Genomic DNA, 53,481 nt, shown 5'->3' with positions numbered 1-53,481 from the left:
GGTCCTCAATGGCAATGTCGTCGAGGGCCGCACGGCCGGCAGCAACGCGCTGGTGTTCACGCTGACCGTCAACACCGCCAATGGCGACGTGACACTCGATCAGCAGAGGGCAGTGGTCCATCCCAACACCGCCAACCCCGATGACAGCACCACCCTCAGCGCCGACAACCTGATCAAGGTGACGGCAACGATCACCGACAAGGACGGCGACTCGGCAACGGCCTCGGTCGACATCGGCCAGAACCTGGTGTTCAAGGACGATGGTCCCTCGATCTCGGCGAACGCGCTGGTCCAGCTCGATGACGATGCGCTGGTTGGCGGCAACGTCGGCGGTACCGGTGACGTCAATCCCGACACCGCAAACACGACGGGAACGCTGGCGCATAACTATGGCGCCGACGGCGCCGGTACGACGCTGCTGACGGCGGCGGGTATTGTCCTCCCGGCCGGCTTCACGGCGTTGGCGAGCAATGGCGGCCAGACGCTGACGATCAGCCAAGGTGCCACGGCAGTTCTGCTGATCCAACTCGCCGACACCAACTCGGGCAGCTACACGGTCACCCAGTTGCATGCGATCGACCATCCGGCGGGGCTGGACGAGAACAATCTCCAGTTCACGGTCAACTATGTGACCACGGACAAGGATGGCGACGCGGCGACTGGCTCCTTGTCGATCAACGTCGACGACGACACGCCGACGATTAGCAACATTCAAGATGCGATCATGCCGAACGTCAGCAATACCGACGTTCACGGCACCTGGCAGCCGTCCTTTGGAGCGGACGGGCTGAGCCTCACTTCGGCAGTTGGCATCGCTATGGGAACTGCACCGAGCGGGCTGACCTATGCCTTTACCAGCCAGGGGAACAATGCCTTTGGCGATGCCGTGACCCAGGTCGACGTAAAGAGCGGAACGACGACACTCTACACGTTCTACGAATACACCCACTATGACACCGCCACGCATTCGTCCGAAATGTTCGCATACACGACGCTTGGCAGCGCGTTGGCCGCTTCAGGTGCCAACGAATACTTCACGCTGACTGCCTCGGCGGCAGGCACTTACGATTTCCACCTCGTGACGAACAGCCTGCAGTCGACCAGCACGTTCGATGTGGTATCGGGAATCCCCAATGGTAATGGCGATTTCGTGAAGATCGCGGGGGGGGCGGCCAGCTTCGTTAGCGATCCGCTTCCGGCCAGTGGCTACGACGTTCTCATTGACGGCTTCAATTCCTCCGACCCCAACGCGCTCGATCACAAGGTGTTCAAGAACGCCAACGGCATGGGCATAGACAACGGCAACCTGGACACGAACGAAACCCTTACCTTCAAGTTCGGTTTGCTCCAGAGCCAGGTAACGGTCGGCATCGGAAAAGGCGGGAACGATACGTCCGAACACTTCCAGGTGACCATCTGGGATGCGACGCATACCACTTCCGCAACTTGGAATGTGACGCAGACCGACGGCACGCCGTTGGTTGTCGACGCAGCCCACTGGGGAGGTACAGGAACGAATGCCTTCTTCAATTTCAGCGAGGTGGACGTAAAGAACGTTGCAAGCGCCCCAGGCGACGACACCAAGGTCGTTCTGCTGTCGCTTACCTATAACTCGCAGACAATCGTCAGCGACACCACGCTGAATTTTGCGCTCGGCATAACCGACCATGATGGCGACACCGTCACAAGTTCGGACAATCTGTCCGTCTCGCTGGTCGGAACCCATACCGGCACCGGCTATCAGGAGACGGGCACCAGCACGACCGCGGAAGTCATTCACGCGAGTTCCGGAGCCGACACCCTCAACGGTGGAACCGGCCTGGGCGATACCGTCGACTACAGCGACGCAACCGGATTGGTCACGATCAACCTCCTGACTCAGATCGTCGGCGGTGCAGGCGCGCTGGGCGACACGATCAGCAACTTCGAAAACGCGATCGGCTCGAACTTTGGCGATACGCTGACTGCCAACGGCGCCGGAAGCGCACTTTGGGGCGGCGGTGGCAACGACACGCTTGCCGGCGGTGCGGGCAACGACCTTCTGATCGGCGGCTTCGGCCAAGACACGCTTACCGGCGGGACTGGCGCCGACACGTTCAAACTCGATCATCTCGACATCAAGGATCTCATCACCGACTTCAATGGTGGCGAGGGCGATAAGATCGATCTGACCGCGCTGTTCGACACCGCTCCCGGTGGGGGCGATATCGGCAACTTTGTAAACTATGATTCGGGGACGCACATCCTCAGTGTCGACACCAGTGGTTCGGGCAATCCGGCCAATTTCGTACCGGTGGCCGAATTGACGAACGCGCCGATCGCCAGCACGATCACGCTGCTCTACGACGATGGCGTATCCCAGCACACGACGACGGCAAACGTGGTTTAACGGCATGGCGCGTGGCCACGCGACCATGTTATACATTGCTAATATCTAGGGGAGCTCATCATGAAACGTTCTGCAAGACTGCTGGTTTCCGCTGCGACGCTGTTGCTGGCAGTCGGGTCGACGGGCTATGCCGCCGACATCATCGAAGGTCCGTCGGTCGACTATTGCCGCACCGTGGGGACGTCCAACCTGGTGCTGAACGACAACATCGTCGATCTGAAGGAGCAGGTGGTGAAGCTGATGGACGAATCGGTTGCCGCCGCCAACAGCTCGGAATGGATCAATTCGTCCCGGCCCGTCTTCGTCTGGGCATCGGAGGCCAAGGTCGCTTGCGGCATGGCCTACGGCTACCTCAAGACGAACTACAAGGACGAAGACACCCTCAACAAGTGCGAGTGCTTCCACGACCGCATGGTCGAGTACATGCACTGACCGGAAGGGCAAAGGCGCGCCGGTTGGCTGACAATGATGGCCGACGGACCAATCTTGAGCGCGATCGCGTTGGTTGGTTTTAGCCAAATTGCCACACAAGCCCACGCCAACTGGTTGGAACGACCGTTGGCGGGGAGATACCAACCGTCTCATCCGACACTGCCCGTTCGCTGTGATGCCGCCACGCAATGGACACGAGAGACGTTCAAGGCGTTTGCCAGCTGTCAGGCATCGATCTACGGCCTGGAGCCGGTGCTGGCGCATGCCGTGATGGAAATCGAGAGCGGATTCGATCCCGACGTGCAGGGCGCAGACGGCGAAGTCGGCCTGATGCAGGTGATGCCGGCAACGGCGCGAATGCTTGGCTTTCGAGGCTCGCTCGATGAACTCGGCGTGCCCGCAACCAATATCGCGCTCGGCGTAAGATATCTTGCGCAGGCGAACAGGATCGCCGCCGGCGACCTGTGCACGACGGTCATGAAGTATCGCGCCGGGCACAATGAAAGCCGGTTCTCGGAGCTTTCGGTCCGCTACTGCCGGCGCGCGCGTGCAATTCTGGTAAGGGAAGGGTTTGAGGTGACCGGGCCTTTGCCGGTGGCGACATTCGGCTTCTCCGCATTTTCAGCCGAAGGGAACGACAGCGCCCCTCCCCAGGGAAAAAGGGTTTGCGTGCGCCGGGTGTTCGTTCCCGGGCCGCGATACATGAAATGCGCCGATTATCGAAGTGCGGGGCAAGCGAGCCGGATCAAGGCGCTCAGAGGCCGGCTCTTCGACGGCTGAACCGTGACCCAGGAATTACGAGACGGCGATGCAAGTCCGCCGTAGGATGAGTTGACGATCAGACCGGGAAGAACACCCGGCGGCATATAGGGTGGAGCATTCATGCAAGCTGGCCGACAGGTCCGTTGTCTGCGGACAGGGGCGATCGCATTTGCACTCGCTGTACTAATGTCGGGTTGCCAGTCGAAAGGCAGCGTTTCCGATGCTCTTGATCCAGCTGCGATCACCGCACCTGGAGCGCAAGCCGGCGGCACTGTGGCCGGTCCGGCCCAGGCGACCCAGTCGCTCGGCACGGGGTCAACGAAAATTACAATGCTGCTGCCTTTGTCCGCTGCCGGAACCGAGGGGGAAAACGGCAGGAAGATGCTCGATGGCGCCAAGCTCGCGATGGCGGATCTCGGCAATGCACTGCTCACGGTCACGGTCGAGGACACCAAAGGTGACAGCGCGCACGCCAGCGATTTGGCCGTGAAGGCGATCACCACGGGGTCGAAAGTCGTTATCGGCCCTGCCGAACTGCCGGCGGCCCAGCACATCGCCAAACTGTCGGGGTCGACGCGACCACCGGTCCTGGCGCTCGCCGACAATTTCGCCGGTGGTCCGGGCGTCTATGCCGTGTGTCTCAGCGAGGCCGACAGCGCGGCCGCGGGCGCCGCAGGCATCGCGGCGAAAGGCTTGAAGAAGTTTGTGCTGCTCGTCGAAGCCGGCGCGAATGCCAGCGCCGTTGAAAAGCGCGTCGCCAACAGCCTCAGCATCTATGGCGCGACGCTGGCGGTCACACTGCCGTATTCGGCAGGCGACGGCGGCACCAAGGCGGTCGCCGACCTGGGCTCGCTCGTGGACACGCCCGACGCGGTCATCGTTGCCAGCGGCGACGACAGCCCGTCGCAGATCCTTGCCGCGTTGAAATCGAAAGGCATTCCGGGGAAGGCGATCGCAGTCGTCGGAACCAACCGCTGGCTGGAATATCCGATGGAACCGCTGTTCGAGGGTGCCTATATCGCCACGCTCGATCCGAGCGAAACCGGGCCGATCGCAGACCGTTTCAAGACGACCTACAATTACCCTGCCGACACCAATGTCGCCTACGCCTATGATATGGTTGCCCTGACCGCGGGAATTGCCAGCGCAGTCGGGCCTGGTGGCTTCAGCAAGCAGGTTCTCGAAAATCCTAGCGGGTTTCGCGGATCGACAGGCCTGTTTCGGTTTCGGGCGGATGGATCCAGTGAACGATCGATGCCATTTTATCAGGTTCAAAAGGGTGCGCTCAAACTGGTCGCCAAATCGACGTCCGGTTTCTGACCCGGAAGAAGCCTTTGGGGCCATCTCGAGCTGATGGCCAGGCTGGGCCGAAACCACCTGGTGATCGCGCTCGGAAGCCTCCTGCTTATGGGCGGAGCCTTGCTGATCATCCAGGCCAAGGCCTTGCTTTCGGCTGATCAGCCTGTCCCGGCCCTGCCTCGGGCTATTGACGGCAAGCAGGCAACCCGACCGGCCGCGGCCATTGCCGGTGCTCAACGGCGTGGACCCGCGCGCAAAATTGCTCAAAACTTCATCGCTCCGCCGCAACTCGACCCGTCGGAGATCGAGCGCGTTGAGCCGCGTCCGCCTCTGAGTGACCTTGGCCTGGCTATGCCCCCGGAAACGCCGATGCCGGACGATTGGCGCGAGATCCTGCTTTACCGTCCGATTGCCACGTCGTCCGCGATCTTCGAATCCATGGGTCGGACGGTGGTCATCAGTGGAGTCCAGAGCGTCGATCCGGATAAGACCTGCTCGCTTCACGATGTCGCCTCCTGGCCATGCGGTCAGCGTGCACGCGCAGCTTTCAATTCCTGGCTGCGCGGCCGGGCGCTTAAATGCTTCGTGCCACCGGAAATCGACCGTTTTACCATTGCCGCACCATGCAAGCTGGGCAAGCAGGACGTCGGCGCCTGGCTTGTTTCCAACGGCTGGGCGACGGCCTTGCCGAGCGGCATCTACGGCAAGGCGGAGGCGACGGCCAGACGCGCGGAGATGGGCATATTCGGCCCGCCTCGATAGTCAGCTCGTCCTTTTGAACCTCCATGCCATCATCACCGGACGGAACTGGAGCAACACAGCCGGACAAGGGAACCGTGCGACGGTTGTTCAGGTGACACTAATGATCTAGTTACCTGCCAGGACGCAATTTTCCTCTGGGCAATTTCAGCTTGCCTTGTGGCCAGTTGGTTAGAGGCTATTCGGCCCAATTCATCAAATTTTATTGTTTCTTCAAGCCAAAATTGTAACTAACCGGCCTTATACCAGCCTATCTGACAGGAGATCGGTTAGTGACAAAAGCGATGGCGAACACCTCCGCCCAGGCATGGAAAGGCGTCGCATGGCTGACCTTTCTCGGAACCGCGGGAATTCTGGGCGTTTCTCTTGTCCTCAACTATCTGCTGTTGTTCGCCGAAGGGCTGACGCCCTTTGGCCGAAGCATGATCACGGCAGTTCTGTTGCCCGTCGTCGTTGGTGTCCCGGTTTTTCTATTCATTGGTTTGAAGCAGATTGAGAGCCGTCGTTATCGACAGGAACTCAACAAGTCGGCGACCTTTGACAGCCTGACAGGCTGCCTGAACGGGGCGGTCTTCACGTCGATGGTTGAAAGGCGAACAACAAGACCGTCAGCGCCGGGTCCGAGGTCGGGCGCCTTCCTGGTCATCCACCCCGAACATATCAGGTCCATCAATCTGCGCTTTGGTCTCGGCTGGGGAGACGAAGCCTTACGGCTGATAGCCGCGACGATCCAATCATCGGTGCGCAAGGAAGATCTGGTCGGTCGCATCGGAACGTCCATGTTCGGAGTGTTTCTGCCCGGCGCGACGGAAGACGACGCCAAGGAAATCGGCGAGCGTATCCGGACCCGCGTGGCGCAAGTCTATTTCGCGCCAAAAGGAACCGAGGATGCCCTGGCTATCAGCGTCGGCGGCGTGGTGTTTGAAAGCGAGCTGCAGTTCGAAGACATGTTCCGGTCAGCGGAATCGCAGCTATCCGGCGTCGAACACGAAACTGGATTTCAATTGTCACATCTTCACAATTAACTCCGAATCCATCGCGACGAAATCCGGTGACAAAGGGGGCGGCTGGCCGGCTCATGTCCGCACCGCTGGCGTAACATTCTGTGTGGCAACATTCGCTGAAAGTCTTGGTTTGCTTGGCTTGCGGCCGAAAATCGAATCCCGCTCTCTCCGCCAGTTCCGCGATCACGCTATATCAACTGGCCCGACCTCTGTTAGCTTGGTCCTGCAGCGGACTTGATTTCCGCTTGGCCGGCGCTTCGGGAAACCCCAATCCCAACCCCGCCCCCTGCGGCGCCGGCTATCTTCCTCCTCCTGCCCGGAAGACGACCTGGCGCGCTCCCTGGCTTGCTGCTCGCCGGCTGCCAAGCGGCCGCCCAGACCGTGCGCATCCGTTTGCCTAATCTGACGGCGCTGCGATGATTTTTGCGCCATCCGATGATGCGATTGCCTTCAGATCCGGGAGAAAACGGCCTCAGGCCGGTATTCCCGGACTGGCATGCCCCTTGCTTCGTTGTTGATGTGCAGAGCGTCTAGGGTTCCGGCCGTGTCGACCACGGCGCTGGTCCAAGAGACGCGACCGCCAGGGGTGCATTGAAGCATCCGGCGGAACACGGCGGGCCAAAATCCCGGGAGAACCCTGCACGGGTTTGCTGGCGCGAACCTCTCCCGGATGCGCGCTCCGTGAACCCCCAACAGACGTCCGGGCGCAATCCGGATCGCAAACAGGGGTACGCAATGCTTCGCAAGCTGGCCGCAATCATCCTCGCCGCAACACTCAGCCTTCCCTTCATCTCGGCCGCGCAAGCGGCGCCCAAGAAGGACTTCAAGATCTGCTGGTCGATCTATGTCGGCTGGATGCCCTGGGGTTTTCTCTCCGACAGCGGCATCATGAAGAAATGGGCCGACAAATACGGCATCAATGTCGAGATCACCCGCATCAACGACTATGTCGAAAGCATCAATCAGTACACCGCCGGCGGCTTTGACGGCTGCTCGATGACCAACATGGATGCGTTGTCGATCCCGGCTGGCGGCGGCGTCGATACCACCGCACTGATCGTCGGCGACTTCTCCAACGGCAACGACGCCGTCATCCTCAAGAACAAGTCGGCGCTCAAGGACATTGCCGGCCAGAAGGTCAATCTCGTCGAGCTCTCGGTCTCGCACTATCTGCTGGCGCGCGCGCTGGACACGGTCGGGCTGGCCGAGAAGGACATCACCGTGGTCAACACGTCCGACGCCGACATGGTCGCTGCTTATGGCACCGGCGACGTCACCTCCGTCGTCACCTGGAATCCGCTGGTCTCCGAAATTGCCGCCATGCCGGGCGCCCACAAAGTGTTCGATTCGACGCAGATTCCCGGCGAGATCATCGACATGATGGTCGTCAACACCGAAACGCTGAAGGACAATCCGGCTCTCGGCAAGGCGCTGGTCGGCGCCTGGTACGAAGCGATGGCGTTGATGACCTCCGGCACGCCCGAGGGCAAGGCGGCCAAGGAAGAGATGGCCAAGGCATCGGGTACGGATCTTGCCGGCTTCGACGCCCAGCTTGCATCGACGGCGATGTTCTTCGAGCCGGCCAAGGCGGTCGCATTCACCAACGGCACCGAACTGCCGAAGACGATGGATCTGGTCCGCAACTTCCTGTTCAGCCACGGCATTCTCGGCACCAATGCACCGAGCGTCGACGTGATCGGCATGAGCTTCCCCGACGGCTCGACGCTGGGCGACGCCAAGAACCTCAAATTGCGTTTCGATCCGGCCTACATGGCCCTGGCGGCGGCTGGAACGCTGTAGGGCGCGACATGCTGGCCAGAGGCACCGGCACCATGAACACTGTGCCCGAGACGGGGATTGACGTCGCGCCCCCGCCCCGGCGCAGGCCGAGGGTGCGGCTTCGCCTCATCAACGCGACGGTCTCGCGCGGCGGAGCCCTGCTGCTTGGGGCGCTGCCGTTTGCCGCCGTGGCGATCGCCTATCTCCTGGCTTCGGCGCAGAGACTGGCCGTCAATCCCAGCGACAAGCTGTTGCCCTCCCCGGCACAGATGTGGTCGGCCTTTTTCGACCTGGCGACGGTGCCGGACAAGCGTTCCGGCGACCTGATTCTATGGGCCGACACGTTTGCCAGTCTGATCAGGCTGTTCGCAGGCGTCGGTGTCGCCACGCTCGCCGCACTTTGCCTTGGCGTCGCCATCGGCTTTATCCCACGCGTCAGGGCCTTTCTGCTGCCCTTTGTCACCGTCGTCTGCGTGATCCCGCCACTGGCGCTGCTGCCGATCCTGTTCATCGCGCTCGGCCTCGGTGAAACCGCCAAGATCACCTTGATCGCCGTCGGCGTCGCACCGGTCATGGTGCGCGACATCGCCAACCGGGTGATGGAATTGCCGCCTGAACTCGTCGCCAAGGCGCAGACACTGGGTGGCAACAGCTGGACCATGGTGCTCCGGCTGGTGCTGCCGCAGGTCATGCCGCGCCTCATCACCTGCGTGCGGTTGGCACTGGGACCGGCATGGCTGTTCCTGATCGCGGCCGAAGCCATCGCCTCCACCGAGGGACTGGGCTACCGCATCTTCCTCGTTCGCCGCTATCTGTCGATGGACGTGATCCTGCCTTACGTCGCCTGGATCACCTTGCTTGCCGTCATCACCGACTGGCTGCTCGTCCGGCTCTCGCACCTCATCTCGCCCTGGGCGCATCCGGTGCAAAACAGATGAGCCGCATCGTCGTCCATGGGCTGGAGAAGAGCTACGGCGATGCCCGCGTGCTGGAGCGCGTCAATGTCACCGCCGAGGCCGGCGAGTTCCTGTCGCTGGTCGGCGCCAGCGGCTGCGGAAAATCGACCTTCCTGCGCATCCTGCTCGGCCAGGAACAGCAGAGCGGCGGTGTGGTCGTCGTCGGCGACCGGCCGATCGTGCCGGAACCGACGCCGCAACGCGGCATCGTCTTCCAGCGCTATTCAGTGTTTCCACATCTGACTGCCATGCAGAACCTGCTGCTGGTCGAGGACTTTCGCTCCGGCGGGCCGTTCGGCCGCGTCTTCGGCGCCAGGCGCAAAAGCGCCAGGCAACAGGCCGAAACCATGCTGGAGCGCGTCGGCCTCGCCCATGCGCGCGACCTCTATCCGGCTTCGCTCTCGGGCGGCATGCAGCAGCGGCTGGCGATCGCCCAGACCTTGCTCGGCCGGCCGCAGATCCTGCTGCTCGACGAGCCGTTCGGCGCGCTCGATCCCGGCATTCGCGTCGAGATGCACGAACTGCTGACCGAGCTGTGGACCGAGCACGGCATGACCGTCGTCATGGTTACCCACGATATCGGCGAGGCCTTCAAGCTCGGCACCCGCGTGCTCGTCTTCGACAAGGTCCGCCACGACCCCCAGTTCCCGTCCGCCTATGGCGCGACGATCACCTACGATCTGAAGCTCGACCGCAAGAACCGGGCTTCCGCACAAGACGTGGCCAAAGTGGCCGCGATGGTCGGGACGACCCGACTGGATAGCGCAATTGCGACGACGGCGTCGTGAAGGAGGTTTTTTGATGCACACAGACATCCCAGAACGCCGGCACCGCCGCGCCGGGCTCACCGATCGCCAGCCACGCCAGCGATTCCACCATCCGAACTTCGAAATCCGCGACATGCAGGGCTGGAAGTCGATCGAGGCGGAAGGCAAGCTGCCCGAGGACGGCTGGCGCAAGGAACAGAAATGGGCGCTGGACATGGGCCTGCCGGGATCGGATTCGATCATCGACAAGTCGATCCCGACATTCGCTCGCGGCGAGCTGCCGCATTTCGCCGGCATCAACACCTTCCTCAAGGCGCCCTATGTCGAGAATGTCCGCGATGTCGGCAGATATGACGCCGCCGTCATGGGCATTCCTTTCGACAGCGGCACCACCTACCGGCCCGGAACCCGCTTCGGACCGCAAGGCATGCGCCGCATCTCGGCGCTCTACACGCCGTACAATTACGAGCTCGGTGTCGACCTTCGCGAGCAGATGACCCTGTGCGACGCCGGCGACGTCTTCACCATCCCCGCCAATCTCGAAAAGAGCTTCGACCAGATCACCAAGGGCGTCAGCCATGTCGCCTCGTCCGGCGCGTTGCCGATCATGCTGGGCGGCGACCATTCGATCGGATTTCCGTGCGTGCGCGGCATTGCCGACGTGACCTCCAAACGCATCGGCATCATCCATTTCGACCGCCACATCGACATCCAGGAAAAGGATCTCGACGAGCGCATGCACACCACGCCCTGGTACTGGGCGACCAACCTGCCGAACGTCTCGGCCACCAATCTGGTGCAGCTCGGCATCGGCGGCTGGCAGGTGCCCCGCTACGGTGTCGCCGAGGCGAGGAAGCGCGGCACCAACGTGCTGACGATTTCCGACATCGAACAGATGGGGCTGGAGAAGGCGGCAGAGATCGCGCTCGAGCTCGCATGGAAGGACACCGACGCGGTCTACATCTCCTTCGATGTCGACAGCATCGATTGCGGTTTCGTGCCCGGCACGGGCTGGCCGGAGCCCGGCGGCTTCCTGCCTCGCGAAGCGCTGAAGCTGCTCGGGCTCGTCTCGGCGCCCGGCATCTGCGGACTGGAAGTGGTCGAGGTGTCGCCGCCCTACGACACGTCGGACATTACGGCGCTGTTTGGCGTGCGCGTTGTCGTCGAGGCGCTCGGCTCGATGGTCGCCCACGGCAATCTCGGCAAGCACAAATCCATCATCGACAAGCCGACGAGTTTTTGACCATGCACGACGATCATCATCACCACGGCCATGACCATGGCTACGGCCATCACCATGGGCCGAACGGTCACCATCATCATCCGCACTCGGTCGGCCATAACGGGCCGGCGGGCAAGCCGTTGCAATGGCAGACGCCGCACCTGCCGCACGACCACGCGCCCGAACCCGCCGACCCGAGGACGACGGATCTCGACCTCGTCGAGATCGCCTTTCTCGAAGGATTTTCACGGGCGCCCGATCCCTCCAGTTTCCTGCGCCTCGCCGGAATTCCCTTTGTCGGCGAAACCGCCGACGGCGTGCGGCTGCATCTTCTGCGCGTCGAGACGCAGGATATGGTCGATGTCGGCGCCGTCATGCCGCTGATCGGCGGTGCCGGCGTGACCTATCATCCGCTACCCGCGAAACTGACGTCGCGACGGCGGCGCCTGGCCTTCGTCTACCATGACGGCACCGGACAAAGGCCTCTCGATTTCGGTCAGGCGCGGCTTCTTGCCGACCGATCCGGTGCCGCGCAATTCGCCATGCCGGGATCCGGACAATGAGCCCCGGCTTCGAACCGATCACACCCCTTTCAAACAGGTCCAGACCGATGAACACAACGCTTTCCAGGCTTGCCCTGACCGTCACCGCAGTCCTCACGCCATCCCTGGCTTTCGCGCACAGCGGCGGCTTCCATGTCCACGGCTTTATGAGCGGCCTTGGACACCCGCTGGTCGGCATCGACCACCTGCTTGCCATGATGGCTGTCGGCATCGTCGCCGCCCGGACCGGCGGCAAAGCCATCGTCGTCGTGCCATCATGTTTTGTCGCGGCGATGATCACCGGCGCTTTGCTCGGCATCACCGGGATCGGTCTGCCGTCGCTGGAGTCCGGCATCGCTCTGTCGCTGGTGGTGTTTGGCGCCATAATGGCGCTTGCCAGACCCTTGCCTCTGGCCGTCGCCGCATCGCTGGCTGCCCTGTTCGGGCTCTTCCACGGCAATGCCCACGGCCTCGAGATTCCCGAGACGGCCAGCGGCATCGCCTACGCGGTTGGCTTCGTGGCCGCCACTTCGGCCCTGCACGCGACCGGTGCGCTGGCCGCCCTGACGCTTCGGCGCTGGCCGGGCGCCATCCGCACGGCAGGCATCGGCACCTCATTGGTCGGCGTCGCACTGGCGGCACAGATCATCTGAACGGGCAGAGACATCAGCGAGCAAAAGGAGGGGGAAGGCATGATCAAGCGACTGACCGTTTGGCAGCGCATTCGAAACATGCTGTACCAGATCCTGAAGATCCGGGCCGAGCGGCTCTGATCGCATCCGCCAGAGATCAAACCTGCGACCGGGTTCATGCCGGTCGCGGGCATTTCTGTGCACAATGAGGCTCGCCCGACATGAGCATTTTCGACCGATTTTCCTTGGCCGGACGCGTGGCGCTGATCACTGGAGGCGGGCGTGGGCTCGGCTTCGAGATCGCGCGTGCCTTTGCCGAGGCCGGCGCCCATGTGGTTGTCACCGGACGCACCGCTGCAACGCTCGACAGTGCCGTCGCCGCCATTGCCGAGGGCGGCGGCAGTGCACAGGCAGCGACCTTTGGAATGGCCGACATGCAGGCAGGCCGCGCCGTGATCGCCGATATCCGCAAGACCCACGGCCGGCTCGATATTCTCGTCAACAATGTCGGCGCCCGTGACAGGCGGCCGCTCGCCGCCTTCGGCGACGACGAGATTCTTGAACTGATCCGGACCGATCTCTTGTCGGCGATCTCTCTGTCCCGCGACGCGGCGGAAATCATGAAGGCGCAAGGTCATGGCCGGCTGATCGCCGTGACCTCGATCTCCGGCGAGATGGCGCGGTCCGGCGATGCCATCTATCCCGCCGCCAAGCAGGGGCTGACCGGCCTGATGCGCAGCATGGCCGTCGAGTATGGCGCACACGGGGTGACCAGCAACGCCATCGCACCGGGGATGTTCGCAACAGAAACCAACTCAGCGCTTGCCGAAAATCCCGATATGCTCGCCTTCGCCCGCCAGCGGGTCCCGCTGCAGCGCTGGGGACAGCCGCAGGAAATCGCCGGCGCCGCCCTCTTCCTTGCCAGCGACGCGGCTTCCTTCGTCAACGGCCATGTCCTGACCGTGGACGGCGGAATGTCGGTGCAGATGTGACGATCGCCGGGCGGCGACAACGCGCCCGATTCCTCCGGCCCTCAGCTCAACCGTCCAAACCCGGCCTTCTCCGCGAAATGCTTGCCAAACCCCGCCACGCCGCCCATAGAACGGCTCGGATCATCGCCTGATCCTCAGAGCTGTTGTCCGCGCTCATTTGCCAAGGATACTGTCCGATGTCTGCGACGCCCTGGTCAAAACCGTGACGGACCCCGCCTCAATGTCGCTTGCAAGCCTGGGCTGGACGGATTTTTTCGGCGACCAGCTTGAATCGCATGAGAAAAACCTCGTCCCGACGCGCATCGCCACGGTGCACCGTGACCGGCTGACCGGCCTGTCTCAGACAGGGTCAACGGATCTGACGCTGCCGGCCAATGCCAACACCGGCGACTACGCCGTCGGCGACTGGGTGCTTGTCGAGCGCCAAAACCATCTGCTGCACCGCCGGCTGACCCGCAAGACGGTGCTGGAGCGCCGCACCCAGGGTGGCAGGACCCCGCAGCTGGCGGCGGCCAATGTCGACACGCTGTTCATCGTCACCTCCTGCAATGCCGACTTCAACATCGCCCGGCTCGAGCGCTATCTGGCGCTGGCCAACGAGGCCGGAACGACGCCGGTGATCCTGCTGACCAAGGCCGATACGGCCGAAGACGCCGAGGTGTATCAAAAGCAGGCTACGGCACTTCAGCGCGGACTGGCCGTGGTGATGCTAAACCCTCGTACATCAGATGCCGCAACCGCTCTCGCCGCCTGGTGCGGCGCGGGGCAGACGGTGGCGCTGGTCGGCTCCTCCGGCGTCGGCAAATCGACGCTGGTCAACACGCTCGCCGGATCGGCGCAGCAATTGCCGCAACAGACCGCCGGCATTCGCGAACACGATGCCAAGGGACGCCACACCACCACCGCGCGATCACTGCACGCCATTGCCGGCGGCGGCTGGGTAATCGACACGCCGGGAATGCGCACGCTGCAGGTCAGCGACGTCGCCTATGGCATCGACACGCTGTTTGCCGAAATCACCGAGCTTGCCCCGCTGTGCAAGTTCCGCGACTGCACCCATGTCCACGAACCGGGCTGCGCGGTGCAGGCTGCGCTGAAGGCTGGAACGCTCGATCCGGAGCGCCTTGCCCGCTGGCGCAAACTGTCCGACGAAAACCAGCACAACACGCCGGTCCAAAGCGGGCCTCGTGGAGCCAAATCTCCCGGCGGTCGTGGAAAGCGGCGCTGACCGGCCGAGGCACGCCCGCAGGCTTCAGAGCTTAGCTGTACCGAATACCCTGTCCCAGAAGGCTGACGTCACGCCGAAATTGACCGTCTCGTCGACATGGTGATGCACGGCATGGCGGCGCTTGAGCGTGTAGAGATAGCTCGGATGGGTGGGGTGCCAGTGATGAATGATGTGGTGGGTGCTGATGTACCAGAGGTACCCCAGCATCAGCCCGCAGCTTACAGCGCTTGCCGTTGCGAAACCTGACACCATCCATACCGGGAAAAACACGATCAGCGCATGCACCCCGAGGCTGAGCCAGGTCGGCGTGCCCACGGAACTGCGCTCTTCGACATGGTGACGATCATGCAAATCCCTGATGTAGGGAATGTGGTGCAGGACGAACCTGTGCAGGAGATATTCGGTCAGCGTCCACAGACACAGACAGGCGATGACCGTGGCTATCCAGCCCGGCGCATTGTTCTCGCCGGCCTCACGCAGCCCGGCCACCGCCAGCAAGGCGATCACCAGCGGATAGACAACGAAGTCGCTATAGTAGCCGATAAGACCCAGTTGCATTGAGGACGCCCCGGCTAGTCTTTGGCACCGTAGATTCGCGGCTGCATCCAGTTTGCCTGTTCTCGGGTGGGGAGCAATGCTGGTGCACCTGACATAACGTCGCAATTGATCGGCACAAGGTCTGCATCCTGGGTTCGGTGACAATCCTCAGGGGCTGCCCTTTGGGACCAGCTTGGCAAATGAGAGTATCAAAATGGTAAAACGCAGTGCGGGATTGCTGATCTACCGTCGGGCCGATGACGACCTTCGGGTGCTGCTGGTTCATCCCGGTGGACCGTTCTGGGTGAAGAAGGACGATGGCGCCTGGTCGATACCGAAGGGCCTTGTCGGCGAGAACGAGGACGAGTTGACGGCAGCGCAACGTGAGACCGAGGAAGAACTCGGCCTCAAGGTCGAAGGCCCCTTCGCGCGCCTTGGCGACTACAGGCAACCAGGCGGCAAGATCGTCATCGCCTGGTCGGTCGAGGCGCTGACCGAGATTGATGTCACCACCATCAGGAGCAACAGCTTCACCATGGAATGGCCGCCACGGTCTGGCTCGATGAAAGAGTTTCCGGAGGTCGACAGAGCGGGCTGGTTCAGCCTGGCCGAGGCCGAGGTCAAGATCCTGGTGGGGCAGCGCCCGATGCTGTCGGATTTGGCAAAGCAGTTGGGCGTCGAGTGATCTCCCCCCTCGGGGCCGCCCACCGAGAACCGCCGCTGGCGCAATTGACTACCGGCAGTTGTCATTCGATATCTGGGAAAATAGAAACTCCGGGAGGAGGAATGGAGGTTCGGCTCGACAACAAGGTGGTGCTGGTCACCGGCGCCACGCAAGGCATTGGCCGCGCGATAGCGGAAACGCTTGCGCATAGCGGCGCCGGCGGCCTGCTGATTTCTGGCCGCGAACCAACGCGCGGCAACGCGGTGGCGGCTGAGCTTTCACAGATCGGCACGCCAGCTATTTTCGTCGCCGCTGACCTGGCGGACCCTGAGGCACCAGCGCTGCTGGCGGCGGAATGCGTGAGCCGCTTCGGCCGCATCGACGGGCTGGTCAACGCCGCGGGCCTGACCGACCGTGCTTCCTTCGTCGATGCCAGTCTCGACGACTGGGCGTCGCTCTTTGCCGTCAACGCGCGCGCGCCGTTCTTCCTGATGCAGGCGGCCATCGCCGACATGATCAAGCGCGGCCAGGGCGGCGCCATCGTCAACATCCTGTCGATCAACGCCCATTGCGGCTCCCCCGAACTCGCCGTCTACTCCGCCACGAAGGGCGCACTGGCGACGCTGACCAAAAATGCGGCTAATGCCCATCGCTTCGACCGCATCCGCGTCAACGGCATCAATGTCGGCTGGACCGACACGCCGGGCGAACGCATCATGCAAGCAGAAACGCTGGGCAACGGTCCAGGCTGGCTCGATGCGGCCAACGCCGCGCAGCCTTTCGGCCGGCTGCTGACGCCAAACGACATCGCCAACCTCGCCGTCTTCCTGCTTTCCGACGCAGCCGGGCCGATGACCGGCGCCGTGATCGACCAGGAGCAGTCGGTGATCGGGGCGAATCGGTGAACGCCCTCTAGATCGGCCTAGCCCTTACTTCAACGAAATCGCCATGCCGCTGAGATCGGCGTTGACCTGCAGGCCAACCTGCCTGCCCGTGAGTTCGAGTTGGGCGCCCCTGTCATTGGTCATGACGATCACCTGGGCGCCCTTGCCGAGCGCGCCGCCACCGCCCGCCGCCCCGTAAACCCCGGTCGCATCCCGGACCCTGCTGATATGGCGCACGGTGCCCCGGAAATAGGTCTTGGAAACCCCAAAGGCGAAGCCGCCCGAGACGGCGCCGACCGAGATGGGATAGGTACGGCCATGGAAGGTCAGCGTGCCCTCGCCTCCAGAGCCCCCGATGAAGAAGGCCGCCTTGTAGACAGCAAAGCGGATCGTGCCGCTGTCGGCATGCGCAGCACTTGCAGCGCTGACAGCACCTGCTGCGATGACGGCAACCGCGAGCGAACGAAAGCTGGACGAAATGTTCATGATGAGAGCTCCACAAGATCGCCGCTTACCCAACAGGCAGGGCTCGTCGGCGTCGAATCTAACTTGAACAATCTCGCCCGTGGTTTGGTTCCAGACTGGCTGCGGGAAGACCGCTGCGCAAGGCGGCTATCGTTCGGGCTGATCGTCCTGTTTGTGACTTGTAGATTGCGTGGGAGCGGTAGGGGAATTCAACCTTTAGCGAGCGCTGAGGGCCGCAACGCGATCGAGGGCAGCACCAAGGCCTTTCAGCGACACCGGAAAGCTCAGTTTGGTTTCGGCCGCGGTGGTGACGTTGAGGTTCAGCACGGCGCCGGCCTTCAGTTTCTGCATCAGCGCCCGGTCGATCGGAAACAGCGCCACGCAGCCATCGGGCAGGCAGGTGCGGAATTTCAACAGACCAAGAGCCGGCTGGTCGTCAATCTGCACCGCAACGCCCGGCTCGAACAGGATGCCGAAAGGCAAGAGCAGCGTTCCGGAGAGGCCGCCATTGCCACGCGGGCGCAGTTCCACCGCCAGCAGCCTCTGGCCGTTCTTCTGCGACTGGTCCTGCGAGACCGCACAGGCCGGGGCGTTGTCCTGGATGGTGCAGGCCAGGCGCCAGTCCTGATAGGTTTCCTGGAGGGATGATGCGCCGTTGGGCAGCGTGGCCGCCAGCTGCTGCGCAGCGGCAGTCGATATCCACGAAGCCATGACCGCCGCGCAGACAGCGACAGCCCTCAAAAAAGGTCTAGAATCGAGCAATGATTGCGACTTTCTCTTCCGGGTTCGGCGCTAGTCGGACAGGCAGCGCTTAATATGGAGGCTGTTATGTACAGACCCACTCGCGGATCTTGCATTTGTCCCCTCCCGCCTCGCAGGACTGCAAAGCGAGGTCCTCGGCTTCCCGGCGGGTCTCGGCCGAATTCACGCCCCAGGGCGTGAGACGGTTCTCGGCTTTGTCGGCCACGGCGAGCGCACCGCAATGCTTGTAGGGAAAGCCGGTGTTGTCATCGTCATCCCAATGGCGATGGTTGCGGAAGACGGCGACGACGTTGCAGGCTTTTCCGCCCGCATTCTCGCAATGTTTCTGCGCGATGTCCTTCGCCTCCTGCCGCTTGTCGGCGCCCCAGAAGAAACCGTATTTGACGTCGGGACTGGAATAGGCGATCGCCGCCCAGATGCCTTTTTCCTCCTGAGGTGGCAGAGCGGGTGGCTCCGGCGGTGCTTCCACCAGATCAGCCGAGATGACTTGCCCGGTCCAGAGCAAGGCCATTCCAAGAACAGCAACCCAGGGTCCCCATCTCATCGTCAGCAATCCTCTCCAGGAATTGTCGCCATCAGCTTCGCGTCCTTATTTCGCCGCCGACGCAACCGAAATCACCACGCAGCTGTTGCCCGTCGGCAGGAGAAGGGCTTCGCCCGCACCCCCGCCAAGCTCGTAGACTTCGACCTGTCCAAGGTGGTCGGTGATCTTGCTGCCCTGCGGAAGAATGGATGGGATGTCGGCGCACGAGCTGGTAAACGGCGCCACCCGCACCATCGCGCCCTCGCAACCCGAAGCGGTGGGCGATGCGAAGACGACGCCGGCGGCCGGCCCGCTATAGCGTTCCGTCGCATAGTCCATGCCGACAAAGGCCTGAACGGCATGCTTGTCGGCAGCCTGATCGTTCCACAGCGATTTGACGCTGTATTTCGTACCGGTCGTCAAAATCTGTCCGAGCACCGGAAAGACCGTCGAACAGGCCTGCACGCCGGCCTGCTTGACGTGTTGGAGGAAGGGCGTGTCCGGAAGCGCGGGAGCGGTTGTCTCGGCCTGTGCAGCCGTCGCGCTGCCGACCAGATTGGCGATCGCGGCATAGTTCCCGGCGGCGAAGCCAAGCCCTGCCACCGCCAGTACCAACAACGAAAATCCGACGACGCGAGGCCACCGCCGCCGCGCCGGCTCGACAAGCCTCTGCCGATCCGCTTCGACGGTCGGGCTGCCGCGTTTTGCGGACAAGAACTGGTCCTGCTGGCTCATGATGCTGCCCCTGCTATTTGACTGGCTGAAGGGCATCCGACAGCCCCTTCAGCGTTGCGGTCACGGTGATCGTCTGACCGTCGACGGTCGAGTAGGAGATCGCCGGCGACGCATTTTGCGAAATCTGCTGGCGCATGACGGGCCCGACCGGCAGCATGCCGACGCAGACCGTCTCATTGCAGCCGTTCAGGTGGACGTCGATCGACTGGTCCCGCCCATCGAACTTCAGCGACACCAGGCCGTCGCTCCTGGCGTTCGGCGCAGTGCGGACGATCATGTACGGCTTGCCGTCCTGCGTGGCGGCGAGCGACCAGCTGAAGGCCATCTTGCCCGAGGAATCCTCGATCACCTGCGAGACATTGCAGATCTTCTTGCGCGCTTTGAGGTTCTCGTCGCAGATCAGTGTCCAGTTCTCGAAGGGACGAATGGTGCGCTGGTAGTCACCCAGCTTCACCTCGGGGGGCACCACCACGTCCGAGGGCTTGATCCTGTATAGCGAGGCAACCTGACCGACAGCCGGCACGAGGCCGCCGGCCAGAGCCAGGCAAGTCAGTGCGGCCAGGCGGGCGTGTCTGGTTTGCAGTTTCATCCCCGCCTCAGTTCAAGGTGAAGCTGATGCCGGCGCCGACACCGACATGTCCGCCCGCGGCCGTGCCCGACACATTGCCGCGGATGCGGCCGTCTTCGCTGGTGTAGCCGGCGCCAAAGGCGAACGCGCCCGCGTCCCGCCAGAGGCCGCCACCCGCCGCGACGCTCAATTTTCCGGGACGGTCGTCGTAGCGGAGCGAGGCGGCGGCGAGCCCGATTGCGGCCGCCTGCCGGGCTTCGTCGCGAATGCCGTTGACGTCCAGATTGAGCTGGCTGAGCTTCTGGTCGGTGTAGTCATTGGCCTGTTGCAAGGTCGTGACGGCCACCTGGTCGGTGTAGGTGTTGGCCGTCGTGATGGCAGAGGCCACGCGGTTGTCGGTATAGGACGTGCCCGCAGCCAGGCCCTGGTTCAACTGGTTGACGTTGACCGCGTCGGTGCCGGCAACACCGGGCCCGACATTCGAGATGACCACCGGCGCGTTGACGTCGCCGCCCTGCAGCGTGATGCTGTTCTTCTTGCTGCCATCCGGATTGGTGTCATAGACCACCGCATTCTGGGTGAGATTCCCGACGCCGGCTTTCAGATCCTCGATCGCCGTGTTGGTGGCGAAGAGCTGGGAACCGTTTACCGCATCGGTGCTGCCTGCGTTGACCTGTCCGGCGGCGACATTGGTGATCGTGCGCTCGGCGCCGGCACCGCCGACGCTGACGGTGCCGATCGGAGTGGTGCCGGCGAAGGCGTAAGTCTTGCCGTTGATGACGGTGCTGGACGTGCCGACGGCGGTCTGCGTCGCCGAGCCGGATCCCAACGCCACATCATTGGCATTGTTTGCCTGGGCACCCTGGCCGAGCGCCACCGCGCCTTGCCCCGTGGCTGTCGAGCCATTGCCGGCGGCAAGGCTGTTGGTGCCGCTGGCCACGCTGGCCGGCCCGATCGCAACGCTGTCGGTGCCACTGGCGACGGAATCGGCCAGCGTCGAATTGGCGTGGAAATACTTGATGCCGCCGCCATTGGTGATGCTGGTCAGGGCATTGTCGACGGCCGTGAAGCCGTCGAAGACGGTCGAGTAATTGTTGCCCTGGATGGTGTAGGTTGGTCCGGCGATCGAGCCGTCGGGATTGACCGTGGTGCCGCCGCCGAACAGGTTGGCGATGTTTTGCGATACGCCCTTAAGCTGCGAGACGTTGACGGCGTCGGTATCGGCGGAGCCCGCCGCGACATTGGTGAGCTTGCGTTCGGCACCGGCGGCGCCGATCGACACTTCGCCGGCCGAGGTTTGCGCGCCGGTGAGCGCAAAGGCCGTGTAGTTCGCCTGCGCACCGACAGTCGTGATGGATTGCGCCCCCAGCGCGACGCTGTTGGCGAACGTGCTTTGGGCGCCGGCGCCGAGCGCCACCGACTGGATGCCGGAGGCGGTCGAATTGGTGCCGAGCGCGAGACCGTCGGCCAGCATGACATGAGCGTTCTGGCCGATGGCCGTGCCGCCGGGCGCGGTCTGGTCGACGATCGCGCCATTGCCGATACCGATGCCATTGTCACCGTTGACGACCGTCGTCGGACCGACCGCGACCGACTCGGCGCCGACGGCGAGCGAGTCGCCGGCCGCCGAATTGGCATGGAAATACTTGGTCGACGTCACTGAGACGGAGGCGATCGCCCCTTGCAGCTGGCGCAACGTCACCGCGTCCTGTGCCTGGGTGCCGTCCGCGACATTGGTGATCTGCCGGTAGGACGTGGCCGTACCGACCGAAACGGCGCCGAGCAGCGTCTTGTCGGTAGTGTTGAACTGGATGAAGTTGGCAGGACCGGCCGCAATCTGGCCGGTGGCGGGCGCAACGGCCCGGTCGGACACGGAACCCGAACCAAGTGCCACGCTGCCGTCGATGCTGGCCAGCGTGCCGCGGCCGAGCGCCAGCCCGCTGACGCCGGTCGCGGTTGCCTGGTAGCCGACGGCCGTGGAACCAATCCCTTGCGCGAAGGAATCGGTCTGCGCCAGTCCGGCCTCGTTGGTGCGGGCGTAGCGGATGCCCACGCCATTGGCGTCGGTATAGGCGGTCGAGGTGTCGCCGGCGATGTTGTTGAGCGTAGCGCCGAGATTGGTCACGCCACTGCCGATGTTGGCAATTGCGGTGGTGTTGGCGGCGATGTCAGTCGTGTTCTGGGTCACCTGCTGGTTGGTGGCGAAGAGCTGCGAGCCGTTGACCGCATCGGTCGAACCTCCGCTCAACTGTCCGGCGGCGACATTCTGGATCTGGCGTTCGGCTCCAGCCGACCCGACCGAGAAGGCGCCGGCCGGCGGCGCGCCCGCGAAGGTGTAATTCACACCGCCGATCGTCGTGCCGCCGACCGCGGTGGTCGCGCCGGACGTCGAATTCAAACCGATCGCCACATCGCCGGCATTGTTGGCCACCGCATTCGGACCGACGGCGACGGAATTGGTGCCAAGCGCCTGGGAGTCCGCCAGCGTCGAGTTGGCATGGAAATACTTGATGCCAACCCCGCCATTGATGTTGGTGATCGAGTTGCCGAGATTGGTGATGTCGGCGGTGTTGGCGGCGATGTCAGTCGTGTTCTGGGTGACCTGCTGATTGGTGGCGAAGAGCTGCGAGCCGTTGACCGCATCGGTCGAACCTCCGCTCAACTTCCCGGCGGCGACGTTCTGGATTTGACGTTCCGCTCCAGCCGACCCGACAGAGAAGGCGCCGGCCGGGGTGGTGCCGGCAAAGGTATAATTCACGCCACCAATCGTTGTTCCACCGACCGCGGTGGTTGCTCCTGACGCCGAATTCAGGCCGATCGCCACATCGCCGGCATTGTTGGCCACGGCGTTGGGTCCAACCGCGACGGAATTCGTTCCAAGCGCCTGGGAATCCGCCAGCGTCGAGTTGGCGTGGAAATACTTGATGCCGCCACCGGTGTTGATGTTGTTGAGCGTGGTGCCGATGGCGTTGACGGCCTGGTTGGTGGCGAACAACTGCGACCCGTTGACCGCATCGGTCGAGAGCGCGCTGATGCGCCCTGCCGCCAGATTGGTGAGCGTGCGTTCCGCACCGGGCGCACCGATGCTGACCGTCGAGGTCGGCGTGGTACCCTGGAAGGCGTAGGTTGTGCCGTCGATCACCGCACTGGCGGTGCCGACCGCCGTGGCGGTCACCGAGCCCGAGCCCAACGCCACGTCGCCGGAACTCGCCGCCGCCGTCGCGCCATTGCCGAGTGCAACATTGCCGGCGAGGCCGGCAGCGCCTGCGGTGGAGCCATTGCCCAGCGCCACGGAGCCTTGCCCGATCGCCTTGTTGTTGTTGCCGACGGCGACGGCGCCGGCGGCCTGGTTGGCGGCGGTGGCGGTTGCCGTGCCGTCACTGTTGGCGATGTTGTTGGCGCCGCCGGTGAAGGCACCGGTGCCGCTGGCATAGCTCGGGTCGCCTATGGCGACCGCGCCGTCGCCGTAAGCTGTGTTGCCCGAGCCGATCGAGACCGACTTGCCGCCGGTTGCCACCGCATTGGTGCCCATGGCGACCGCCTCGGCCGAATCCGCCTTGGCGTTGTTGCCCACGGCGATGGCGCTCGTCGCGCTGGCGGCGGAGAGGGGCCCCAGCGCGATCGCATTCGCGGCGCCGGCATTCGCTCCGACGCCGAGAGCGGTCGCTTGAACGCCGGACGCAACCGTGTTCTGGCCGATCGCGGTGCTGGACGTCGCTGAGGCATTGGAGTTGGCGCCGACGGCGGTGCTGTATTGGCCCGAGGCCTTGGATATGTACCCCATTGCCGTTGCGTCAAGCGCCGACGCGACCGCCTCACGTCCTAGGGCGGTGGAATCGGCACCGCTGGCGACAGATCCCCAGCCTGCGGCTGTCGCATAGTTGTTGCTGGCTGTGGAACTGGTGCCGAGGGCGGTGGAGTTTCCGCCAGAAGCAACGGAGAAAGTGCCCAAGGCGTTGGCGCCAGCCCCGGTGGCGCTGGCCTGAACGCCAAGTGCGACCGAATTGACGCCGCTTGAGACTGTGCCTTGGCCCAACGCCATCGCGCCGCCAGCGCCTGTGGCTTTCGCGTTCAGGCCGAGAGCCACCGAGTATTGTGCCGACGCAACGGATTGGGTCCCTATCCCAATGGCGTTGACCTGAGATGCGTTCACATCCGTGCCGATGCCGATGGCGCCCTGAGCCGTTGCACCTGTTCCTGCCACGGTGCGCGCGCCAAGATAGATGGAGTTTATCTGCGACGCGATCGACTGGAAGCCGATCGCGATGGCATTCTGGTTGCCCGCATTGGCATTGGTGCCCTCGGCTATTGAATCGGCTCCGTTTTGCACGGCTCCGGATCCAAACGCGATACCGCGCACTCCGTTTGCCGTGCCGCCGCCGCCGAAAACCTGTGCTGTCGCGGGCGTGGCGATGCCCGTCAATCCGATCGTAACAGCAGCCGCGGCCAGAGTTCCGCCATTGCCGAGCATGCCGAGCCCATATCCCTTGCGGCGCATGCCGAGCACGCGGTGAGCCATGCGCAGGACCGCCATCAGGCGACGGCGCAGCGAGCGGGAGCCGCGGTCGCCGCCGGCGATCCAGTGCCCGGCGAAATTCACCGGGCGACGCTGAACAAGGGAGACACTCGAAATGCGGTTGTCGGTCATGGTCCTTCTCCGCTGGCCGGCACGAAATGTCTGACAATTCCAACTCACGTCAGAGAGACATGATTCCGCAATGCCGTATTTCACGAAATTGCTGTCTCGCGAGAAAAGCGCGAAGCAAATCGTCGGGAGTTAACGGTTTCTTACTTTAGCTGCGGCTTCTATGAGCGGCAGGTAAACAATATTGCGATTGATTTATCGTTTAACATTTGTACGAATATTCATAATTAATCGCGCTTGTAATGGAGTTACTTCGCGATACTTCTTCATCACTGTGGTAAAATGGCTCTGGCTTGAAAAACCGCTCAAATGGGCGATGTCGGCGATCGTCATGCGGTCATCGGCAAGCAGTCCTTCGGCGAAGTCCAGCCGCAGATCGAGTACGTACTGATGCGGCGACGTCCCGAACGTCTTCGCGAAAGCCCGCACAAAATGATAGGGCGAAAGGCCGCAAATCGCAGCCATCTCGGCAATCGCAAGCTTGCGTGAAAAGTTCTCGTTCAGGAACGCCTGCACCTTGCGCGCACTGCGGACGGTAAGCCCACCTTTTACGCTCGACGGCGGCTGTCGCACCGCTTTGGTCCCGGAAATCCATCCCAGGGAATCGTCGTTTCGCCGCATTCGGCCTCCTGATTCCCCCCACGGAAATCAACCTTAGAGCTGCCCCTGCGTTCACGAAAAAAACAATCCGTGATTGATCAAACCGGACTTGTTTTGCCAGTGCGATTCGTTGGGCAACTCGGCCAGATGGCGAATGAGCCAAACCACGATTTCAACGGATGGTATTTCAAGAAATTGCGGCGTTAGAAAAGCTGGAGCAGATCGGCTGGCTGTCAACGCCGCCGAACGGCTCCCCGATCACGGCCCCGTGCAGATCGGCAACGGCTGCGGCGGCGCTGGCGGATGGTCCTTCTTGTACTGGGCGATGATCGGCTCGAGGGTTTTTCGCGGCCAGAATTTCGGCGCGCCGATTTCCTTCAGGCAGGATGCGTTCCAATAGGCGCCTGACTTCGCCGCGCCGATATCGCGCGATTCCGGGTAGATGTAGAGCGTCGTCGGGTTGTTCTTCACCATCGCGATCATCTGCTCGGCATCCGCCGGTGACCAGCTGGTGCAGCCATTGCTGCGGCCGCCGGCGTAGTCCACCAGCTTGCCGTAGGGCACGAAACCGTCATGGTCAGCGTACGAACTGTTGGTTTTTTTGCGCAGACACATTCCCTTGAGCAAGCGGGCCGCATGGCCGCCGATCACCCGCTGCCTGGCGTTGCCGGCTTCGCCTTCGCCGTCGAACTGGATGAAGGTGCGCAGCAACATCGCATCCTTTTTGGCGCCGGTGCGGTAGTAGCCCTTGAACGAGGTTTTCGCCTCGCTGGTCATATAGGCGCCGCCGGCCGTCAATGACGAGTCCAGCGCATTGCCGAAGTTTTTCGCGCAGCGCTTTCCGTTCGAGAAATCGACGACGCCTTTCAGATTGCGGCCGCCGCCGTGACCCGACGAAATCGCCCGAAACGACTGGCTGGCTTCACAGATGACGTAGTAGCGGCGCCCCAGAACGCTGTTGCCGAGATCGCCTGGGCGCGTCGCGTCCATGGCGAAATAGCAGGGATTCCTGACCGCGCCCTGGCTCACCTTTTTCAGGTAAAGCGCGCGTGCCCGGTCCAGCACCACTTGTGCGATCTGGCCTTCGCCTACGCCGACATGCGCCTGCAGCCAGGCGGGAACTGCAGATGGCGCGGCAAAGGACCGGGCCGACAGCGTCAAGGCAATGGCGACCACAGCCAAGCCGAGGAGACTGGCGACAGCCAGGGGAACAGATCTCAACCGCACCGGAGCAACCCTCCTGCCCAAACCGCTCTGCGATCCCTTCGGTGTTACCGCGAATCGATCATAAATGCCTTCGCGCCAATCGGCGATGAACATCTTCTTGAGCGCATCACACCGCCAACTGCCCCGCCTCCTCGGCATTGGGGTCGCCAGGTGCCGTTGCCCAGGCGAGTTCGACCAGCGTCACGGTGCGCCGGCCGAGGCCGTCAAGCTGGCAGACGATCAGGCCCTGCTCCTCGATATAGGTCAGCAGGCGCCGGGCGCGGCGCAGCGAGTGGGAGCCATAGGCGCGGGCAATCGCGGCATCGCTCGGGCAGGGCCAGCCCTCCTTCGCCGCACGCGCGATCATCATGAACACGCCTTGCATATCCTCGGGCAGCAGCGAGGCGCGCACCGAGACATCCTGCCAGGCATCGTCGCCGGCCATATCGGAGCCGAGCCCGGCGCGGGCGCGCGTGAGCATGCGGCGGAACTCCGGCAGCGCCGGCACGACCGAGGCGAGGCCTTCGATCCGGCAACGGACCACGAACTCCTGGTAAAGCACGCCGAGCACTCGAAACCCTGCGTCGGGTTCCGCCAGCACGGCGCGCAAAACACGGTCCATTCGTTCCCGCCGCTCCGCCAGATCCTCGGCGCTGATCGGCGCCTCCACCACTTCGGGACGGATTTCCCGCGTCGCCGATTTCGCCGCCATCAGCTGATCGAGCAGATCCGGCGACGAACGGCGCTGCGGCCGGACAGTTTCCGGCGGCGGCGCTGCCAGGATGATGGCGCGGGCGTCCTCCAGCGCTGCTTCCGGCATCGCCATCAGCCGCGGGGTGCCATTGCGCGGGTGGGTATCGGTCGGACCGATGCGCAAGCCGAGCGGACGGCGCGACAGCGCCGGGCCGAGCGCCATGAAATGCCCGCGCTCCAAATCGCGAAACGCCTCCGCCTGCCGCCGTTCCATGCCGAGAAGGTCGGCGGCGCGCGCCATGTCGATATCCAGAAAGGTTCGGCCCATGAGGAAGTTGGACGCCTCGGCGGCGACGTTCTTGGCCAGCTTGGCCAGCCGCTGGGTGGCGATGATGCCGGCAAGCCCGCGTTTGCGCCCACGGCACATCAAATTGGTCATGGCGCCGAGCGAAAGTTTGCGCGCTTCGTCGGAAACCTCGCCGGCGACCGCCGGCGCAAACAATTGCGCCTCGTCCACCACCACCAGCATCGGGTACCAGTGGTCGCGCGCGACTTCGAACAGCCCACCAAGGAAGGCGGCGGCGCGCCGCATCTGGTTCTCGGCGTCGAGCCCTTCAAGGTTGAGCACCGTGGAGACGCGATGCATGCGCGCGCGCTCGCCGGCGCTCTGCAAGCCGCGCTCGGTATGGTCCTCGGCATTGATCAGCAAATGGCCGAAACGGTCGCACAGCGCGACAAAATCGCCTTCAGGATCGATGATGGTCTGCTGCACCCAGGGCGCGCTCTGCTCCAGCAGCCGGCGCAAAAGATGCGATTTGCCGGAGCCGGAATTGCCCTGCACCAAAAGGCGGGTCGCCAGCAGCTCCTCAAGGTCCAGGGTCGCCGGGGCGCCGGCGCTCGTCTGTCCCATCTCGATCGCAACGGTCATGGTCGACTCTCCTTGGGGAGAGGGCTTATCAACCTGACCGCGGCCCGTCGAGCGGGCGATCACCGGCCGCCCGGTGTTCCACACCTATGCTGCCAAAGCGCCACACCTCAGCCCGCCTACCCCAAGGGAAGGTGCATCAAGCCGGCTTCACCGGCGGCAAAAGCGGCGCCTTCAGCCCGTCGAAGGGATCGCGCCAGGTGTCGATGTCTTCGAGCCGGCGATACCAGGCGAAGATGGAGGGATAATCACCCAGCGGCAGGCCGGCGACATCGTTGAAGGGCAGGAACGTCGCCATGCGGAAATCGGCATAGGAAATAGACCCCCCGACCAGCCATTGCCGCCGGGAAAGCTCGGCCTCGAGGATTGCTGCCGCCCTGCGGAATTCTTCCATTCCCTCTTCGATCTTGCCCGGATCGATCGGGCCAAGCCCGTAGCGCTGCTTGGTGCCGCGCTCGAAATGCAGGGTGTCGCAAGCCCTGACGAAGTTCTCCTTGCCCCAGCTCAGCCAGCGGATCATCTCGGGCTCGTCGTCGCCGCTGCGCCAAAAATCCGAACGCGCGTCGCGTGAAAGCCGGCAGGCTATGGCGTCGGCCTCCCACAGGCTGCCCACGAGCCTGCCAGTATGGGCAATGCAAGATTGGGATTGAGCGGCCGAAACCGCTCGGCCTGCCCCGGCGCCATGGGTGCGGCGAACTCAAACTCAACCTTCGCCTTGAGCGTGCGCGCCACCGCGACCGCAAGGCGAGGATTGGGATTGCGGCTGAAGAACAGTTTCATCTCGATGCCGGTGCTGGATGGTATCGGCGCGACCTTATCACATACAAGATCACCCCTTCATCGGCTGAACAAATGGCGGCAGCGTGTCGGCAATCGCTCTGGTCGGACCACCATTCCGCTGGCGCAATCCGCCGTTCGGCGTATCATTCAAATGGGGGAGGGTTCATGGCAGGAGGAGGCCAATGAACGTCGTGCCGAGGGTGGCTGTCGTTGACCTGACAGCCCAACAACTTGTTTCATCTGCACTTTCAAAATTCCGCGCCGGCGACACCATATCGACCAGGGCAACACTGGACGCCGTCCGCCGCAGTGCTCCTGCTTGCGGCGACAGCGACGACGAATTGGTCGAGCTGATCGTCATGACGGCAATTGGTAGGACCATGGGTGTCGTGTTCGACCATCGGTCCCGATAGCTTTATTTGGCCCGATAGCTTTACTTGGAACGAATACCCCGATTGGGCCGTTCGACCCGAGTAGAGTTCAGGAGTTGGCGTAATGCGTGATGAACAGTTCGACATTTCCGTGACGATCGAGGGTGAGCAGGCCGGACTTCCCCTGACAGTGACCGGAACAGTCCAGGCCGCCTCGCTGCTGGTCGACAGCTGGCCGGGTGACAGCCGCGGGCCAAAATACCGGTCGGCCTTGAAAGCCCAGATGGATGCGATGGAGCAACGGCGGGCGGTTGGTACGGCGCGACGCGCATTCACCGCCGCCGCGCGCGAAGCCAGCGTGTTCCTGCGTGAAGGCCGACCAAGCCACTGATCTGCCGGGACCGATGCGCGTTTAGCTGCCCAGCGGATGCGGCATGTAGCCGACAAAGCCTGCTATCTTCCAGCGATCAGCCACTTTCGTGCAGAAATAGAGCGTCTGCCATTTCAACTTGTCGACTGTGCCGTCGGCTTTGGCGATGGAGCCGTTGAACTTCTTGTGCAGCACCGCACGGTCGCCATCGACATCGATGTCGCGCATGTTGGTGACCCGGAAAATCGCCTCGCGCAGCGGTTCGGCAAACTCTGTCGCCGCCGTCTCCTTGGCCTGGCGCAGCCACTCGTCGCGATAGGCCGTCAGCGTCGGGAACTGCAGCCGCCACGCGTCCGCGTCGCTGAGGAAATGCGCGTGCATGCCAAAGAAGCTTGCGGCAACGAAATCATCCTCGACCATCGACCAGTCCTGGCTGATAAAAGCGTCGATGTCACGCCGCACCAGCATCTCCCAAAGCGCGTGACGATCGGCATCACCGGCCGGAAACGGGTTCTTGTCGTAGGTCATTCCTGGTCTCTCCTGTCCGGCAATGCACCTGCCGCCTCTCGGTCCATGCCCCGCGAGCGCGATCAGCCGGCGGCGGGCAAAATGCTGTGCCGCTTGTCGTAAAGCAACACGCATTTCGAAAAATGTTGCTTCCTTGCAAGGCCTCTATGAGGATTGTGTGGAGAGGCGTAGACGGTCCAGAAGAAACGGGATCGCAGGCGACCCGACAATTTCTGAACAGGAGACCACCCCTTGCCCAAACAGTGTTTTGGAACATCCCATGTCCCGCTCTCCCCAGCCGTCCGCGCCGGCGATTTCGTCTACATCTCCGGCCAGGTGCCGGTCGGCAGCGACGGCCTGGTGGTCAACGGCGGCATCGTTGAGCAGACCGAACAGGTGCTCTCCAACATCAAGGCAGCACTGGCGCTGGCCGGCTGCACCCTGGACAATGTGGTCAAGACCACGGTCTGGCTCGAGGATGCGCGCGATTTCGGCGCCTTCAACACCGTCTATGCCAAGCATTTTCCTAGGAATCCGCCGGCCCGCACCACCGTTGAGTCGCGGCTGATGATCGACATCAAGATCGAGGTCGAGGCCGTCGCCTACAGGCCGATCTGACGGGACGACGCAAGGGAGCTGGCGCCGATGCAATTCGATCTCCTCGTAAAAGGTGGCCGCCTCATCGATCCGGCCTCGGGCCTCGACGCACACCGCGACGTTGCCATCGCCAATGGCCGCATCGCCGCGATCGAAGCCGCCATTGGTGCTGAACACGCCACACGAGTCGTCGATGCGAGAGATTGCATCGTCACGCCCGGCCTCATCGACCTGCACAGCCATGTCTACTGGGGTGGCACTTCGCTTGGCGTCGACGCCGACCGCCTCGCCGCCAAGAGTGGCACCACCACCTTCATCGATGCCGGCAGTGCCGGCGCCGGCAACTTCTTCGGCTTTCGCCGCCACGTCATCGAACGTTCGAAAGTCCGCATCCTCGCCTATGTCAACATTTCCTTCGCCGGCATTTTTGGGTTCTCGCAGACCGTGTCGGTCGGCGAGTGCAGCGACCTCAGGCTCTGCGAGCCGCGCGAGGTGGTCGCGGCGGTGCGCGAGCATGCCGATGTCGTCGTCGGCGTGAAAGTCCGCTCCGGCAAGCATGCCGGCGGCACCAGCGGCATCGCGCCGGTTGACCTCGCGCTGGAGGCCGCCGACAAAGCGGGCATGCCGCTGATGGCGCATATTGACGAGCCGCCACCCGGCCGTTCGGAAGTGCTGCCGCGCCTGCGCAAGGGCGACATCCTCACCCATTGTTTCCGGCCGTTTCCCAACGCGCCGGTCTTTGCCTCCGGCGTGGTGCGGCCGGACATGCATCTGGCACGCGAGCGCGGCGTCATTTTCGACATCGGCCACGGCATGGGCTCGTTCGACTTCGAGGTCGCCAAAGCGATGCTCAAGGAGGGGCTGGCGCCCGACGTGATCTCGAGCGACGTGCACCTCTACTGCGTCGACGGTCCCGCCTTCGACATCCTTGTCTGCATGTCGAAACTGCTGGCGCTCGGCATGCCGCTGGTCGAAGTCCTGCGCGCCGCCACCGAGCGCCCCGCGCAAGCGATCGCAAGACCCGATCTCGGCACGCTGGCGGTTGGTTCGGTCGGCGACGTCGCGGTGCTCAGGCTCGCTTCAGGCCGCTTCACCTTCGTCGACGCGGTCGGCGCTTCGCTGATTGCCGGGCAGCGGCTGGTCTCGGACGGCATCGCCATCGGCGGCACCTGGTGGCCGAACGAGGCGCCCGACCACAACGAAACCGAGCGCTTCGAAGCGCATGCGCAGCATACACATGTAGAGGTCGCTGCGCGGCATTTTGGGCGCGGGTGATCTCCCCCCTCGAGGGGGAGATGTCGCCGAAGGCGACAGAGGGGGTCGCCGCGCGTAAAGCGCCAACCTCCATCTGTCGCAAGAGGCCGAGCCCAGTCGGACCAACCCCCTCTGGCCTACCGGCCATCTCCCCCTCAAGGGGGGAGATCGAGCTTCACCGCCCTGCGTTACTCGGTGCCCCATACACCGGCGTCGCAATGCCCTCCATCCGTGCCTTGATCTGCAGCGCCACATACTTCGAGTAAAACCGCGACAGCGCCAGGTTGCCGCCCTGGAACCACAGCGCTTCCTGCGCCGTCGGCTTCCACATGTTGCGCAATTCGCCTTGCCATGGCCCCGGATCGCCCTTCACGCCCGAGCCAATCCCCCAGCACGGACCGACCTTGTCGGCGACCTCGCGCGAGACGATGCCCGCCACGGTCTCGTTCATCGATTGATAGCCGGTGCAGGAGATGATCGCGTCAGCGCCCAGCTCGGTGCCATCGTCAAAAAGAATGCCTGTCGGCGTCAGCGACTTGATCGCCACGCCGCTGCGCACACCGATCTCGCCATCGATGATCAATTCCGAGGCGCCGACGTCGATGTAGAAGCCCGAGCCGGTGCGGTAGGCCTTCATCAAAAGGCCGGTCTCGTCCTCGCCGAAATCGATAGCGAAGCCCGCGCCGCGCAATCGGTCGTAGAACGCCGCGTCGCGCGCCTTGATGATTTCGTACAGCGCCTGCTGGCCTTTCGGCAGCAGCGCGAACGGCGTCGAGGCGACGATCATGTCGGCCTTCTCGGTGGTGATGCCGCGCGCCAGCGCCTTTTCCGAAAAGATCTCGAAGCCGACTTCCATCAGCGTGTCCGACTTGACCACCGTCGTCGGCGAGCGCTGGACCATCGTCACCTTGGCGCCGCTCTCCCACAGGTCGACGCTGACATCATGGCCCGAACTTGCCGCACCGATGACGGCAACACGCTTGCCGCGGAATTTCTCACCGCTGGAATACTGGCTGGAATGCAGCAGTTCGCCCTGGAACTGGTCCGCTCCCGGCAGATCGATCTGTCGCGGCGGGCCATAGGCGCCGGTGGCGAAGACGATGTGCTTCGGCTTCAGCGTGATGCGCCGACCGACGCGCTCCACCTCGACGGTCCAGAGCTTTTCGGCCTCGTCATAGCTGGCGCTGATGCACTTCGTCGCGACCCAATAGTTGAGTTCCATGACCCTCGTGTACATCTCCAGCCAGTCGCCCATCTTGTCCTTTGGCGTGAACACCGGCCAGTTTTCCGGAAACGGAATGTAGGGCAGATGGTCGTACCAGACCGGGTCGTGCAGCACGAGCGAGCGATAGCGGTTGCGCCAGGAATCGCCGGGCCGGGCATTCCTCTCGATGATGATCGTGGGCACGCCCAGTTGCCTGAGCCGCGCCCCCAGCATGATGCCGCCCTGGCCGCCGCCGATGATCAGGCAATAGGGCTGCTCGCTGGCGCCGAGGTCGCGTGTCTCGCGCGCCCGCGCCTCCGACCAGGTCTCGCGGTCCGGATCGGCCTTGTGGCGCACACCGAGCGGCCGCGCCGGCCCTTTGCGCTCCTCAAATCCCTTGAGATCGCTCATCGCCGTGAATAGCGTCCGGCAGCGGCCGTCCTGCAAACGCATCAGGCCCTGGCCATGCGCCGATGACGTCTCGAAGGTAAACCAGGCTTCTATCGTGCCTTCGTCCGAAGTGGCCTCGCCGGCGAGTTGCCAGGCGGTCGGTTTGGTCGTCGCCAGCGTCGCCTTGAGCATGTCGCGGATCGCAGCGTGGCCTTCCATGGTCTTTATGTTCCAGGTGAAGGCTAAGAGATCGCGCCAATAGCAGTCCTCGACGAACAGCCCGGTCACCGCCGTGGCGTCGCCCGCTTCGAGCGCCCGCGCAAAGGCGGAGAGCCATGTCGCCGCCTGTTTCGATGGTGCCATGTCGAGCATCTGGTCTTCCCTCATCCTGCACGCCGCACGCGGCAGAAATCCCGACCTCTCGGTCCTTCTCTGCCGTTCGTCGACCCCTACCATAATGGCGATAATCCGCTCGCAACAACCCCGAAGCCTGGCGTGCGGATTGCGATCAAATGTCCGACATATCGCCGTCAGGCGGAGCGAGGCCCGGCCCCCCGCGTCGGAAATCTTTATAGGAATTTTATATCTTTCCTCTGCGCCCCGTCTCGAACCTTTATGGCGATCGGGTCCATATTCCATGACGAGCAAAACGCTCCCGGCGCCGTCACTGATCAAGCTACGGCGAGCCTCTTTCATGGAATTTCGGCCCTGCCGATTGCAGAGCCAAGTACAAAGCCGAAGTAAGGAACAGCACAATGGACGTCATTGTCATCGGGATAGGCGTTTTGTTTTTCGCCCTGTCCTTCGCCTACGTCAAAGCCTGCGACAGAATTTGAGCGGGGATCCAAAAATGCTTGTCGATTATATCCTTGGCGGCGGTGTGACCTTGTTCCTCCTCGCCTACCTGACTTACGCCCTCGTTCGTCCAGAACGCTTCTGACAGCACCTGGTACCAGGCACGGAAAGCACCTTCAATGACTCTCAACGGATGGCTCCAGATCCTCGTTTATTGCGGGATCATCATTTTGCTGGTGAAGCCGCTCGGCGGCTACATGCACCGCATCTTCACCGGCGAACGCACATTGCTTTCGCCGCTTTTTGGCCCGCTTGAGCGCGGGCTTTATCGCATTTCGGGAACCAGCGAGCGCGAGGAGCAGCACTGGACCGGCTATGCGGCGGCCCTGCTGTTCTTCAACCTGGCCGGTTTCCTGGTGCTCTATGCCTTGCAGCGGCTGCAGGGCAGCCTGCCCTACAATCCCGCCGGCATGGCCGCCGTCGAGCCTGGGCTCGCCTTCAACACCGCCGCCAGCTTCATGACCAACACCAACTGGCAGAACTACGGCGGCGAAAGCACAATGTCCTATCTCGTGCAGATGGCCGGCTTCACCGTGCAGAACTTCCTGTCGGCGGCAACCGGCATCGCCATCGCCATCGCGCTGATCCGTGGCTTTGCCCGGGCATCGGGCAAATCGATCGGCAATTTCTGGGTCGATATGACCCGCTCCACCCTCTATCTGCTGTTGCCGTTCTGTATCGTCCTGACGCTGGTCTATGTCTGGCTCGGCATGCCGCAGACGCTCGGCGCCTATGTCAACACGACGACGCTCGAGGGCGCCCAGCAGACGATCGCGGTCGGACCGGTCGCCTCGCAAATCGCCATCAAGATGCTCGGCACCAATGGCGGTGGCTTCTTCAACGCCAACGCCGCCCACCCGTTCGAAAATCCCGATGCGATCTCCAACCTGATCCAGATGGTGACGATCTTTGCCATCGGTGCGGCGCTGACCAATGTTTTCGGCCGCATGATCGGCAACCAGCGCCAGGGCTGGGCGATCCTCGCCGCCATGGGCGTCATGTTCATCGCCGGCGTCGCCATCTGCTATTGGGCTGAAGCCGCCGGCAACCCGCTGGTCCATGCACTTGGCATCGATGGCGGCAACATGGAAGGCAAGGAGAGCCGCTTCGGCATCGCCTTGTCGGCATTGTTCGCGGTCATCACCACAGCCGCGTCCTGTGGCGCGGTCAATGCCATGCATGGCTCCTTCACCGCGCTGGGCGGCATGATCCCGATCATCAACATGCAGCTCGGCGAAGTCATCGTCGGCGGTGTCGGCGCCGGTCTCTACGGTATTCTGATGTACATCGTCGTCGCCGTCTTCGTCGCCGGCCTGATGGTTGGCCGCACGCCCGAATATCTCGGCAAGAAGATCGAGGCCAAGGAGGTCAAGATGGCAATGCTCGCCATCCTCTGCCTGCCGCTGGCGATGCTGATCTTCACCGCCGTCGCCGTGGTGCTGCCGACAGGCGTTGCCTCGATGGGCAATTCCGGCCCGCACGGCTTCTCCGAGGTTCTCTATGCCTACACCTCGGCGGCGGCCAACAATGGCTCGGCCTTTGGCGGCCTGACCGGCAACACGCCCTGGTACAACATCACCATCGGCATCGGCATGCTGATGGGCCGCTTCCTGGTCATCATTCCGGCCCTGGCAATCGCCGGTTCGCTGGTGGCGAAGAAGACGGTTCCGGCCTCGGCCGGCACCTTCCCGACCGACGGTCCGCTGTTCGTCGGGCTGCTGGTCGGCGTCATCCTGATCGTCGGCGGCCTCACATTCTTCCCGGCTCTGGCCGTCGGACCGATCGTCGAACATCTGGCCGGCATCCATGGGCAGACCTTCTGAGACCGTCATGGGCTGGGTCAACATCATGCGCCGCAAGGCTCGGCCCCGAGCCGACAATGAGGGGGAGGCAACTCCCCCTCCCTTCCCGACCGTGTCCACCTTCCTCGGCCTGGCGGCAGTCATGATCGTGATCTGGCTGCTGGTCTACGGGCCGCCCTTTTCGGCATCCGATCGACCGGTGCCGTCCAACAACAGCGAAGCCGGAGCTTCAAAATGAGTCACTCAAAATCGGCCAGCATCATGGATGCCCGCATCCTGTGGCCCGCCATCGGCGGCGCCTTCAGGAAACTGAACCCGCGCACCTTGAGCAAAAATCCGGTGATGTTCGTCGTCGCCGTCGTCTCGGCGCTCACCACCGTGCTCTTCATCAAGGACCTCGTCACCGGCGGTGGCGATCTCGGCTTCTCGCTGCAGATCATCATCTGGCTGTGGTTCACCGTGCTGTTCGCCAATTTCGCCGAAGCGGTCGCCGAAGGCCGCGGCAAGGCACAGGCCGACTCGTTGCGCAAGGCGCGCACCGAGACCCAGGCCAAGCTGCTGACCGGCGAGGACCGCACAAAATTCAAGCTGGTGCCCGGCACCAGCCTGAAGGTTGGCGACGCCGTGCTGGTCGAAGCCGGCGACATCATCCCGTCGGATGGTGAAGTGATCGAAGGTGTCGCCTCGGTCAACGAGGCGGCGATAACAGGTGAATCGGCGCCGGTCATCCGCGAATCCGGCGGCGACCGTTCGGCCGTCACCGGCGGCACGCAGGTGCTGTCCGACTGGATTCGCGTGCGCATCACTGCCGCCTCCGGGCATACTTTCCTCGACCGCATGATCTCGCTGGTCGAAGGTGCCTCGCGCCAGAAGACGCCGAACGAAATCGCGCTCAACATCCTGCTCGTCGGCATGACGCTGATCTTCGTGCTGGCCACCGCGACCATCCCGAGCTTCGCCTCCTATTCGGGCGGCTACATCTCGGTGACCGTGCTTGTCGCTTTGTTCGTCACCCTGATCCCGACCACCATCGGCGCCCTGCTGTCGGCCATCGGCATTGCCGGCATGGACCGCCTGGTGCGCTTCAATGTGCTGGCCATGTCGGGCCGCGCCGTCGAGGCTGCCGGCGACGTCGACACGCTGCTGCTCGACAAGACCGGCACCATCACACTTGGCAATCGCCAGGCGACGGAGTTCCGCCCGGTCAAGGGCGTCACCGAGCAGGAACTGGCAGACGCCGCACAGCTCGCCTCGCTCGCCGACGAGACCCCTGAGGGACGCTCGATCGTCGTGCTGGCCAAGGAGAAATACGCCATCCGCGCCCGCGACATGGCGACATTGCACGCCACCTTCGTGCCCTTCACCGCGCAGACCCGCATGAGCGGCGTCGACGTCGATGGCTCGTCGGTGCGCAAGGGCGCGGTCGACTCGGTGCTCGCTTTTGTCAATCAGTCGACGGTCGCCACCCATGGCACACGTCCCGGCAGCGACACCGTGCGCGACCTGCAGGCCATCGCCGACGAGATCGCCAAGTCCGGTGGCACGCCGCTGGCGGTGGAGCGCGACGGCCGCCTGCTCGGCGTCGTCCACCTCAAGGACATCGTCAAGGGCGGCATTCGCGAACGCTTTGCCGAACTGCGCAAGATGGGCATCCGCACGGTGATGATCACCGGCGACAATCCGATGACGGCGGCGGCGATCGCGGCCGAAGCCGGCGTCGACGATTTCCTCGCCCAGGCGACGCCGGAGGACAAGCTGAAGCTGATCCGCGACGAACAGGCCAAGGGCAAGCTGGTCGCCATGTGCGGTGACGGCACCAACGATGCGCCCGCACTTGCCCAGGCCGATGTCGGCGTCGCCATGAACACCGGCACGGTCGCCGCCCGCGAAGCCGGCAACATGGTCGACCTCGACAGCGACCCGACCAAGCTGATCGAGATCGTCGAGATCGGCAAGGCGCTGCTGATGACGCGTGGTTCGTTGACGACCTTCTCCATCGCCAACGATGTGGCAAAATATTTTGCCATCATCCCGGCGATGTTCGCCGTCTTCTACATCGCGCCAGGGCAGACCACCGGCCCGCTGCAGGCGCTCAACGTCATGCACCTGGCAACGCCGCAGAGCGCCATTCTCTCGGCCATCATCTTCAACGCGCTGATCATCATCGCGTTGATCCCGCTGTCGCTGAAAGGCGTCAAATATCGCGCCATCGGCGCCGGCGCGCTGCTCAGCCGCAACCTGCTCGTCTACGGCCTCGGCGGCATCATCGTCCCGTTCGTCGGCATCAAGGCGATCGACATGGCCATCACCGCGCTTGGCCTCGCATAAGGAATTACATTCATGCTCAAGCAAATTAGACCCGCGATCGTCATGATCGTCTTCTTCACCGTCCTGACCGGCCTGGTCTATCCCCTGGGGATGACCGGCATCGCCCAGGCTCTGTTCCCGCATCAGGCGAATGGCAGCCTGATCGAGAAGGACGGTAAGGTCATCGGCTCCGAACTGATCGGCCAGGGCTTCGCCAGCGACAAGTATTTCCATGGCCGGCCCTCGGCTGCCGGGGACGGCTACAACGCCGCCGCCTCCGGCGGCACCAACCTCGGCCCGACTAACCCCAAACTGATCGACCGCATCAAGGGCGACGCCGAAAAATTGAAGGCGGAAAATCCGAACCAGCCGGTGCCGATGGATCTGGTCACGACCTCTGGCAGCGGGCTGGACCCGCATATCAGTCCGGAAGCGGCCTACTTCCAGGTCGCCCGGGTGGCCAAGGCCAGGGGTGTCGACGAGGCTAAGGTCAAGACGCTGGTCGACAGCAACATCGAGGATCGCGAACTCGGCTTCATGGGCGAGCCGGTGGTGAACGTGCTGGCGCTCAACCTTGCGCTGGACGCCGCGAAAGAGTGAATGGTACCAGCCGGGGATCGACAGCATCCCCGGCGCCATTCATGATCGACAAGAATGCCAATGCCGGAAGATAGAAGCAACGAAACCAGACCTTCCCCGGACGCGCTGCTTGATCATGCGGAGCGGGAGGCGCGCGGTCGCCTGAGGATATTTCTTGGCGCGGCACCGGGCGTCGGCAAGACCTACGAAATGTTGATGTCGGGCCGCGCCAGGCTGGCCGACGGCATCGACGTGGTGATCGGCATCGTCGAGACGCACGGCCGCAAGGAAACCCTGGCGCTGGTCGAGGGCTACGAGGTCATCCCGCGCCAGAAAGTCGACTACAAGGGCCGCATCCTCGAAGAGATGGATATCGATGGCATCCTCGCCCGGCGCCCTGCTCTCGTTCTTGTCGACGAGCTCGCCCACACCAATGCGCCGGGCAGCCGCCATCCCAAGCGCTACCTCGACGTCCAGGAAATCCTGACGCACGGCATCGACGTCTACACGACGCTCAACATCCAGCATGTCGAAAGCCTGAACGACGTCGTGGCGCAGATCACCCGCGTCAGGGTCCGCGAGACCGTCCCGGACTCCATCATCGATCAGGCCGACGACGTCGAGATCATCGACCTCACCCCCGACGACCTGATCAAGCGGCTCGAAGAGGGCAAGGTCTATTTCCCCAACACTGCCCAGCGCGCGATCGAGAACTATTTCTCGCCCGGCAATTTGACGGCGCTGAGAGAACTGGCGTTGCGCCGCACCGCCCAGCGCGTCGACGAGCAATTGCTGATCCATATGCAGGCCCATGCTATCCCCGGACCTTGGGCAGCCGGGGAAAGGGTTCTCGTCTGCGTCGACGCGCGTCCAGGCGGGGCCGCCCGCGTCCGCTATGCGCGCAGGCTGGCCGACCGGCTCCGTGCCCCGTGGACGGCGCTCAATGTCGATACACCTCGCTCGGCCGCCATGTCCGAGGAGGACAAGGACCGATTGGCGACGCATTTGCGCCTTGCCGAGCAGCTCGGCGCCGAGGTGACGACCATTCCGGGTCAGAACGTCGCCCAGGACATCGTTCGCCACGCGACGGCGAACAACTTCACCCATATCGTCATCGGCAGGCCGACGCGATCGCGTTGGCGCGAACTGATCGAGGGCTCGCTCACCTACGATCTCATCCGCAATGCCGGCGACATCAGCGTCCATGTCATTTCGGGAACCGATCGAGGCAACGAGGCCAGCGCCAGGAGCGTCAAGGCGGCGGACGAGCAGTGGCAGTTCGATGTCTGGCCCTATCTCAAAGCGACGGCCTTCGTTGCTGGCTCGCTCGCCTTTGCCGTTCTGCTCGACCAGTTTCTCGACGTTCGCAATCTCGCGATCATCTTTCTCATCGGCGTGCTGACATCGGCGGTGACCGGCGGTCTGTGGCCGGCCCTGTACGCCTGTCTCGTCAGCGCCCTCGCCTTCAACTACTTTTTCCTGGAGCCGCGCTACACGCTGACGATCCGGGATCCGGAGAGCATCGTCGCCCTCGCCGTCTTCCTCGTTGTTGCCGTCATCGCCAGCAACCTGACGGCGCGGGTGCAGCGTCAGGCGGTCGCCGCCCGCTCACGCGCACGGGCGACGGAAGACATCTATCTCTTTTCAAAGAAGCTTGCTGGCGCCGGGACGCTCGACGACGTGCTCTGGGCCACTGCCTTCCAGATCGCCTCGATGCTGAAGCTGCGTGTGGTGCTGCTCCTGCCGGAGGACGGAACGATCACCGTCAAGGCCGGCTATCCGCCCGACGACACGCTGGCCGAGGCCGACATCGCGGCCGCGCGCTGGGCCTGGGAGCACAACCGTGCCGCCGGGCGCGGCGCCGACACGCTGCCTGGTGCTAAACGCCTCTATCTGCCGTTGCGGACCGGGCGCACGGCGGTCGGTGTCGTCGGCCTCGACAACGACAGGCAAGGTCCGTTGCTGACGCCCGAGCAGCAGCGGCTGCTCGATGCGCTCGCCGACCAGGCGGCTGTCGCCATCGAGCGTATTCAGCTCGTCGGCGACGTCGACCRGGCCAAGCTTGCGGCCGAGGCGGACCGCCTGCGCTCAGCGCTGCTGACCTCCATTTCCCATGATCTGAAAACGCCGCTTGCCGCCATCATGGGCGCGGCCGGCACGCTCCGCGAATTTGCGCCGGCTCTTCCTGAAGAAGACCGGGCGGAATTGCTGTCGACCGTGCTCGACGAATCGGAGCGATTGAACCGCTTCATCGCCAATCTGCTCGACATGACCAAGATCGAATCCGGCGCCATGGAGCCGAACTATGCCTTCCACTATGTCGGCGACATTGTCGGTTCCGCGCTGCGTCGGGCGAAGAAGATCATCTGCGAGCACAAGACCGAGATAGACATTCCCGCGGATCTGCCGATGTTGCGGCTTGACCCCGTCCTGTTCGAGCAGGTGCTGTTCAATCTCCTCGACAATGCCGCAAAATACGCGCCATCGGGCTCGACGATCCGGCTGCAGGGCTGGGTCGACAACGGGTCCGTCACCCTGCAGATCATGGATGAGGGACCGGGCATTCCCCCTGGCGATCTCGAACGCATCTTCGATACGTTCTACCGGGTGCGCAAGGGCGACCAGGTCCGCGCCGGCACCGGGCTTGGTTTGTCGATCTGCCGCGGCTTCATCGAGGCCATGGGCGGGACGATTGCGGCGGCAAACCGGACCGACCGCTCGGGTGCCGTTTTCACCATCCGAATGCCGGTGGCGGCGGAACTGCCCGATGTCGTCGACGCCAATGTTGATGACCAGGATGTGAGCGACTTGGCATGACCAATTCGAACGTCAGGATATTGGTCGTCGACGACGAGCCGCCAATCAGAAAACTGCTTCGCGTCGGCCTCGGCAGCCAAGGCTATGCGATCAGCGAGGCACCCAACGCCAAGGCCGCGATTGAGATCGTGGAGACGGACAGGCCGGACCTGATCCTGCTCGATCTCGGCCTGCCCGGCATGAGCGGCCACGACCTCTTGCGCAAATGGCGCGATGACGGCCTCGATATTCCCGTGGTCATCCTGTCCAGCCGCACCGACGAGGCCGGCATCGTCCAGGCGCTGGAACTCGGCGCCGACGATTATGTCACCAAGCCGTTCGGCATGAACGAACTGGTCGCGCGCATTCGCGTGGCCCTCCGCCACAAATTCCAGCAGCAGGGCGAGAAGCCGGTGTTCCACACCGGTGACCTCACCGTCGATCTGGTCAAGCGCATCGTCAAGGTCGAGGGCAAGGAGATAAAGCTGTCGCCGAAGGAATACGACATCCTGCGCATCCTGGTGCAGCATGCCGGCAAGGTGCTCACCCACCATTTTCTGCTGAAACAGGTGTGGGGCGATTCGACCGACGTGCAGTATCTCAGGGTCTATGTCCGCCAGCTCAGGCAGAAGATCGAAAAGAGCCCCGACCAGCCGCGCTACATCACCACCGAAACCGGCGTCGGCTATCGCCTTCGCGAAGTCGAGTGAAGGCGAAGCACGTTGCTTTGTCGACGCTCAGTCGGCCGACAGTTCCGCGGTTCTGGCAAGCGCACCAGCAAAGCCGTTCAGGGGGATGGAAAAACTGACCGGCTGCAGCGTGTCCGCCGCGACCGCATCGATCTTCAAGGTCGTGCCTGCCGCGAGCAGGGGCGTGACGTTGGCATCGAACGTCACCGGCACCAAGCACCCGACCGCCTGGCAGGTGTTGAACTGCAGGCTGCCCTCAAGCTTCTGGTCATCGATCGAAAGCGCAATCCCCTTGGCCAGGGCCAGGCCGAACGGCAGGGCCAGGGTTCCGGCGGCATCGTCGCCGGTCTTGCTCGACAGTTCTATCGCCAGCAGGCGCTGGTTGGTCTGCTTGTTGAACTGCTGATGCGACAGGCTGCAAACCTTGGTCGTGCCAGTGATCTGGCAATTGACGATCCAGTCGCCATGGGTCTCGGACAGGGCCGACGCACCGCCGGGCAGTTGCGGTGGCTTGGTTGCGTCGGCGGCAGCTGCCACCACCTTGTCACCCTTGGTTTGCGCCGCAAACGCCACCGATCCGGCGATGCAGGCCGCGCCAAGCATTGCCAAGAAATATGCTCGCTTGCTTCTCATCGAGATCCCCTATTGCCCTGGTTCGGAGCAAGCCATTGAGCCCAGGCAGGCACCGACGCGATAGAGCGGCGAAACGACCGCTTCCGTCAAGAGCCACGCCGGATCGCCAGGCAGATTCTTGGGCGACGACCCCACCAATTTGGCTGTGGTCGACCCTTGACCATGGCACATCGGGACAAACGCCCTATATCTAGGAAGGTTCTGTTTTGCACGGGAATGAGTGCATGTCGCCGCTTCGCTTTTCGTCGGTCTTGATGACGGCAATCCTGGCAACAGCCTTTGTGCCGGTTGCAACCTCGTACGCTTCGGCGCAGGTCGTCATCCCGACAAATCGCAATGCGCTGGTCGAGCAAAACGAACTGCAGATGCTGGAGAACAGACTGCAGCGGCAGCAATTTCAGCAGCAGCAACAGCAGTTCCGTGCCCAGGACCGCGAGATCGTACCGCCGCAACGGCCGATTGTGCCGGTGATCAAGCCAAGCTGCCAGCTGCAGCCGTCGGGTGGCGGTTTTGTCACCGTATGTCGCTGACAAGCCGGCGCTTTTCATTTATTTAGCCGACTTATGTGATTGTGATGCTGCCTGGAGCAAAGGCGGTTTTGGCTTTTGCAGCGGTGCCTGATCGCGTTATGGGGCATTGCTTCGACTGGATTCTCACCAATGGCAGCCACCAAGAAGAAAGCGGTCCGCAAGGCAAAGAAAGGCGAACGGATCCGCCAAGTTGCAGCCATTCCCTTTCGGCTGGGCCAAGCTGGCGATATCGAAATCATGCTGGTGACGTCGCGCACGACAAAGCGCTTCATCGTGCCCAAGGGCTGGCCGATGAAGGGCAAGAGCGGGCGCAAGGCGGCGATGATCGAAGCCCAGGAAGAAGCCGGTGTTCTCGGCAAGATCCTGAAGGAGCCGGCCGGCACCTATTCCTACTGGAAACGGCTGGCGAACCGCTTCGTCCACGTCGACGTCATTGTCTATTTGCTTGAGGTAACCGAGGAGCTCGCCGACTGGCAGGAGGCCAAGAGGCGGCAGCGTGCGTGGTTGGCCCCGGCCGACGCGGCGTCGCTCATCGACGAGCCGGATCTTTCAACCCTCGTCAGCGCTTTGAAGGCACCCGAAACCGCAGCGGCCAACCCGGCTTGAATTTCGCGAAGCTTGTAAAGCAATGTGACGCAGCCGGGTCAACTGCTCTATAACCTTGCAGAATCCGTACAATGACTGCACCTTGAAGAAAATCGAATATGATAAAACTTTACCTAAACATCTATTACCTGACGCGACGTAACATGTGAATTGCCAAGACAAGCGATTCTAGAAGCAAAAAACCCGAAGAATTTATTGGCCGTTAAGACCGGCATGCTACTCGGATTGCTGTTGCTGTTTGCAGGCGACATGAGGCAAGGGCATCGCCCTCATCGACATCTGCATCACTCGGCAGGCAAGTTAACGGGGGTCATGGCAATCTCCATGGAAGCTCGATGAAGCTTTCGCAGACAGACACCAGCCCCCGTCTTCTCGGGCTCGTCTGGCCATTCATCATTGTCGTCCTTGTTCAGGCCATGGTCGCCAGCGGCAGCCTCTACACTCTGTCGGCAGTCCGCGCCTATGTCGGCGGTGAAAGCCAGTGGTCGAAGGGCCAGAAACACGCGATCTATTTTCTCAGCCTCTATGCCGGCACCGGCAGGGAAGAATTCTTCGGCGAGTATCGCGCAGCCATCGCAATTCCGCTGGCCGATCATGCGGCGCGGCTTGCTCTCGAGCAATCCGAACCGGACACGAACGCCGCTCGCATCGGATTCCTGCAAGGCGGAAATCACGCGGATGACGTGACGGGGATGATCTGGCTGTTCCAGAATTTTCGCGGCTTCAGCTATCTCGACACGGCCATCCGGCACTGGACGGCTGCCGACAGCATGATCCTTGACCTCGACCGACTGGGCGACTCGATACATCGCACTTTCAGGCAGGAACCGGTCACCGCGGCGCAAATCCGTGCCTGGAAGACAGAAATTCATCAGCTCGACCACCAGATCGGCCCGCTCTCCAAGGCTTTTTCCGACAGTCTCGGCGAGGGATCCCGCTTCATCATGATGGCGCTCATGATGGCCAATCTCGCCACCGCCGCATTGCTTATCGTGCTTGCGGTTTGGCGCACCCGCAAACTCCTGGCGCAGCGCCGGGCTTTCCAGAACGCCCTCAACACCGAACGTGAGCGTGCCCAGATCACGCTGGCTTCCATCGGACAGGCCGTCATCAGCACCGGAGCAGACGGGTGCCTGGATTATATGAACTCCGTGGCGGAATGTCTGCTGGCATGCCCGCTTAGTGAGGCCAAGGGCAAGCCAGTCGCGTCGCTGTTTCGGCTGGTGGACAAGGACACTGGCGTCGAAGAGCCTCAGTTGATGGAGCGCCTGCTGGCCGGTGAGCCGCACGGCGCCAACGTCCGCCCGCAACTGCTGCAGCGCGCTGACGGCTCACTTGTTCCCGTTGCGTTGACCGGTGCGCCACTCCTCGTTTCCGGGCGCGTCGTCGGCGCGGTCCTCGCCTTCCACGACATGAGGCGTGAACAGGAGTACATCGAGCGGCTTTCATGGCAGGCGTCGCACGACGCGTTGACCGGGCTTGTCAACCGCCGCGACTTCGAAAGCCGCCTGGACAAGGCAATCACGGAACTGCAGTCCCGCCAGCATGCGCTGATGTATCTCGATCTCGACCAGTTCAAGCTTGTCAACGATACCTGTGGCCATGCCGCCGGCGATCAGTTGTTGCGGCAGATTTCCGTATTGCTCGGCAATGAACTGAGACCAGGCGACGTCCTGGCCCGGTTGGGTGGTGATGAGTTCGGCGTGCTGCTGCTCGATTGCCAACCGGATCTCGCTGCCAGCATCGCCGAACGGCTGCGCGCGACCGTGCAGGATCTGCATTTCGCCTGGGGCGCCAGGCAGTTCAACATCAGCGTCAGCATTGGCATGGTTCAGATCACCAATCGCGAGATCACGCTCGAGGAGGCCCTGCAAGCCGCCGATGTCGCCTGCTACATGGCCAAGGAAAAGGGCCGCAACCGGGTTCAGTTGCATAGCGACAGCGACATGGCCTTGCGGGAGCGCTTCAGCGAGATGGCCTGGGTTCAGCGCCTGCACGCAGCGCTGGAGGAGAACCGTTTCAAGCTTCATGCCCAGGAAATCTGGCCGCTCAACGGGGCAGCGGCGGAAGCCGGCGCTCATATCGAGATCCTGTTGCGGCTGACGGACGAGGACGGCCTCATCGTTTCGCCAGCCAGCTTCATTCCGGCGGCCGAGCGCTACGGCCTGATGCCGTCGATCGACCGTTGGGTGGTGCGCAACACCTTGAGCATTCTGGCCGCCCGCCTTGCCGATCCGCAAGCCGCCCCCATCGCCACCTGCGCCATCAATCTTTCCGGAGCGAGTTTCGGCGACGAGACGTTCCTCGGCTTCCTGCGCGAACAGTTTCTCGTCCACAGCATTCCACCGAAAATGATCTGCCTTGAGATCACCGAGACCAGTGCCATCGCCGACCTCGCCAACGCCATCCGCTTCATTGCAGACTTGCGCCAATTGGGCTGCCGCTTCGCCCTCGACGACTTCGGCTCCGGCATGTCTTCCTTCGCCTATCTGAAGCACCTGCCTGTCGACTACCTCAAGATCGACGGCAGCTTCGTCAAGGACATGCTGGAGGACCGGATCGACCGTGCCATGGTCGAGATGATCCATCATATCGGCAAGGTGATGGGCAAGCGCACCATCGCCGAATTCGTCGAAAGCGAAGGCATTGTCGCGGCATTGAAGGAAATCGGCGTCGACTACGCCCAGGGCTTCGCCATCGCCCGGCCGCAACCTTTCGATGCCTCGACGCGGTTGCTGAGCCCGGGAGCAGCACCGCCCGCTCTTGACGACGATTTGTGGAGCGCCCTTGCGCGCAAGCTGCGCAAGGCCGGATGACCACAGAAGCCGCAGCCGGCTTCCTCAGTTCAGCTTGACCAGCACCACCCGGCGGTTCTTGGCACGGCCCGCCTCATCGTCATTGCTGGCGACAGGCGCCATCATGCCGGCGCCGGCGGCCGTCAACCGCGCAGCGTCGATGCCGTATTTCGACACAAGCGCCGCCTTGACCGCTTGCGCCCGCCGCGACGACAGGTCGAGATTGTAGTTGAAGGCGCCCTGATTGTCGGTGTGGCCGACAACGATCACCGCCATCTTGGGCTCATTGGCGAGAAGCGTCGAAATCTCCTTCAGCGTCGGCTCCGATTCCGGCTTGATGTCCGCCTTGTCGGTGTCGAAGAAGATGCCGTAGAGCGAGATGCTGCCGGTCGCGGTCAGCGAATCCGCCATCTTGGCCGCTTCGACCACCACCATCTTCTTGTCGCGCGCCTTGGGCTCCAGCACATGGACGACGGCGACGGTGCGGCCGTTGAGTTCCTTGCAGTAGAGATCGTCGGTCAGCGAATAGGTCTGCACGGTGACATAGGCGTCGCCCCCGTCCTGCGGCACCTTGGCCGCGAAAAAGCGCTGATCGTTGATGCCCGAGGCCAACGCACAAGCGCCGTTGGAAAAAGCCGCATCCTTGAGATCGCTCTCATGGAAGAAATACATCGTCAGGCTCATGTCGCCGCCGCCGCCGCTCGACGAACGGTCGGCGGCACCACCGCATTCCTCCTTCTTGCATTCGAACAGCACTTCGCCGCCGGCCCCCTCGACCACATCCTGATAGTTGCGCAGCACTTCGAGCGGCGAGCGCTCGGCCGGCAGCACATAGGCTATGCGCGTCAAGGCGCCCTCGACCTCGGCCTTCTTGTCCGGCGCGAAAACGCGGTTGTTCATCGCATCACGCGCGTCCGCATCGGCGCTTGGCTTCAGCGCCGACAGCGGCACGTTGAAGTCGGTGAAGGCTGACTTCTGATAGGAGACGATGAACGAACCTTCGTAGCGCTTGGCCAGATGATTGTCGGCAGCGCCTTCAATATCGGCGGTTGGCACTGTCGCGTCGGCTGCCGCCAGCCGCACCGTCACCAGGAGCACAAGTCCCGCCCAGAAAAACTTTACAATTGTCGCCCTCATTGCACCCATCGGTCGCCCCTCTTCGGATGAAAATTGACGCCTAGCAGAGCATGCATGTCCGGTCGATGACGCGCTTCACACTCGCCGTTCGAGCAGGATCGTCGCCGCATCGTGATAGGTGGTCCGCAGCAATTCCTTGTAACCGCACTTTGCCGCGACATTCAGCGAGCCGGTGTTTTCCGGATCTATGATGCAGACGGTTCTTGCGAATGTCTCGTCGCCCCAGGCGAGAGTCCGCCCGACGACTTCGCTGGCAAGCCCCTGCCCGTGTGCGTGCGAAGCCAGCGCCCAGCCGGCTTCTGGAATGCCTTCGATCGACGGCTCCATATCACGCTTCAAATCGTGCAAGCCGGCCTCCCCAATGAAATGGCCGGTCGCCTTGTCCTCGATTGCCCAGAAGCCGTAGCCCAGCAGTGACCACAGGCCGGCATGCCGCAGGAAGCGCATCCAGCTTTCTTCTCGCGTGCGCGGCTTGCCGCCGATGAAACGGGTGACGACAGGATCAGCCCACATCGTCACATAGGCGTCGAAATCGCCCAACCGGTGCGCCCGCAGGATGGTTCGTTGCGTCTCGATGACCGGAGCCGATCGTGTTTGAAGAGCGCTCATGACATGCCTCGCTTGGGATAGCTGGCGACTAGCAGACAGCCTGAGGGATACCAAGGGCCAGCAACTGGCCCGGCCCTATGTCAGCCGCGAACATAGGCTGCGGGTATGGGAATCTTGCCGAACGATGCAACCTTTCGCCAGCAGTCGATTTGAGAATGGCCCACGTGCCGGTTCGGCGCCGGCCGTCCAAAGTGAGGGAACACATGGACACCACCGATCTTGTGCTTGCCATCGTCCATCATTTGCTGGTGTTCTCGCTGGCGGGCATCATCGGCGCCGAGTTTGTCCTGATCCGTGGCGACCTGCCTGCCGCGACACTGAAGCGCCTTGCCGGCATCGATCGCCACTATGGCATCATCGCCACGCTGATCGTCATCGTCGGCATCGGCCGCGTCCTTTACGGCCTGAAGGGCTGGGAGTTCTATGTCTACAACTGGGTGTTCTGGGCAAAAATGGCGGCCTTCGCCATTGTCGGCCTGTTGTCGATCATCCCGACCATCCGCTTCATTTCCTGGAACCGGCAGGCCAGCGCCAATCCCGCTTTCCTGGTGCCGGCAGCTGAGCTCGCTTCTGTGAAAACCTATATCCGCGCCGAAGCCTTCATCTTCCTGCTGATCCCGGTCTTCGCGGCAGCGATGGCGCGCGGCTACGGCTACTGAATTTCATCCGGCGGGCCGAGCGGCGCGAGTTCGACCAGCGGCGCCGGCACATCGGTCGTCTTCTCCTGCGCCTTGCAGATATCGGCGATGACGCAGGCCGGGCAGTCCGGTTTGCGCGCCTTGCAGACATAGCGGCCATGCAGGATCAGCCAGTGATGCGCATGGCGCATATATTCGTCCGGAATGATCCGCAACAGGCCCTGCTCGACCTGTTCCGGCGTCTTGCCGGGGGCCAGGCCAAGCCGGTTGCCGATGCGCAAAATATGCGTGTCGACGGCCATCGTGTGCTGGCCGAAGGCCATGTTGAGCACGACATTGGCGGTCTTGCGCCCGACCCCCGGCAACTTGACCAGGTCGTCGCGCTCGTCAGGCACCCCGCCGCCATGATCGCGGATCAGCGCTTGCGACAGCGCAATGACGTTCTTGGCCTTGTTGCGCCACAGCCCGATGGTGCGGATGTGGTCGCCAACCCTGGCTTCGCCCAGCGCCAGCATCTTTTGCGGCGTATCGGCAACCTTGAACAGCGCCCGCGTCGCCTTGTTGACGCCGGCATCGGTGGCTTGCGCCGAAAGCACCACCGCCACCAGCAACGTGAAGGCGTTGACATGTTCGAGCTCGCCCTTCGGCTCCGGCCGCTGGACGGAAAACCGCCGAAAAATCTCGTGCACTTCTGCCGCGTTGTAGAGCGAACCGGGCCGCGCCGGCCTGGGGCGTGGCTTGGCGTTCGAGCCGTCACGACGGCCAGGCGGCAATTCATTTTTGGGTGCGGACAATTTTTTGGACTTGGGGCTCGCCATTCCCTTCCTATAGTATTCCCGCATGAGCGACACAAACGCCTCATTCCAGGCTGACGAACCCTTCTTCCGGGCGCTGCTGACGCCACACCGCTCGCTTGGCAAAACCGGCTTTGCCGTGCTGATGGGGGCGCTGCTGTTCGGTTGGCTGGTGACCGGCGCGTTTTTCGTGTCGCGCGGCGCCTGGCCGGTGTTTGGTTTTTTCGGCCTCGACGTGATCGCCGTCTACATCGCCTTCCGCGCCAACTATCGTGCCGCTCGCGCCCGCGAAGAGGTCTCGGTTTCGCGCACCGCCCTCGACATCCGCAAGACGGCGCCGTCGGGCAAATCGGAAGCGCATCGCTTCAATCCGTTCTGGGCGCGCTTTTCGATCGCCCGCCACGCCGAGATCGGCATCACCAAGATGGCGGTGGTGGCGCAAGGACAGAATGTGCCGATCGGGTCTTTCCTGGACCCCGACTCCCGCGAAAGTTTCGCCACCGCTTTTTCGCGCGCGCTGGCGACCGCGAAGACCCGCTGAACCGGCGTTTTAGAATCGAAAGCGCAAGATCCTGCCGACCTTGCGCAATGCGGGGATATGTCTCCAAAGCTGAATAAACAGTTTCGCGGACCAACCCAAGCCAGCAGTGCGTTCAGGGCTGTAGGCCGAGATGTCGTCGATGAAGCGCAGCTTCGGAACGGCTCGCTCCAGCTCGTGCGGATCGTCGATGGGCCAGTGGACCTCGGCGCCCGTTGCCCTGATGGTTGGATTGAGCCGAAGCAGCTTCAGGCCGAAGCGGCTGTAGGCGTCGAACATCAGCTCGCCGCTGGCAAGATGCGAGACAAGGCGCGACAACAGGCGCGGCCCCTCTTCGGCGGGAAGATAGGGCGTCAGCCCCTCCATCACTACGACGGCCGGGCGATTGCGGGGCACTTTGGTCAGCCAATCCGGCTCGGTCACCGACGAGGCGACGAGATGGTAGTGACCTCGGGACGGGTAGAGCCTGCGCCTGAGTTCGATGACTTCCGGGTAGTCGACATCGAACCATTCCACGCCGGCTGGCGGATCGATGCGGAATATCCGCGTGTCGAGCCCGCACCCCAGATGCAGCACGATGGCGTCGGGATTTCTGGCGAGAAAGTCCTGAACGCGGACGTCCAGTGTCTTCGCCCTGATCGCCAGGCCAACGCCGAGATTGTCGTCGACCTTGAGCCTGGAGAAATCATAGTCGATCTTGCGCACCGCCTCGTCGGCGAAATGATCCCTGAGCAGCGAATTCGGCAACCTGCTTTCCCTCGCCTTGCCGTAGAGCGTCATCAGCAAAGTCTCCTTTGCCCCGGTCAGATTTACTTTCTCGCCGGCCATGATCGCCTCCTCAGCTCAAAGCCAGCTCTATCTGGGTATGCGCGCCAGGAAGGCAAGTTTCGGGTGGTGGCAAAGGCCGGGAAGACCGATATTCGCGGTCAAGGAGATATTGCCATGAACGCCCAGATGACCATGAATGCGCAGATGAAACCGACAGCCATCCTGCAAAACGACATCACGCCCGAAGGCAGCGACTACGAAGTCGTGCGCCGCGCCATCGAGAAGATCAGCCTCGATTACCGTGACCAGCCCTCGCTCGAGACATTGGCCGAGGAAGTCGGCGAGACACCGACCGGCCTGCAGAAACTGTTCACCCGTTGGGCCGGCTTGTCGCCGAAGGCCTTTTTGCAGGCCGTCACGCTGGACCATGCGCGCAAGCTGCTCGATTCCGGCATGCCGCTGCTCGAAGCTTCGTTCGAGGTTGGCATGTCCGGCCCCGGTCGGTTGCACGATCTTTTCGTCACCCACGAGGCGATGTCGCCGGGCGACTACAAGACGCGCGGCGCCGGGCTGACCATCCGCTACGGCTATCACATCTCGCCTTTTGGCATCGCCCTGATCATGGTCACCGACCGCGGGCTGGCCGGCCTTGCCTTCAACGATGCCGGCGGCGAGCGCGCGGCCTTCGCCGATATGTCGGGCCGCTGGCCGAACGCCACCTATGTCGAGGACATGTCGGCCACGGCACCCTATGCCGCCCGCATCTTCGATCCGACGCTGTGGCGCGCCGACCAGCCGCTGCGCGTGGTGATGATCGGCACCGACTTCCAGCTCCGCGTCTGGGAAGCCCTGCTGCGGATCCCGATGGGCAGGGCCTGCACCTATTCCTCCATCGCCGCCCGCATCGGCGCCCCGAATGCAAGCCGTGCGGTGGGTGCCGCGGTCGGCGCCAACCCGATGTCCTTCGTCGTGCCGTGCCATCGGGCGCTCGGCAAATCCGGCGCGCTCACCGGCTACCACTGGGGCCTGACGCGCAAGCGCGCCATCCTCGGCTGGGAAGCGGGACAGACGGCATCCTGACACGACCCGCATAAAGCAACACCGGCGAAGACTTTTCGCCGGTGTTTTTCATTTCATGGCAAAAACGACATCGCCTTGCCAGTGAATGGCGCAACGACAGAGCGTTGGCACATCAGCAGGCTCTGGAAAGCAGCGATCTTACAGGATAGCTTCCCGCGCATTCATGAGGAGGCATTCCTTGATCATCGTCATCGGCTCGATCAATCTCGATCTTATCGCCAAGGTCGACCGCTTGCCCGCACCCGGCGAGACGGTTCGCGGCTCCGGTTTCACCACCGCTCCTGGCGGCAAGGGCGCCAACCAGGCGCTGGCCGCCGCGCGAGCCGGCGCCAAGGTGCGCATGGTTGGTGCGGTCGGCAAGGATAATTTCGCCACCGAGGCGCTGGCGCTGCTGCGCATCGGCAAGGTCGATCTGTCCGGCGTCGGTGAAACCTTCGCCTCGACCGGCACGGCGCTGATCATGGTCGGCGACGACGGCGAGAACATCATTGCCGTCGCGCCCGGCGCCAATGATTCGGTTGTGCCTGGCGATCTTGCCAAGGCTTTCCTCGGAAAGGGCGATGTCGCGCTGCTGCAGCACGAAATCCCGCTGCAGACCGTCGATGCAGCACTTGACGCCGCTCGAGCGGCAGGCGCGATCACCGTGCTCAACACAGCCCCCTTCCGCGGCGAGGCGGCCGCTCTCCTCGCCAAGGCCGACTATGTCGTCGCCAATGAAACCGAATTCGACCTCTACGGCGAAGCACTGTCGTTGAAAGGCCGCGACCGCCCGGCGCGGATGCGCGACTTTGCCGGCAAGACCGGCCGCACCATCGTCGTCACGCTCGGCGGCGATGGCGTGCTTGCCGCAACGCCGGAGGATTTCCTGACCGTTCCGGCATT

The 53,481-nt window shown here is 63.1% G+C and carries 51 protein-coding genes, 1 pseudogene and 1 riboswitch (1 of these 53 running past the window's edge); of the genes and pseudogenes, 34 read left to right on the top strand and 18 right to left on the bottom strand.

What is annotated here, in order from left to right; translation table 11 throughout:
• The 14 genes from AC1DXN_RS23360 to rsgA all read left to right on the top strand — a co-directional run.
• Positions 1–2,389, top strand: a 2,389-nt coding sequence (locus AC1DXN_RS23360) for a DUF5801 repeats-in-toxin domain-containing protein (protein ID WP_477421674.1), incomplete at its 5' end; no start/stop codon positions are given.
• A 60-nt stretch (positions 2,390–2,449) separates the two neighbouring features.
• Complete coding sequence (locus tag AC1DXN_RS23355) at positions 2,450–2,821, top strand: hypothetical protein (RefSeq protein WP_477271446.1); 372 nt, start codon at positions 2,450–2,452, stop codon at positions 2,819–2,821.
• Positions 2,822–2,854: 33 nt separating this feature from the next.
• Positions 2,855–3,601, top strand: a complete 747-nt coding sequence (locus AC1DXN_RS23350) for a lytic transglycosylase domain-containing protein (RefSeq protein ID WP_477271444.1) — start codon at positions 2,855–2,857, stop codon at positions 3,599–3,601.
• Between the two features lie 102 nt (positions 3,602–3,703).
• Positions 3,704–4,903, top strand: coding sequence for a type 1 periplasmic-binding domain-containing protein (locus AC1DXN_RS23345; protein WP_477271442.1), 1,200 nt, complete (start codon positions 3,704–3,706; stop codon positions 4,901–4,903).
• 33 nt (positions 4,904–4,936) lie between these two features.
• Entirely contained in the window at positions 4,937–5,644 is a 708-nt protein-coding gene (locus AC1DXN_RS23340; RefSeq protein WP_477271440.1) for a thermonuclease family protein, read from the top strand.
• A gap of 269 nt (positions 5,645–5,913) precedes the next feature.
• Positions 5,914–6,666, top strand: a complete 753-nt coding sequence (locus AC1DXN_RS23335) for a GGDEF domain-containing protein (RefSeq protein WP_477271438.1) — start codon at positions 5,914–5,916, stop codon at positions 6,664–6,666.
• 498 nt (positions 6,667–7,164) lie between these two features.
• Positions 7,165–7,280, top strand: a riboswitch (guanidine-I (ykkC/yxkD leader).
• Positions 7,281–7,380: 100 nt separating this feature from the next.
• On the top strand, positions 7,381–8,445 hold the full coding sequence (locus AC1DXN_RS23330; RefSeq protein WP_477271436.1) for a putative urea ABC transporter substrate-binding protein: 1,065 nt from the start codon (positions 7,381–7,383) through the stop codon (positions 8,443–8,445).
• A 92-nt stretch (positions 8,446–8,537) separates the two neighbouring features.
• Positions 8,538–9,362: an ABC transporter permease gene (locus AC1DXN_RS23325; RefSeq protein WP_477271434.1), complete on the top strand. Its 825-nt coding sequence runs from the start codon at positions 8,538–8,540 to the stop codon at positions 9,360–9,362.
• Positions 9,359–10,168, top strand: a complete 810-nt coding sequence (locus AC1DXN_RS23320; RefSeq protein WP_477271432.1) for an ATP-binding cassette domain-containing protein — start codon at positions 9,359–9,361, stop codon at positions 10,166–10,168. The genes AC1DXN_RS23325 and AC1DXN_RS23320 overlap by 4 nt, the downstream gene beginning before the upstream one ends.
• A gap of 13 nt (positions 10,169–10,181) precedes the next feature.
• Entirely contained in the window at positions 10,182–11,390 is a 1,209-nt protein-coding gene (locus tag AC1DXN_RS23315; protein WP_477271430.1) for an agmatinase family protein, read from the top strand.
• Between the two features lie 2 nt (positions 11,391–11,392).
• On the top strand, positions 11,393–11,932 hold the full coding sequence (locus AC1DXN_RS23310) for a hypothetical protein (RefSeq protein WP_477271427.1): 540 nt from the start codon (positions 11,393–11,395) through the stop codon (positions 11,930–11,932).
• A gap of 47 nt (positions 11,933–11,979) precedes the next feature.
• Positions 11,980–12,564, top strand: a complete 585-nt coding sequence (locus AC1DXN_RS23305) for a HupE/UreJ family protein (protein WP_477271425.1) — start codon at positions 11,980–11,982, stop codon at positions 12,562–12,564.
• A 200-nt stretch (positions 12,565–12,764) separates the two neighbouring features.
• The gene (locus tag AC1DXN_RS23300) at positions 12,765–13,535 is read left to right on the top strand and encodes an SDR family oxidoreductase (RefSeq protein ID WP_477271423.1); all 771 of its coding nucleotides are present in this window, start codon (positions 12,765–12,767) and stop codon (positions 13,533–13,535) included.
• A gap of 220 nt (positions 13,536–13,755) precedes the next feature.
• Positions 13,756–14,763 (top strand): ribosome small subunit-dependent GTPase A, encoded by a 1,008-nt coding sequence (gene rsgA / locus AC1DXN_RS23295; protein WP_477271421.1) that lies wholly within the window; start codon positions 13,756–13,758, stop codon positions 14,761–14,763.
• Between the two features lie 24 nt (positions 14,764–14,787).
• Here the strand turns inward: rsgA and AC1DXN_RS23290 are convergent, their stop codons facing one another.
• Complete coding sequence (locus AC1DXN_RS23290; RefSeq protein WP_477271419.1) at positions 14,788–15,321, bottom strand: sterol desaturase family protein; 534 nt, start codon at positions 15,319–15,321, stop codon at positions 14,788–14,790.
• Positions 15,322–15,514: 193 nt separating this feature from the next.
• On the opposite strand from AC1DXN_RS23290, the gene AC1DXN_RS23285 reads away from it, so the two are divergent.
• Both AC1DXN_RS23285 and AC1DXN_RS23280 read left to right on the top strand, forming a co-directional pair.
• A complete protein-coding gene (locus AC1DXN_RS23285; protein WP_477271417.1) occupies positions 15,515–15,985 on the top strand; it encodes an NUDIX hydrolase in 471 nt (156 codons plus the stop codon).
• Between the two features lie 101 nt (positions 15,986–16,086).
• A complete protein-coding gene (locus AC1DXN_RS23280) occupies positions 16,087–16,869 on the top strand; it encodes an SDR family oxidoreductase (protein ID WP_477271415.1) in 783 nt (260 codons plus the stop codon).
• Positions 16,870–16,893: 24 nt separating this feature from the next.
• On the opposite strand, the gene AC1DXN_RS23275 is transcribed toward AC1DXN_RS23280, so the two are convergent.
• The 10 genes and pseudogenes from AC1DXN_RS23275 to AC1DXN_RS23230 all read right to left on the bottom strand — a co-directional run bounded on the left by AC1DXN_RS23275 (position 16,894) and on the right by AC1DXN_RS23230 (position 28,750).
• A complete protein-coding gene (locus tag AC1DXN_RS23275) occupies positions 16,894–17,334 on the bottom strand; it encodes a hypothetical protein (RefSeq protein ID WP_477271413.1) in 441 nt (146 codons plus the stop codon).
• Positions 17,335–17,529: 195 nt separating this feature from the next.
• On the bottom strand, positions 17,530–18,024 hold the full coding sequence (locus AC1DXN_RS23270) for an invasion associated locus B family protein (RefSeq protein ID WP_477271411.1): 495 nt from the start codon (positions 18,022–18,024) through the stop codon (positions 17,530–17,532).
• Between the two features lie 115 nt (positions 18,025–18,139).
• On the bottom strand, positions 18,140–18,586 hold the full coding sequence (locus AC1DXN_RS23265) for a DUF4189 domain-containing protein (RefSeq protein ID WP_477271409.1): 447 nt from the start codon (positions 18,584–18,586) through the stop codon (positions 18,140–18,142).
• Between the two features lie 78 nt (positions 18,587–18,664).
• Entirely contained in the window at positions 18,665–19,333 is a 669-nt protein-coding gene (locus tag AC1DXN_RS23260) for a hypothetical protein (protein ID WP_477271407.1), read from the bottom strand.
• Between the two features lie 13 nt (positions 19,334–19,346).
• Positions 19,347–19,922, bottom strand: coding sequence for an invasion associated locus B family protein (locus tag AC1DXN_RS23255; protein WP_477271405.1), 576 nt, complete (start codon positions 19,920–19,922; stop codon positions 19,347–19,349).
• 7 nt (positions 19,923–19,929) lie between these two features.
• Positions 19,930–24,549 carry a YadA-like family protein gene (locus AC1DXN_RS23250; protein ID WP_477271403.1) on the bottom strand — a complete coding sequence of 1,540 codons (4,620 nt, stop codon included), beginning with the start codon at positions 24,547–24,549 and terminating at the stop codon, positions 19,930–19,932.
• A gap of 192 nt (positions 24,550–24,741) precedes the next feature.
• Positions 24,742–25,167 carry a helix-turn-helix transcriptional regulator gene (locus AC1DXN_RS23245; RefSeq protein ID WP_477271401.1) on the bottom strand — a complete coding sequence of 142 codons (426 nt, stop codon included), beginning with the start codon at positions 25,165–25,167 and terminating at the stop codon, positions 24,742–24,744.
• A gap of 237 nt (positions 25,168–25,404) precedes the next feature.
• A complete protein-coding gene (locus AC1DXN_RS23240) occupies positions 25,405–26,373 on the bottom strand; it encodes a hypothetical protein (RefSeq protein WP_477271399.1) in 969 nt (322 codons plus the stop codon).
• A gap of 106 nt (positions 26,374–26,479) precedes the next feature.
• Positions 26,480–27,973: a helicase HerA domain-containing protein gene (locus AC1DXN_RS23235; protein ID WP_477271397.1), complete on the bottom strand. Its 1,494-nt coding sequence runs from the start codon at positions 27,971–27,973 to the stop codon at positions 26,480–26,482.
• 136 nt (positions 27,974–28,109) lie between these two features.
• Positions 28,110–28,750 (bottom strand): annotated as a pseudogene (locus AC1DXN_RS23230) (glutathione S-transferase family protein).
• 182 nt (positions 28,751–28,932) lie between these two features.
• Between AC1DXN_RS23230 and AC1DXN_RS23225 the strand changes: the two are divergent.
• Together AC1DXN_RS23225 and AC1DXN_RS23220 are read left to right on the top strand one after the other, a co-directional pair.
• Entirely contained in the window at positions 28,933–29,163 is a 231-nt protein-coding gene (locus tag AC1DXN_RS23225; RefSeq protein ID WP_477249146.1) for a hypothetical protein, read from the top strand.
• An 82-nt stretch (positions 29,164–29,245) separates the two neighbouring features.
• Positions 29,246–29,512, top strand: coding sequence for a DUF982 domain-containing protein (locus tag AC1DXN_RS23220; protein ID WP_477271395.1), 267 nt, complete (start codon positions 29,246–29,248; stop codon positions 29,510–29,512).
• Between the two features lie 21 nt (positions 29,513–29,533).
• Here AC1DXN_RS23220 and AC1DXN_RS23215 read toward each other — a convergent pair whose 3' ends face one another.
• Positions 29,534–30,019, bottom strand: coding sequence for a hypothetical protein (locus AC1DXN_RS23215; protein WP_477271393.1), 486 nt, complete (start codon positions 30,017–30,019; stop codon positions 29,534–29,536).
• Between the two features lie 231 nt (positions 30,020–30,250).
• Here AC1DXN_RS23215 and AC1DXN_RS23210 point away from each other — a divergent pair, with 231 nt between their 5' ends.
• Together AC1DXN_RS23210 and AC1DXN_RS23205 are read left to right on the top strand one after the other, a co-directional pair.
• Positions 30,251–30,616: a RidA family protein gene (locus AC1DXN_RS23210; protein ID WP_477271391.1), complete on the top strand. Its 366-nt coding sequence runs from the start codon at positions 30,251–30,253 to the stop codon at positions 30,614–30,616.
• Positions 30,617–30,643: 27 nt separating this feature from the next.
• Positions 30,644–31,870, top strand: a complete 1,227-nt coding sequence (locus tag AC1DXN_RS23205; RefSeq protein ID WP_477271389.1) for an amidohydrolase/deacetylase family metallohydrolase — start codon at positions 30,644–30,646, stop codon at positions 31,868–31,870.
• Between the two features lie 154 nt (positions 31,871–32,024).
• On the opposite strand, the gene AC1DXN_RS23200 is transcribed toward AC1DXN_RS23205, so the two are convergent.
• On the bottom strand, positions 32,025–33,815 hold the full coding sequence (locus AC1DXN_RS23200; protein ID WP_477271387.1) for an NAD(P)-binding domain-containing protein: 1,791 nt from the start codon (positions 33,813–33,815) through the stop codon (positions 32,025–32,027).
• On the opposite strand from AC1DXN_RS23200, the gene AC1DXN_RS23195 reads away from it, so the two are divergent.
• From AC1DXN_RS23195 to AC1DXN_RS23165, 7 genes are read left to right on the top strand one after another with little or no spacing between them, the layout of a single operon-like run.
• On the top strand, positions 33,805–34,383 hold the full coding sequence (locus tag AC1DXN_RS23195; RefSeq protein ID WP_477271385.1) for a potassium-transporting ATPase subunit F: 579 nt from the start codon (positions 33,805–33,807) through the stop codon (positions 34,381–34,383). The genes AC1DXN_RS23200 and AC1DXN_RS23195 overlap by 11 nt on opposite strands.
• A 34-nt stretch (positions 34,384–34,417) precedes the next feature.
• Positions 34,418–36,121: a potassium-transporting ATPase subunit KdpA gene (gene kdpA / locus AC1DXN_RS23190; RefSeq protein WP_477271383.1), complete on the top strand. Its 1,704-nt coding sequence runs from the start codon at positions 34,418–34,420 to the stop codon at positions 36,119–36,121.
• 7 nt (positions 36,122–36,128) lie between these two features.
• Positions 36,129–36,338, top strand: a complete 210-nt coding sequence (locus tag AC1DXN_RS23185; RefSeq protein ID WP_477271381.1) for a hypothetical protein — start codon at positions 36,129–36,131, stop codon at positions 36,336–36,338.
• Positions 36,335–38,428: a potassium-transporting ATPase subunit KdpB gene (kdpB, locus tag AC1DXN_RS23180; RefSeq protein WP_477271379.1), complete on the top strand. Its 2,094-nt coding sequence runs from the start codon at positions 36,335–36,337 to the stop codon at positions 38,426–38,428. Before AC1DXN_RS23185 ends, kdpB begins: the two co-directional genes overlap by 4 nt.
• 12 nt (positions 38,429–38,440) lie before the next feature.
• A complete protein-coding gene (gene kdpC / locus AC1DXN_RS23175) occupies positions 38,441–39,007 on the top strand; it encodes a potassium-transporting ATPase subunit KdpC (RefSeq protein WP_477271377.1) in 567 nt (188 codons plus the stop codon).
• A 60-nt stretch (positions 39,008–39,067) separates the two neighbouring features.
• Positions 39,068–41,803 carry a DUF4118 domain-containing protein gene (locus tag AC1DXN_RS23170; protein ID WP_477421672.1) on the top strand — a complete coding sequence of 912 codons (2,736 nt, stop codon included), beginning with the start codon at positions 39,068–39,070 and terminating at the stop codon, positions 41,801–41,803.
• A complete protein-coding gene (locus tag AC1DXN_RS23165; RefSeq protein ID WP_477271373.1) occupies positions 41,800–42,492 on the top strand; it encodes a response regulator transcription factor in 693 nt (230 codons plus the stop codon). The genes AC1DXN_RS23170 and AC1DXN_RS23165 overlap by 4 nt, the downstream gene beginning before the upstream one ends.
• Before the next feature lie 27 nt (positions 42,493–42,519).
• On the opposite strand, the gene AC1DXN_RS23160 is transcribed toward AC1DXN_RS23165, so the two are convergent.
• Entirely contained in the window at positions 42,520–43,104 is a 585-nt protein-coding gene (locus tag AC1DXN_RS23160) for an invasion associated locus B family protein (protein WP_477271371.1), read from the bottom strand.
• A gap of 254 nt (positions 43,105–43,358) precedes the next feature.
• On the opposite strand from AC1DXN_RS23160, the gene AC1DXN_RS23155 reads away from it, so the two are divergent.
• The 3 genes from AC1DXN_RS23155 to AC1DXN_RS23145 all read left to right on the top strand — a co-directional run bounded on the left by AC1DXN_RS23155 (position 43,359) and on the right by AC1DXN_RS23145 (position 47,056).
• On the top strand, positions 43,359–43,634 hold the full coding sequence (locus AC1DXN_RS23155) for a hypothetical protein (RefSeq protein WP_477271506.1): 276 nt from the start codon (positions 43,359–43,361) through the stop codon (positions 43,632–43,634).
• Between the two features lie 129 nt (positions 43,635–43,763).
• A complete protein-coding gene (locus AC1DXN_RS23150) occupies positions 43,764–44,240 on the top strand; it encodes an NUDIX hydrolase (RefSeq protein WP_477271369.1) in 477 nt (158 codons plus the stop codon).
• Between the two features lie 335 nt (positions 44,241–44,575).
• Positions 44,576–47,056: an EAL domain-containing protein gene (locus AC1DXN_RS23145; protein WP_477271367.1), complete on the top strand. Its 2,481-nt coding sequence runs from the start codon at positions 44,576–44,578 to the stop codon at positions 47,054–47,056.
• A gap of 24 nt (positions 47,057–47,080) precedes the next feature.
• Here the strand turns inward: AC1DXN_RS23145 and AC1DXN_RS23140 are convergent, their stop codons facing one another.
• Both AC1DXN_RS23140 and AC1DXN_RS23135 read right to left on the bottom strand, forming a co-directional pair.
• Positions 47,081–48,181: an OmpA family protein gene (locus tag AC1DXN_RS23140; RefSeq protein ID WP_477271365.1), complete on the bottom strand. Its 1,101-nt coding sequence runs from the start codon at positions 48,179–48,181 to the stop codon at positions 47,081–47,083.
• A gap of 66 nt (positions 48,182–48,247) precedes the next feature.
• Positions 48,248–48,781: a GNAT family N-acetyltransferase gene (locus tag AC1DXN_RS23135; RefSeq protein ID WP_477271363.1), complete on the bottom strand. Its 534-nt coding sequence runs from the start codon at positions 48,779–48,781 to the stop codon at positions 48,248–48,250.
• 203 nt (positions 48,782–48,984) lie between these two features.
• On the opposite strand from AC1DXN_RS23135, the gene AC1DXN_RS23130 reads away from it, so the two are divergent.
• A complete protein-coding gene (locus tag AC1DXN_RS23130) occupies positions 48,985–49,440 on the top strand; it encodes a DUF2214 family protein (RefSeq protein WP_477249181.1) in 456 nt (151 codons plus the stop codon).
• On the opposite strand, the gene nth is transcribed toward AC1DXN_RS23130, so the two are convergent.
• Entirely contained in the window at positions 49,434–50,237 is an 804-nt protein-coding gene (nth, locus tag AC1DXN_RS23125; RefSeq protein WP_477271361.1) for an endonuclease III, read from the bottom strand. The genes AC1DXN_RS23130 and nth overlap by 7 nt on opposite strands.
• Before the next feature lie 22 nt (positions 50,238–50,259).
• Between nth and AC1DXN_RS23120 the strand changes: the two genes are divergently transcribed.
• Entirely contained in the window at positions 50,260–50,754 is a 495-nt protein-coding gene (locus AC1DXN_RS23120; protein ID WP_477271359.1) for a DUF2244 domain-containing protein, read from the top strand.
• Between the two features lie 9 nt (positions 50,755–50,763).
• Here AC1DXN_RS23120 and AC1DXN_RS23115 read toward each other — a convergent pair whose 3' ends face one another.
• On the bottom strand, positions 50,764–51,579 hold the full coding sequence (locus AC1DXN_RS23115; RefSeq protein WP_477271357.1) for a class I SAM-dependent methyltransferase: 816 nt from the start codon (positions 51,577–51,579) through the stop codon (positions 50,764–50,766).
• A 132-nt stretch (positions 51,580–51,711) separates the two neighbouring features.
• Here AC1DXN_RS23115 and AC1DXN_RS23110 point away from each other — a divergent pair, with 132 nt between their 5' ends.
• Positions 51,712–52,599, top strand: a complete 888-nt coding sequence (locus tag AC1DXN_RS23110; RefSeq protein WP_477271505.1) for a methylated-DNA--[protein]-cysteine S-methyltransferase — start codon at positions 51,712–51,714, stop codon at positions 52,597–52,599.
• 178 nt (positions 52,600–52,777) lie between these two features.
• Positions 52,778–53,481 carry the 5' portion of a ribokinase gene (locus AC1DXN_RS23105; RefSeq protein WP_477271355.1) on the top strand. It continues 205 nt past the right edge of the window, so 704 of the gene's 909 nt are visible here — the first part of the coding sequence; the start codon lies at positions 52,778–52,780; its stop codon lies off the right edge, out of view.

The organism is Mesorhizobium sp. P2_H9 (genome assembly GCF_056403215.1).
Note: the sequence above shows the minus strand (reverse complement) of the source record. Positions and strands in the feature narration are given on the sequence as shown.

Bases quoted from the DNA above. Each gene is read 5' to 3' on its own strand.
- AC1DXN_RS23145 (WP_477271367.1), top strand. From the start codon at position 44,576: ATGAAGCTTTCGCAGACAGACACCAGCCCCCGTCTTCTCGGGCTCGTC.
- AC1DXN_RS23350 (WP_477271444.1), top strand. From the start codon at position 2,855: ATGATGGCCGACGGACCAATCTTGAGCGCGATCGCGTTGGTTGGTTTT.
- AC1DXN_RS23355 (WP_477271446.1), top strand. From the start codon at position 2,450: ATGAAACGTTCTGCAAGACTGCTGGTTTCCGCTGCGACGCTGTTGCTG.
- kdpA (WP_477271383.1), top strand. From the start codon at position 34,418: ATGACTCTCAACGGATGGCTCCAGATCCTCGTTTATTGCGGGATCATC.
- AC1DXN_RS23135 (WP_477271363.1), bottom strand. From the start codon at position 48,781: ATGAGCGCTCTTCAAACACGATCGGCTCCGGTCATCGAGACGCAACGA.
- kdpB (WP_477271379.1), top strand. From the start codon at position 36,335: ATGAGTCACTCAAAATCGGCCAGCATCATGGATGCCCGCATCCTGTGG.
- AC1DXN_RS23320 (WP_477271432.1), top strand. From the start codon at position 9,359: ATGAGCCGCATCGTCGTCCATGGGCTGGAGAAGAGCTACGGCGATGCC.
- AC1DXN_RS23330 (WP_477271436.1), top strand. From the start codon at position 7,381: ATGCTTCGCAAGCTGGCCGCAATCATCCTCGCCGCAACACTCAGCCTT.
- AC1DXN_RS23120 (WP_477271359.1), top strand. From the start codon at position 50,260: ATGAGCGACACAAACGCCTCATTCCAGGCTGACGAACCCTTCTTCCGG.
- AC1DXN_RS23155 (WP_477271506.1), top strand. From the start codon at position 43,359: ATGACGGCAATCCTGGCAACAGCCTTTGTGCCGGTTGCAACCTCGTAC.
- AC1DXN_RS23285 (WP_477271417.1), top strand. From the start codon at position 15,515: ATGGTAAAACGCAGTGCGGGATTGCTGATCTACCGTCGGGCCGATGAC.
- AC1DXN_RS23315 (WP_477271430.1), top strand. From the start codon at position 10,182: ATGCACACAGACATCCCAGAACGCCGGCACCGCCGCGCCGGGCTCACC.
- AC1DXN_RS23270 (WP_477271411.1), bottom strand. From the start codon at position 18,024: ATGGCTTCGTGGATATCGACTGCCGCTGCGCAGCAGCTGGCGGCCACG.
- AC1DXN_RS23215 (WP_477271393.1), bottom strand. From the start codon at position 30,019: ATGACCTACGACAAGAACCCGTTTCCGGCCGGTGATGCCGATCGTCAC.
- AC1DXN_RS23225 (WP_477249146.1), top strand. From the start codon at position 28,933: ATGAACGTCGTGCCGAGGGTGGCTGTCGTTGACCTGACAGCCCAACAA.
- kdpC (WP_477271377.1), top strand. From the start codon at position 38,441: ATGCTCAAGCAAATTAGACCCGCGATCGTCATGATCGTCTTCTTCACC.
- nth (WP_477271361.1), bottom strand. From the start codon at position 50,237: ATGGCGAGCCCCAAGTCCAAAAAATTGTCCGCACCCAAAAATGAATTG.
- AC1DXN_RS23160 (WP_477271371.1), bottom strand. From the start codon at position 43,104: ATGAGAAGCAAGCGAGCATATTTCTTGGCAATGCTTGGCGCGGCCTGC.
- AC1DXN_RS23265 (WP_477271409.1), bottom strand. From the start codon at position 18,586: ATGGCCTTGCTCTGGACCGGGCAAGTCATCTCGGCTGATCTGGTGGAA.
- AC1DXN_RS23165 (WP_477271373.1), top strand. From the start codon at position 41,800: ATGACCAATTCGAACGTCAGGATATTGGTCGTCGACGACGAGCCGCCA.
- AC1DXN_RS23340 (WP_477271440.1), top strand. From the start codon at position 4,937: ATGGCCAGGCTGGGCCGAAACCACCTGGTGATCGCGCTCGGAAGCCTC.
- AC1DXN_RS23200 (WP_477271387.1), bottom strand. From the start codon at position 33,815: ATGCTCGACATGGCACCATCGAAACAGGCGGCGACATGGCTCTCCGCC.
- AC1DXN_RS23275 (WP_477271413.1), bottom strand. From the start codon at position 17,334: ATGAACATTTCGTCCAGCTTTCGTTCGCTCGCGGTTGCCGTCATCGCA.
- AC1DXN_RS23110 (WP_477271505.1), top strand. From the start codon at position 51,712: ATGAATGCGCAGATGAAACCGACAGCCATCCTGCAAAACGACATCACG.
- AC1DXN_RS23255 (WP_477271405.1), bottom strand. From the start codon at position 19,922: ATGAAACTGCAAACCAGACACGCCCGCCTGGCCGCACTGACTTGCCTG.
- AC1DXN_RS23245 (WP_477271401.1), bottom strand. From the start codon at position 25,167: ATGCGGCGAAACGACGATTCCCTGGGATGGATTTCCGGGACCAAAGCG.
- AC1DXN_RS23250 (WP_477271403.1), bottom strand. From the start codon at position 24,549: ATGACCGACAACCGCATTTCGAGTGTCTCCCTTGTTCAGCGTCGCCCG.
- AC1DXN_RS23130 (WP_477249181.1), top strand. From the start codon at position 48,985: ATGGACACCACCGATCTTGTGCTTGCCATCGTCCATCATTTGCTGGTG.
- AC1DXN_RS23300 (WP_477271423.1), top strand. From the start codon at position 12,765: ATGAGCATTTTCGACCGATTTTCCTTGGCCGGACGCGTGGCGCTGATC.
- AC1DXN_RS23280 (WP_477271415.1), top strand. From the start codon at position 16,087: ATGGAGGTTCGGCTCGACAACAAGGTGGTGCTGGTCACCGGCGCCACG.
- AC1DXN_RS23205 (WP_477271389.1), top strand. From the start codon at position 30,644: ATGCAATTCGATCTCCTCGTAAAAGGTGGCCGCCTCATCGATCCGGCC.
- AC1DXN_RS23310 (WP_477271427.1), top strand. From the start codon at position 11,393: ATGCACGACGATCATCATCACCACGGCCATGACCATGGCTACGGCCAT.
- AC1DXN_RS23290 (WP_477271419.1), bottom strand. From the start codon at position 15,321: ATGCAACTGGGTCTTATCGGCTACTATAGCGACTTCGTTGTCTATCCG.
- AC1DXN_RS23140 (WP_477271365.1), bottom strand. From the start codon at position 48,181: ATGGGTGCAATGAGGGCGACAATTGTAAAGTTTTTCTGGGCGGGACTT.
- AC1DXN_RS23260 (WP_477271407.1), bottom strand. From the start codon at position 19,333: ATGAGCCAGCAGGACCAGTTCTTGTCCGCAAAACGCGGCAGCCCGACC.
- AC1DXN_RS23185 (WP_477271381.1), top strand. From the start codon at position 36,129: ATGGGCTGGGTCAACATCATGCGCCGCAAGGCTCGGCCCCGAGCCGAC.
- AC1DXN_RS23305 (WP_477271425.1), top strand. From the start codon at position 11,980: ATGAACACAACGCTTTCCAGGCTTGCCCTGACCGTCACCGCAGTCCTC.
- rsgA (WP_477271421.1), top strand. From the start codon at position 13,756: ATGTCGCTTGCAAGCCTGGGCTGGACGGATTTTTTCGGCGACCAGCTT.
- AC1DXN_RS23150 (WP_477271369.1), top strand. From the start codon at position 43,764: ATGGCAGCCACCAAGAAGAAAGCGGTCCGCAAGGCAAAGAAAGGCGAA.
- AC1DXN_RS23220 (WP_477271395.1), top strand. From the start codon at position 29,246: ATGCGTGATGAACAGTTCGACATTTCCGTGACGATCGAGGGTGAGCAG.
- AC1DXN_RS23345 (WP_477271442.1), top strand. From the start codon at position 3,704: ATGCAAGCTGGCCGACAGGTCCGTTGTCTGCGGACAGGGGCGATCGCA.
- AC1DXN_RS23195 (WP_477271385.1), top strand. From the start codon at position 33,805: ATGTCGAGCATCTGGTCTTCCCTCATCCTGCACGCCGCACGCGGCAGA.
- AC1DXN_RS23115 (WP_477271357.1), bottom strand. From the start codon at position 51,579: ATGGCCGGCGAGAAAGTAAATCTGACCGGGGCAAAGGAGACTTTGCTG.
- AC1DXN_RS23235 (WP_477271397.1), bottom strand. From the start codon at position 27,973: ATGACCGTTGCGATCGAGATGGGACAGACGAGCGCCGGCGCCCCGGCG.